Below are 56,764 nucleotides of genomic sequence, written 5' to 3' on the forward strand. Positions count from 1 at the left end.
TCGCCGGCCGAGGAATCGCGGCTAAGCGACGACTACCGTTTTCGATCGAACGAACTCCTGTCAGCGTGCTCGAACCTGCAGATCCGCTGGTACGTCGAATGGCATCTCGACGGCGAACCTCGCGTCGCGCTGCTCGCACAGCGACCGGGCTCGAGCCGACGGTTGGTCGACTTGCAGCGCCTCGACGATGCTAACTGGTAATCGACTCGGAACGAACGGGGATTCGAGGACTCAAGATTAATATGGAGGCGCCGAGACTGAACGCGTAATGAAAGCGATTGTCAAGCAGGGCCACGAGAAGGGTAACGTATCGCTCGCCGATGTCGAGAAACCGAATTGTGCACGCGACGAGATTCGGCTGGAAATCCAGGCCGCCGGCATCTGCGGCAGCGATGTCGGCGCGTACCTCGCGAAGCCGGAGTACGAGTACCTCTCCGTGCCGGGTATTTTGGGCCACGAGTGCGCCGGTGTCGTCGAAACTGTTGGCACGGACGTGGAGACCGTCGAACCGGGCGACCGCGTCGTCCTCCAGCCCGGCAAACCATGTGGGTCGTGTTACCAATGTCGGACCGGCGAGCCGAACAACTGTCCCGACCGCGAGCCCGCCGTCGCCGCGGGCGGCTTTGCGCCGTTGGTCGTCACCAAGCCGAACCAGGTCATTCCCGTTCCGGACGACGTACCGATCGAGCACGCCGCGATCACCGAGCCCCTGGCGGTCACCCATCGGGCCGTCGAGATGAAAGCCAACGTCGGGCCCGGTGACAGTGTCCTCGTCCAGGGGCCCGGCCCGATGGGCGCGTTCAGCGCACTCATCGCCGATGCGGCCGGCGGGGATGTCGTCCTCACTGGCCTCCCCGACGACGAAACGCGTCTCGAGGCCCTCGCAGGGCTCGACATCGAAACGATCACCGTCGATCCCGACACCGGCGCCCCATCACCGGCGACGTTGGCCGAGCGATACACGTCGCGTCGGGGCTTCGACGTGGCGATCGACGCGACCGGCGTGAGCGTCGGCGTCGAGACGGCAATCGACGCCACACGGGATGGTGGCACCGTCGTCGTCGTCGGCATCCCCTCGAGTGCGGTCTCGATCGAGATGGCCGAACTCGTCCGCTCGGAGATCGATCTTCGAACGTCACACGGCAGCGTCGCCGAGAACTTCTATCAGGCCCTGGAACTGCTGCAACCGCCGAACGCGTTGCCCGTCGGATCGATCATCGACGCGGTTGATCCGCGCGAGCCAACCGAGGCGTTCGAGGCGTTCGTCAAGGCCGAAACGATCAAGCCGGTCTTCGAGATCGACCGCCTCGAGTTACTCGCGTAAGCGGACCGGTCACGTCCCAGCAGCTGTTACCGATTCGTCGTGTGAATCGCCCGACCGAGTGCGTGTTCTGCCGCCTCCATACTCGCTTCCGACAGGGTCGGATGGGCGTGGATCGTCTGGGCGACGTCTTCGAGGGAGGCACCCATCTCGATGGCGAGGCCGATCTCAGCGATCAACTCCGAGGCCTCGGGACCGACGGCCTGGCCACCGAGAACGAGCGCCGAGTCCTCGTCGGCGACGATCCTGACGAACCCGTCGGCCGAACCGGCCGTGAGTGCGCGCCCGCTCGCGGCGAACGGAAACCGACCGACGAGGGGGTCGAACCCTGCCTCGCGGGCGTCGGCGTCGCTCATGCCGACCGTCGCGATTTCGGGGTCGGTAAACACCGCGGACGGCATCGCGCGGTGGTCGAGCGCGGCCGGCTCGCCGGCGATCACGTCCGCGGCGACCTGTCCTTCAGCCGTCCCCGCATGGGCGAGCAACGGTTCGCCGGCGACGTCGCCGACGGCGAAGATGTGATCGACGCTCGAGCGCGCCCGGTCGTCGGTCGCGATGAAGCCACCGTCGTCCGGTTCGATCCCCGCGTTCTCGAGTGCGAGTGTGTCCGTCACGGGCTCTCGACCGACGGCGACGAGCACGTTCTCGACGTCGACGGTCGTCCCGTCGGACGGGGCGGCGTCCGCGGGCTCGGTCTCGACACGGATACCGTCCTCGAGGTCGTGCCACGTCGACGCGGTGGTACCGAACTGGAACTCGATACCGAGTTCGTTCGCGCGGTCTCTGACCGGCTGCGTGAGGTCGTCGTCGTAGCGCGGGAGCACTTCGTCTAGCAGTTCGATCACCGTGACGTCGCTGCCGAGCTTGGCGAAGACGCTCGCGAGTTCCATCCCGATGTAACCGGCACCCACGATCGCTAGCGAGTCGGGGATCGACTCGAGGGAAAGTGCCTGTCTCGAGTCGAGTACCGGCGCGTCGGCCGGATCGAAGTTCGGAATGGTCGTCGGCCGCGAGCCGGTTGCGACGATCGCATGGTTGAACGAAAGTGTCTCCGTCGCCTCTCCACCGTCGGAGGAGGTGATTTCGGCCGTGTGCTCGTCGACGAACTGAGCCGCACCCTCACGTATCGACACGCCGTTGGCCTTGCACAGCTGCTCGACACCATCCGTCAGCTGGTCGACAACATCGTCTTTCCACCCGACCAGTTCGTCGAACGCGACGGTCGGGTCGGCGTAGATACCCATCTCCTCGGCGTGGCCGGCCTCGTGTGCGACGTCCGCAGCCGTAATCAGCGCTTTCGATGGAATGCAGCCGTGATTGAGACACGTGCCGCCGTGGGCGTCTTTCTCGACAAGCGTGACGTCCAACCCGTGTTGTCCGGCCCGAATTGCAGCCACGTAGCCGGCGGGTCCGGCACCGATAACCAGTACGTCGACGTCTACAGTAGAGTCTCCTGCTAGCATCTTCACCTGGCTCTCGTTACCGGTCTGCCTTAATTGTTCTTCAGAAACGACGGTTCGATCCGGACGAGACGGTGCGTTCGGGGGACCAAAATCGCCCCTCGACCGTCGTTCTGCCAAGATGTAACGAAGTGTGCGTCTCGAGTGTCTCGGTTTCTAGTCGGGCCCCTCGCGTCTCGGTGAACTCGTCGGTCGGTTACTGCTCGTAGACTTCCCAGTCGTCGTTCCAGACGCCGATCTCCTGGAAGAAGTCGGCGGCAGCCGGGTGGAACGGCATCTCCGGGAACGCGGTATCGACCCAGTAGTCGTCGTCTTCGAACAGTTCCAGCAGGTCGTGGTACTGACCGAGTTCGTCGCGGTGGTCGTACATCGTCCAGAGGAACTCCGAGATCGTATCGTAGTCCATGTCACCTCGGGTGATGTGGATGTACGGTGCGGCGATGCCCAGAACCTCCTCCGGCGTGTTGATGAGGCCGTCCGAGATGTCTTCGTCCCGGTCGAACCAGTCGACCACGATATCGCTCTCCTCGAGCGTTTGGGCCGCATCGTCGGGATAATCGAGCAACTGTGCGTCGACGGTACTGACGATCTCTTGGCCCCACCCGGCCAGGTTCGGTCCGACGAGCTGGAGGATGCCGACGTCCAGTCGACCCTCGTTGAACGCGCTGGCCTGATCGGCCTGGTTGATGTTGTCGAGCGTGTAGTCGTCTTCGCTGATACCGATCTCCTCTAAGGCGAGTTGCAGCGTCGTTCGGTTCGTACTGCCAGCGACGTTCGGCGAGATCGAGGTATCTTCGTCGATGTCCATGACCGACTGATAGGCCTCGTCGGCCGTCACCCAGAAGGTGCTGATGTCGTAGAAGAAAAACACCTGGACCGGATCGTAGTCGAGTTGGTCGAACGGCTCTTCCTCGGCTCGGATCGCGCGCTCGAGAGTGTCGTCGATGTATCCCATCTCGGATTCCTGCGAGCCGAGCAGTCCGACGTTGGCTTCCGATCCCGCGCTCGTTAGTCCTTCGACGTAGACGTCGTCGGAGTGTTCGTTGACCACCGCGGCGATCCCTTGACTCATGGCGTACGCGGAGGTACCCTCCGTCGAGGTGTGCATTCGAATCGTGCCTTCTTCGCCGCCTGCAGCACCATTTCCGCCGCCATTTCCGCCATTTCCGCCATTTCCGCCGCCGTTGCCATTATCTTCGCCGAGACAGCCAGCAATACCTGCGACACCAGTTGCACCAGCCGCTGCGAGGAACGACCGACGATCGGCCGTCCTGCGGTTGTTGTCATCCTTCATGATCCATATGCAGTATCGTACAAGGGGTACTAAACATTAGTGTCTGAGTACAGACAAAATATTGTATTTCTAAAAACATGACGGTCGATAGGGCGTGATTCGGCAAGGTATAAATGGCAGTATCCGAAACTACGCCAGCATGGGTGTGTCAGATAGTTCCACGATATCCTCGCGTAGCGGATACCTCACGCCGTTGAACGCGCTTCGAGCGCTCATCTGGGTTCTGGGTATCTCGCTGACATTGTATACCCTCTACTACGCGTACTCGAGGGCACTGATTCGAGTTCGGTATACGAATATCTTCCTTGGTGCCGGTCTCGCCTTGTTCTACCTCGTTCAACTGGAGAAGCGGTACGAAGCCGGCGAGGAAGACGACGTTATGACCGGCTCCGGGTCGCGATTTGCCGTGGTGACGAACGCGATTCCAGATGCGATCTGGCGACGCCGTCGGGGGATCGACTCCCTGCTGATCGTCGTCGGTGCAGTCCTAGCAGTGGTCGGGACGGTCTACATCGAACTGCACTTTACCCGGCTGTTCGAAGAGGCGCCGGTGATCGGCTACGAGCCCATGGATTACTACATGGGTGCGATACTGATGCTGGTCGTCGTCGACGCGACGCGACGGGCGTTCGGCAACCTGATCGCGGGCGTGATGATCGTCTCCGTGCTGTACGCACACCACTGGATCGCACCACACATGCCCGGTCTCTTGCAACATACCGGATTCACGTGGGAACAGATCATCCGCGAGGGGGCGGTCTCACTATCCGGTATTTACCACGATACCATCGTCGGGATCGGGCTAACCTGGGTCGCGATCTTCATTATGTTCGCCGGCATCGCGAAATCGTACGGATTGATGGACTGGGTCCTCTCGCTGGGGCGTGAACTCGGGACGACGCTTCGAACCGGCGTCGTCCAGATTGCGTTGATCGCGAGCATGATCATGGGCTCGATCACCGGCAGCGCCGCCGCGAACACGGCGACGACCGGCTCGTTCACGATCCCGATGCTCAAAGAACAGGGCGTGCGCAGCGACTACGCGGCGGCGATGGAAAGCGTCGCCTCGAGCGGTGGGCAGATGCTCCCGCCGATCATGGGCGTCGCCGCGTTCCTGATGGCGGACATTCTCGGTGTCCCCTACGTGCAGATCATCCAGGCCGGCACGATACCCGCGCTGCTGTTTTACTTCAGCGTCGGCGTCGCGCTGCACCTCGTCGTGACTAAAAACGGGTGGACGACCACGAACACGACGTCGTTCGACTCCTCGGTCCTCTGGAGCGGGCTCAAGTTCGTCCCACCCCTTGCGGTCCTCATCTATGGACTCGTCGTGATGCGGCTCACGCCGTTGACGGCGGGTCTGTACACGATCATCACGATGTGGGCCGTCGCACTTGTTACGGCGCTGGTCTTCGACCGCAGCATCGAGGGTGCTCGCACTGAACTGTACAACACCGTCGAAGGGCTTCGAGACGGTGCCGTGGACATGGCCCCCCTGATCGGCGTCCTCTCGGCCATGGGGGTCATCGTCGATATGCTGGTGAATACGGGCCTCGCCCAGAAGGTGAGTACGGCCCTCGTCTCGATGGGGGCAGGTGCACTGTTGCTCGTGCTCATCTTCGCGATGATCTCGAGTATCCTGTTTGGCCTCGGGATGCCGACGCCGGCCGCGTACATTCTCGTCGTGATTCTGGTTGCGCCCGGGTTGATCGATCTCGGCGTCCAGGAGATCACGGCACACATGTTCGTCTTCTACTTCGCGATGCTGTCGGCGATCACCCCGCCGGTCGCCATCGCGGTGGCCGTCGGATCGCGCATCGGGAACGCCGATTTCAACAAGGCCTGTCTGCAGGCGCTTCGAATCGGTGCACCAGGCTTCCTGATCCCCTACTCGTTCATCGTCAACGATTCGCTGATCTACTGGTCGATGCCGGAGACGTTGGTCGCATTCCCCCTGGTGCTTGTCGGTACGATCGCGCTCGTGATCACCATCGTCGGCTACGACAACTCCCGTCGGCTCAACTACGTCCACCGGGGGGTGTTCATGGCGCTTGCCTGTGGTGCGCTGTACGGCTCGGTCGTTAGCGTCGCCGTCCAGGCAGTCGCCGCGTTCCTCATCCTGGCGCTCATCGTCGCGGGCAACAAAGAAGTCGATCTGCCGCTCTCCGAGCCCGTCGAGTAACAACTCCGCAGTAATCGCTTTCTTCGGATCACTTTCGTCGGTTCGCCACGCTCGAGCTCAAAACAGCGCCGAGCTCGCTATGCGTTACAACGGTCGTCGATCGTCCGGCAGAGCACCTCGATCGCGTCGACCAGATACGCCGTCTCGGCCCACTCGTCGGCAGTGTGTGCCTGCGTCGGCGTGCCGGGCCCCCAGATGATCGTCGGGATGTCGGCGTCGTTGACCAGATTTCGTTGATCCGTCGCCGCCGATTTGCCCGCCGGATCGGTCGGCGCGTCGGCCACAGTCGAAGCGTGGTCCCGAACCGTTTCGGCGATCGTCGCGTCGATCGGAATCTCGGCGGCCTCGTAGGTCCGGGTGCGTTCGACGGTCACGTCGAAGCCACGTTCCCGAACGATTTCGAAGAGATCGTCCATCTCCGCGTCGATCTCGCTCGGCGACTCGTCGGGCAAGAACCGCCGATCGAACCTGATCTCGACCTCCTCGGCGAGCACGTTCTCCTTGGTTCCGCCCTCGAGCACCGTCGGCGTACACAGCGACTCGCCGACCAGCGGGTGGGTCCGCTCGGCGATCCGCTCCCGGTAGGCGCGCAACGACTCCTCGAGCGCGAACAGGCCGTCGACCGCGTTGGCGCCGGCGTGTGGTTTGCTCGCGTGGCCCGCATCGCCCGAGATCGTTGCGACGTACCAGGCGAGGCCTTTGCCGACGGTCTGGACCTCGAGTTCGGTCGGCTCGAGGACGATGCCGGCGTCGGCCTCGAGATTCTCGACGAGCGTCTTGGTGCCCGGCTCGGCGGTTTCTTCGCCCATGGCGAACGTTAGCGTGAGCCGACCGTCGACGCCGTCGGCCGCGACCTCGCGAGCGGCCAGCATGGCGGCGGCGACGCCGGCTTTCATGTCGCTCGCGCCGCGGCCGTAGACCCGTCCCTCGTCCGCGTCGACCACGCCCTCGAACGGGTCGACCGACCAGCGCTCGAGATTACCCGGTGGCACGACGTCGATGTGGCCGTTCAACACCAGGTGGTCCCGTTCGGTATCACCATCGCCGATCGTTGCCCGAACCTGCGGACGATCCGGGTAGGGGTCGGCCACGAGTTCGGCGTCGATACCCGCGTCGGTGAGCCATCTGTAGATGAATTCCGCGCACGCGGCTTCGTCTCCCGGCGGATTCTGCGAGTCGTACGAAACCAGTTCGCCGAGCAGCGTCGCTGCCTCCTGTTCGGATACCGTCGATCGATCGTCCATAGACAGTAGCTAGCACGAGACAGTATAAACGTACGCCCGCCGGAGCCGTTCGATACTGTCGAATGCCTTCGCGGTCGCCCTGATCGAGTAACGCGGTCGACGCAACCCCCGCCGCTTCGGTCGGGTGGGAAAAATATAGGTAACGTCGCCAACGACGTAGCGTACATGGTCCATGAGACGATAAACCACACGGAGCTACTCGAAGATCTGTTGTTGACCAGACGATTCGAAGAGAAAGTCCTCGAGGTCTACCAGGATCGGGGCATCCGCGAACTGCCACACTCGAGTCTCGGACAGGAGGCGGTCGGCGTCGGCGCCTGCTATCCCCTCGAGGACGACGACCTTCTCGCGCCGTCGTTGCGAACCCGCGCCGCCATGCTGTTGCGGACGCCGGTCGAGGAAATCGTCGCCGGAATGTACGGCACCGAGTCCGGACCCTCGAGCGGGCGAACGACCGAACACCACATGGGATCCTCGGAGTACGGCATCCTCGGCACGACGGGGATGATCGGGTCGCACCTGAATCCCGCCGTCGGCGCGGCGCTTGGCAACCGAACGCTCGACAACGACCGCGTGACGGTCGTCTTCTTCGGTGACGGCGCGTCCCAGCGCGGCGAGTTCCACTCCGCGTTGAACTTCGCGACCGTCCAGGAACTGCCCGTCGTCTTCGTCATCGAGAACAACCAGTGGACGGAGGCGATGTCCATCGACAAGCTTGTCGATGTCGATGATCTGGCCGACCTCGCCGGTCACGGCCTTCCGACGGAAATCGTCGACGGGCAAGATGTCGAGGCGATGGTCGAGGCGACCGCCGAGGCGGCCGACCGAGCGCGATCCGGCGACGGCCCAACGTTGCTCGAGGCCAAGACCTACCGATACCGACCTCACGCAGAGACGATGCCCGAACACCGCGACGAGGCAACCCTCGAGGCCTGGAAGGATCGCGATCCGGTCGAAATGTACATCGACCGGCTGCTCGAGCGCGATCAGATCACCGAAGCCGAGATCGAATCGATCGACGAACAGCTGCAAACGACGATCGACGACGCATTCGACATGGCTGAATCCGACGAACTACCCGACGAAGAGACGCTGTATCACGTCTACAAAGACACCGAGATCGACCACTGGAAGGGGGTGGCAAAATGAGCCAACAACTCGACGCCGAGACCGAGACGACCACCCAGACGATCCGCGAGAGCCTCAATCAGGCCCTCCACGAGGAACTCGAGCGCGACGAGCGCGTGTTGCTCTACGGCGAGGATGTCGCCGAGTACGGCGGCCTCTACAAGATCAGCGAGGGACTCTACGAGGAGTTCGGCGAGGAACGCGTCTTCGATACGCCGCTCGCCGAAACCTCGCTCGGCGGCACGGCCGTTGGAGCTGCACTGGCCGGCGCTCGCCCGGTCGTCGAGATCATGTACGCTGACTTCCTGCCGATCGCGGGGGATCACCTGATCAACTACGCCGCCAAGATGTACTTCAACTACGGCGACGAGACGAGCGTCCCGATGGTCGTCCGCTCGATGTACGGCACCGGCGACGGACACGGCCTTCACCACGGCCAGAGCCCCGAAGCCTGGTTCATGAACGTTCCCGGGCTGAAAGTCGTCATGCCCTCGACGCCGCGGGAGTACAAGGGCCTGCTGAAGGGCGCGATCCGGGACGACGACCCCGTCATCTTCCTCGAGAACAAGATGCGATACGGCGAGAGCGGTCCCGTCCCCGACGAGGAGTACACGATCTCGCTGTGCGAGTCCGACGTCAAGCGAGAGGGCACCGACGCCACCATCGTCGCCATCGGCGGCATGGTCTACGAGGCCCTCGAGGCGGCCGAACGGCTCAGCGAGCAGGGTATCGAGTGCGAAATCGTCGATCCCCGGACCATCTCGCCGCTGGATACCGGCCCCATCCTCGAGTCGGTCGAGAAGACGAACATCCTCGTGACTGCCCAGGAGGCGCCGACCTTCGGCGGCTTCGGCTCGGAGGTCGCCGCACAGGTGATCGACGATGCCTTCTTCTACCTCGACGCGCCGGTCAAACGCGTCGGCGCACCGTTTACGCCGATTCCGTTTGCGGAGAACTTAGAGGAGGCGTACCAGCCGACCGCAGACGACATCGAGAGCGCCGTGATCGACGCGATCGAAACCTAACAGCGATGCAAGAGCTCACACTCCCCAAACTCGGGCAAGCGATGGAGGAAGGACTGGTCCTCGAGTGGCACTGCGATGTCGGCGACGAGCTGACGGCGGGCGACCCCGTTGTCGTCATCGAGAGCGAAAAGACCTCTCACGAGATCGAGGCCGACCAGGACGGCCGCCTGCTGGCAAAGCGCGTCGACGCCGGCGACACCGTACCGATCGGGACGACGCTCGGCTACGTCGGCACGGACGACGAGGCCGACGACCTTCCGGACGATTCGGCCGCCGAGACGGACGCTGGGGCGGCCGAACCGTCGGATGCGGATGCCAGTCCTGCTGACCGACAGACTGCGAGCGACTCGAGTGGCGACGTCGACCGGGAGCAGATCGGCACCGAGACGCGAGACGACGGTCCGGCGCCGGAGACGATTCGGGCATCGCCAAGCGCGCGGAAGGCCGCTCGGGTTCACGACGTGGACGTGACCGCAGTCGGGCAGGCGGTCGGCGTCGCGCAAGTGCGACCCGAACACGTCGATGAGTACGTCGCCGCACAGGAAACCGATTCCGGCGAGGAGATCCGTGGATCGCCTGCGGCGCGACGGATCGCGGACGAACGCGGTGTCGACCTCGAGGCCGTCGGCGAGGACCGGGGAACGACCCGCGTTCGGATGGCCGACGTCGAGCAGTACGCCGACCAGCAGCCGGCGTCGATCCCGGCGACCGACGAACGAATCGACGACGAGGCGACTGCGGCGGCCGACCCGTCGCCGAGCGTCCGGGAGACGGTGTCGATCACCGGCGGGCGCCAGGTGATGTTCGATCGGATGCAGACGGTCTCCTCGGAGTACGGCTCGACGACGACCGTTGCCAAGGTCGACGTCACCGAACTCAGGTCGCTGCTCGACTCGTTGGGATCCTCCTGGGAGGCGTATCACGACGTTTCGCCGTCGCTAACCGCGTTCGTCCTTCGGGCGGTCGCCCAGGAGCTGCCGGCGTACCCGATGCTCAACGCCGAAATCGTCGACGACGACGGGACGGACGCGTTCGTCCGGCAGTTCGAGGACATCAATCTCGGGCTCGCGGTCGATACGGACCACGGACTGCTCGTCCCGACGATCTACGACGCCGACACACAATCCGTAACCGAGCTCGGCGACACCGTCTCCGACCTCGCGAGACAGGCTCGAGAACGTGATCTCGAGATGGAACAACAGCAAAACGGCACCTTCACCGTTTCGAACGCCGGGACGTTCGGCGCCTACATCAACACGCCCCAGATCAATCCGCCTCAGACGGGGATCCTCGGGGTCTGTACGGTAAACGAGGAACCCGGCGTCGTCGACGGCGAGGTCGTTCCGCGGGAGATGATGCACCTCTGTCTCACCTACGACCATCGCGTCGTCGAGGGCGCGACGGCGGTCCAGTTCCTGCAGGCAGTAAAACGCCGCCTCGAGGACCCACAGTCGCTGCTTTCCTAACGACGCGTCGTTTCGCGCCCAGCCGTTCGTTTCCGACGTTCGTTTTCGCGTCTTCTCGATGGTCGTCTCGGGGTATTCCCGGCGAGACCGCACTCGGTCGCTCAGAGCCCGCGGACCTGTCCGCCGTCGATCGGGAGGACGGCACCGGTCACGTAATCGGCCGCGTCGCTCGTGAGAAACTCGACGACATCGGCGCAGTCTTCGGGCGTGCCGATCCGCTCGAGTGCGGTATCGCTCTCGACGTCTTCGATGCCGCGCTTTTCGAAGGCCTCCATCAGCCGTCCCGTCCCGATGTAACCCGGCGCGATGACGTTGGCGGTGATACCGTACTCGCCGACGTCCTGTGCGAGGTACTTCGTGTACATGATGATCCCCGCCTTGGCGGCGCCGTAGTGGGCGTAGGAACCGTCTCGACGCGCCTGTCGTCCCGCGCCCGAGGCGACAGTCACGATCCGGCCGTACTCCTGCTCTTTCATGTACGGCGCGACCGCGAGGCAGGTGTAGATCGTGCCATAGAGGTTGCGCTCGATCGTCGCGTGCAAGTGCTCGAGGTCGAGTTCGCTCGCGAGAGTGTCGTCGTTCGGGCCGACACCGCCACCGGCGTTGGCGACGACGATGTCGATCCGGCCGAACTCGTCGGCGACCGCGTCGGCCATCGCCTGGACCGCGTCCGGATCCGTAACGTCGGCTTCGATACCGATCGCGTCGACGCCGTGGTCGCGCAGTTCCGCGACGACGCCTTCCTCGTCGACCTGGGCCTGCTCTCGTTCGTACTCCTCGTAGGCCTGCAGGTCGATATCGGCCACGGCGACGTTCAACCCTCGTTCGGCCAGTCGCAGTGCGTACTCTCGGCCAAGTCCTCGAGCGCCACCGGTGACGAGTGCGGTTCCCGTAGCATCTGTGTCAGTCATACTCGCCCAGACGCTGCGTTCCGTGTTTATTCTTTTTACACTACGATGACATTTGGTCGGAACGACGGATCGCGGTCGCGCCTGTGACGACGTACAGCAGGAGTCTCTAGGAATAGGTAATGCTCAACTCGAGTTCGTTCGTCATGCTGCGGAGCAACTGTAGGAGATCCTCGTCCGGATCGCCCATGCGGTGAATCGGCCCGGAAACTGCACACGCGCCGATAATCTTGTTTTCAGGCTGGGTAACTGGGACGGCGATCGACTGCACGCCTTCGGTCGTCTCACCAACGGTCATTGCGTATCCCCGCTCGCGAGTGCGCTCGAGTTCGGTCAGGAGTTGGTCTCGGTCGGTGATCGTCTCCGGGGTTGCCGGCGGGAGGCCGTGGCGATCGATGATCTCGTCGATACGGTCGGTCGAGTACTCAGCGAGAATCGCGAGCCCACCTGCCGCCTGATTCATGTAGAACCGCGTACCGACCCGCGACCGCATCGGGACGCCGTTACGGCCCACTTCGCGGTAGAGAACGACTGCACGACCGTTTTCCTCCACAGTGAAAAACGCGTTTTTGTCCGTTCGTTGGGCGAGTTCTTGCATATGGAGTTTTATCTCCCTCGATCCTGGGTATTTGCTTCGTACAAACCCACCGATGTCAAGAAATTGCAACCCTAAGGAGTACGTCTGACCATCCTTCTCGACGAAATCGTATTCCTGGAGCGTTCGAAGGTGCTTGTGAACACTACTCGTCGAAATATCCGTCGCCTGGCTGATCTCCGTTACCCCGCCACTGCCACCGATCTCAACGAGTGCCCCGATGATCGTCAGCGAGTTAGCTGTCGCCTGAATCAACGGAGACGGCTTCGTGTCGTCTGGCGGTGTCATACACCGTCGTATGTGAACTACTCACTTAGACTTTTCCCATAACGAAAACTAAATCGACCGAAAGCTAGTCGTGGCGCGACGTTTTCGCAGACGGAAATCATCTTGTAATCCTTTAACACACGGGTGAGAGGCGCACGGGCCACTCGTCTCGAGCGATTGTGGTGGGCGGATGGCAACTATTACAGCCATACGTCTGTATAATATCATCTGCCTGCTGAGCCGCCATTCGTTCCGCGGTAAGTCGGATCCGCGGCTATTCCAGCATCGAATACAAAAACTCAGATGCTATATATTATCAAATAAAATATTATTTATTTGGGTGTGATCAGTTGTATATCCTGTCCTGGCTTATCCATAATATATATTGCTAAATTAATATATTTAGTCCTTATTATGGTGGGTATGGACATTTTCTGCAGAATAATACACTATCTGAATGTGAGTGTGGTTACCATGGGTACAGAAGATGATATATGGATATTGATCATTCTTTGGAACAATCGTTTTCTAGTATTACTTCGTCCCGGTCGAGTCGAAGATCACCACGTTTTATTTTTCCGTACCGTGTGGGTTCTGGTGACTATGTACGTACCGCATTGGGTGCACAGCAAGCCGACCGTCGCCGGCCCACCGATTGCCCGGCGTCGCCACCGACCGGTGGGATCGAACGATGTCTGATCTCACGCTCCGGCCGTTTTTCTGGCGGCCGACGAACCTCTTTCCGGAGACCCGACTCGTCGCTCGAACTCACGACGGAATACACGAATATACCTACGACGCGTTTGGGAGACGCGTCCGGTCACTCGTCGCTGCGCTCACCGACCGTGGCCTCGGACCCGGCGATCGGATCGCCACGTTCGGCTGGAACCACCACCGACACTTCGAGGCGTACTTCGGCGTACCACTCTCAGGTGCACAACTCCACACGATCAACGTAATGCTCGGCGACGACGACATCGTCCACATCGTCGAGGATGCTGCCGACGACTGCCTCCTCGTCGATCCGGGCGAGCCGTTCCGGACGATCGAGCGCCTCTGGGACGATCTCCCGATAGAGCGCGTCGTCGTCATGGCCGAGTCGGTGCCCGAGACCGATATCGACGCGGTCGCTTACGAGGATCTCCTCGCCGACCACGAGCCGATGCGGGAGTTGCCGCCGCTCGAGGAGGATCTCCCGGCCGGGATGTGCTACACGTCGGGGACGACCGGGCGACCGAAGGGCGTCGAGTACACCCAGAAGATGATCTACGCCCACGCGATGATGGTGATGACGCCCGCTGGGCTCGATCTCAGCGAGCGCGATGTCGTCATGCCCGTCGTGCCGATGTTCCACGTCAACTCCTGGGAGTTCCCCTACGCGGCGACGATGGCCGGCGCGACGCAGGTGTATCCCGGTCCCTCTCCGGACGCGGCCGATCTGCTCGAGCTCATCGAGCGCGAAGGCGTGACGATGACCGCCGGCGTGCCGACCGTCTGGATCAATCTCTTGGAGCACGTCGACGAACACGGCGGCGACCTCTCCTCACTCGAGCGCATCGTCGTCGGCGGGAGTGCGGCGCCGGCCGATATCATGCGTCGGTACGACGAGGAGTTCGACGTCACGATGGAACACGCTTGGGGGATGACCGAGACGATGAGCATCGGCTCGGTTTCCCGTCCGAAAGCACGGATGGACGACTGGGATCGAGAGCGAACCGCCGCCAAACGCAAGAAGCAGGGACTGCTCTCGCCGGGCCTCGAGATGCGCGTCGTCGACGACGACGGCGAGGCGGTCGCCTGGGACGGCCAGTCGGCCGGCGAACTCCTCGTTCGCGGCCCGACGGTCGTCTCGGAGTACTACAATCGGCCCGACGCCACGGCGGCGGATTTCGTCTCGCGGCCCGTCGGCGAGACGGCCGGCTCGTCCGAGGGTTTTTCGCCCTCCGAAAAATGGCTCAAGACGGGCGACATCGTCACCGTCGACGAGGACGGCTACCTCGAGGTCGTCGACCGCGCCAAGGATGTCATCAAAAGCGGCGGTGAGTGGATCTCCTCGATCGCGCTCGAGAACGCGCTGATGGCCCACGAGGCAGTCGTCGAGGCGGCTGTCGTCGGCGTTCCACACGAGAAGTGGCAAGAGCGGCCCCTCGCCTGCGTCGTGACCGCAGGTGGGTCGACCATCGACGAACCCGAACTTCGGGACCACCTGGCGGACGAACTCGACCAGCCCGACTGGTGGTTGCCAGACGAGATTCGGATCGTCGAATCGATTCCGAAAACGGCGACCGGAAAGTTCGATAAGAAAACGTTACGTGGCCGTCTCGACGTGGTAGCAGACGATGAGTGAACTGTTCGACCTCACGGGGAAAACGGCACTGGTAACCGGCGGCGGTCGCGGCATCGGCCGGGCGATCGCCACCGAGCTCGCAGCAGCCGGCGCAGCCGTGGTTCCGTCGGCTCGGTCGACGGACGAGATCGAAGCCGTCGCCGACGAGATCGACGCCGCGGGCGGCGATGCGCTTGCCGTCCCCGCGGACGTAACCGATCCCGACGCCGTCACGAACGCGATCGATCGAACCGAGGACACCTTCGGCAGCGTCGACATCGTAGTCAACAACGCCGGATTCAACCCCGACAGTGCGCTTGGCCAGCCCGAAGATGTCTCGACCGACGACCTCGAGCGGGTGCTCGCAGTCAACCTGAGCGGCGCCTACGAGGTAACCCGCGCGGCTGCGGACGGTCTCGAGGACACTGGTGGCTCGGTGATCAACGTCGCCAGCGTCGGCGGACTGGTCGGCCTCCCGCGACAACACCCCTACGTCGCCTCGAAACACGGGCTCGTCGGGCTGACCAAGAGCCTCTCGCTCGATTGGGCGCCCGAGGTACGGGTCAACGCCGTCGCACCCGGGTACGTCTCGACCGACCTGACCGAAGACCTCGAGGGCAACGAACGCCTTCGCCAGTCGATCCTCGAGCGAACGCCACTCGAGCGCTTCGCCGAGCCCGAGGAGATCGCCGGTCCGGTGGTCTTTCTCGCGAGCGATGCCGCGAGTTACGTGACCGGATCGGTGCTCGCGGCCGACGGCGGGTGGACCGCCCGATAGCGAATTGTCAGAATTCGCGGTCACACCGACCCGTAGCAGAATATTGATAACCCTTGGCACAAACTCTCCGGTATGTCACAGACGAACGGTCGAATCCGAGACGGGGATCCTCGGTCCGTACCGATGGCGCGACACACGGAGACGCATACGAACCGTCGTCTGGACGGCAACAACACTGACACGTACCAATGAATCCGTTCGAAGATGTAGACGTTCTGGACCTGACGCAGTCGATCGCTGGCCCGGTGTCGACGCAGTTCCTGTCGATGCTGGGTGCAAACGTGGTCAAAGTTGAGCCACCGCAGGGAGACGCATTCCGGGGGTTGCTCGACGGCGCGATGTTCGCCTCGGTCAACCTCGCAGGCAAACGAAGCGTCTGTCTCGACATGAAAAGCGAGGAGGGCCAACAGGCCGCCAGAGAACTCGCCGAGGAGGCCGACGTCATCGTCGAGAGCTTCCGACCGGGCGTCGTCGAGAAGTTCGGACTGGACTACGAATCAGTCGCCGAAACGAACGACGATGTCGTCTACCTCTCACTGACCGGCTTCGGACAGGAAGGGCCGTACGAAGAGTGGCCGGCCTACGATCCCGTTCTCCAGGCAATGAGCGGCCTGATGTCGACGATCGGTTACAAGGACCGTCCGCCGGTTCGGATCGGTGCGAGCGTCATCGACTGGGGGACCGGTACGACCGCCGCATTCTTGCTCTCGTCCGCGCTTCATCAGCGCGAACTCACGGGAGAGGGCGAGTACATCGATGTCAATCTCTTCGAGGTCGCGACCGCCTGGATGGGTTACTGGATCGCCCACTACACCGGCACCGGCGAAGTCGCCGAACGCTCCGGACAGGGCTTTGCCGGGCTCGCGCCGAACGAGGTCTTCCACGCCGCGAACGACGAACCGTTCTATATGAGCGTCGTCAACGATCAATTCTTCGATCGCCTCTGCGAGACGATCGACCGACAGGACCTCGCCGAGGACGAGCGCTTCGAGACCAACGACCAGCGTTGGGACAACCGCGAGGAGTTGCGCGAAATCTTGGAGGACGAGTTCAGTCAGTACGAGCGCGAGGATCTCTGTGAACGGCTTGCTGAAGCCGGCGTCCCGACCGGTCCGCTCAAGCACGTCGACGAAGTCGTCGAGGACGAGCACCTCCAGGAACGCAACATGTTCACCGAATCGCACAACCTCTGGACCGATACGCCCGTCAAGACGGCCAACCCGCCGTTTAGCACCACCAGTGGCCGCCCGGATCTCGGCGATCGACCGCCGGAACGCGGCGAGCACACCCGCGACGTCCTCGCGGAACTCGGCTACGACGACGACCAGATCGAACGCATGCTCGAGGCCGGCGCGGCCGGCCCCGAGGAGTAACGGTTAGATAACGCCTTTTTCGCGCAACGACTCGATCTCCTCGTCCGTGTAGTCGAGCGCCTCGAGAATCGCCTCGGAGTGTTCGCCCAGATCGGGCATCGCCTCGCTGGTCGTCTCGAGACCGTCGAAATCGATGGGGTTTCTGACGTAGGGGACCGGTCCATCCTCGGTCTCGAGTTCGTCGATGAGTTCCAGGTGGTCGGTCTGGGGGTGCTCGAGGACGTCCTCGAGGTGGTTGACATCGCCCCACGGGATGCCGGCGTCGGCGAGTCGCTGGGCCCAGTAATCGCGGGACTCCTCGGCGATAATCGATTCCATCGTCGCTTCGAACGTTTCGCGATGCCCGACGCGTTGCTCGTTTGTCGCGAATCGATCGTCCTCGAGGAGGTCGGGACGGTCGATGACATCGGTACAGAGCGCTTCCCAGTGGGCGTCGCTGAGGATAGCGAAGTTGACGTACTGATCGTCGGCCGTCTCGTGGGGGCCGTACGGCGTCAGGAGATGATGGCGCATACCGACGCGGGCGGGGGTTTCGTCGTTGTGCCAGTACTTGTGGGGAAAGTAGCCCAGCCACGAGACCATCCCGCCGAACATGGTGACGTCGATCGCCTCGCCGTCGCCGGTTCGCTCGCGGTGGAACAACGAGAGCAACGTCGCCATCGTCCCGTAAGTCGCGGCGTTGATGTCACAGATCGAGAGCGGAATCTTCGCCGGCGCGTCCGGTGAGCCGTTCATCAGGATCGAGCCGGTTTCGCCCTGCATCACCAGATCGTAGGCCTTTCGGTCGCTGTAGGGGCCGGTGCGGCCGTAACCGGAGATATTCAGGTAGATGACGTCCTCGTTGATCGCCGAGATGGCGTCGTAGCCGACGTCCAGCCGTTCGACGACGCCCGGCGAGTAGTTCTGGACGACGACGTCGGCCTCGGCCGCGAGTTCGTAGAAGATCTCGGTCCCCGCCTCGGCCTTCAGATCGAGTTCGATGCTCGATTTGTTCCGGTCGACCCAGGCGTGGGCCGAGGAGTCGCCGTGGACGACCGAATCCCAATGGCGATTGACGTCGCCGACGCCGGGCCGTTCGACCTTGATAACTTCGGCCCCGAAATCCCCGAGCAGCCGCGTACACAGCGGCGCGCTGACGCCGCTTTCGAGACTCACGACGGTGATATCCTCGAGCGCGAGCATCTCACTCCTCCCCCTCGCTCGAGGGCTGGGTACCGATGCCGGTCGGCCAGCCCGGCGGCTGGGCGGCGCTTGGCTGGGCGTGCGAGCGCTTCTGGACCATCGGCGTCCGCTCGAGGCTGAGGACGAGTTCGTCGTCCTGATTGTACGCGCGAAGTTTCGTCGTCACGATGCCGACGTGGTCGCGGGACTCGAGCTCGCGCTTCGAAACGACTTCGCTCTCGACGAAGAGCGTGTCGCCGTGGAAGACGGGCGCGTGGTGGCGTACGTCGTCGTAGCCGAGGTTGGCCGTGGCGTTCATCGAAATGTCGATGACGCTCATCCCGACCGCCGTGGCGATGACGACGAGGCCGTTGACGAGTCGCTCGCCGAACTCCGTTTCGGCGGCGTAGGCCTCGTTGAAGTGCATCGGGTTGAGGTTCATCGTGATGTTCGTCAGCCAGACGTCGTCGGTCTCGGTGATCGTCCGGCCGAAAGGGTGTTTGTAGACATCGCCGACCGTGAAGTCCTCGTAGTAGCGGCCCTGCCAGCCGGAGACGACGTTCGATTCGTCGGTCGTATTCGGCTTGTCGGTCGTGCTCTCGTCGGTCGTGTCGTCGTCGGTCATGGATATGGATGTGAATCGATCGTGGATTATCGAACGCGTTCGGGATCGTCCGTCGTTCGCCGCATTCCTCGAGCGTGTCTCTCAGTACGAGCGCGGCATCCCGAGGACGTTCTCGCTGATGTAGTTCAACACGAGCTGTTGGGTGATCGGGACGATTCGGGTAAGTCGCGCTTCCCGGAAGTATCGCTCGACGTCGTACTCGCGGGCGACGCCGAACCCGCCGTGGGTCTGGACGGCGGCATCTGCCGCGTCGAAAGCGGCCTCCGCCGCGCGGTACTTCGCAGCGTTTGCCATCGCACCGGTCTCTTTCTGACTCAACTGGTCGATGGTGTCGGCTGCCCCGTACAGCAACTGCTTTGCTGCCAGCACCTCGGTGTAAGCGTCCGCGAGCGGATGTTGGATCGCCTGATTCGAGCCGATTGCGTTGCCGAAGACCTCGCGTTCGTTCGCGTACTCGATGCCACACTCGAGGGCGACCTCGCCGAGGCCGACACACTCGGCGGCGATCGCGAGCCGTTCCTCGTTGAGACCGTCGAGAATCTGGTAGAAGCCGTTTCCCTCCTCGCCGATGAGTCGGTCTGCCGGCACGCGCAGGTCGGTAAACCACATCTCGTAGGAGTGGACGAACCCGCTGACGGTCTTTGGAATCTGTTCGATCTCGAGGGCGTCCTGTGCGTAGGCGTCCTCGATGTCGACCAGGAACATCGAGATGCCCTGCGTTCGCTTCTCGACCTCGTCTCGGGGCGTCGTCCGCGCGAGCAACAGCAGGTAGTCCGTCGCGTCGACCCGGGAAATCCAAATCTTCTGGCCGTTGACGACGTACTCGTCGCCGTCTTTTTCGGCCCGTGTCTCGATCGACGTGGAGTCGGAGCCGGCGTTTGGCTCGGTCAGTCCCATCGACTGAATGGCGACGTCGCCGCGGGCGACCTTCGGCAGGAGTTCCGCCTTGAGGTCCTCGTCGGCGTACTTCACGAGCGGCGTGCTGTTATAGATGCCACCGTGGATCGCCTGGGCGGCGCTGAAGCCGCCGCCGTTGGCCGCGATCTCTTCCATCATCACGGCGACCTCCGGCGTTCCCATCCCGGCACCGCCGTACTCTTCCGGGATGAGAATACCGAGCCAGCCGTGCTCGCCCAGCAGGTCGACGAATTCCTGTGGGTAGGACTCCGCTTCGTCATGTTCACGCCAGTACGCTGCGTCGAACTCCGAACAAATATCGCGTATGCTGTCGCGAACGAGCGCCTGTTCGTCCGATACCGGGATGGTATCCCGCCAGGAGTGAACCATACGTATACGGCGTTCGGACGACTACATAAATCATGTGGAGGCTGACAGGCAGCCACGACTTCGCCCACCACCATGGTAAGAGAGACCAATAGTGGTTCGAACATGCAGAACGTTTTTCCTCACTCGGGCGCTCGTCGTTTCCATCGTACCTAACGGGTGAAACACCAGTATACCTTTTAGGAGGGCGATAACGCCGAGGACAGTGGCGTTCCAGGAGTTCGACGATGCAGAACGCTTAACACCGTTCGAGCGAGACGATTTGGCATGGCATCAGAGCACGAACGGGGACGGGTGAAAACGATGGAAACCGCATTCGACATCATCGAGACCCTGGTGGCACTCGATGGCGGTCGTATCTCCGAGGTCGCATCGGAGCTCGGACTGGCAAAGAGTACGGCCCACCGGCATCTGACGACGCTCGAGGAGCTCGAGTACGTCGTCGTCGACGACGGCGTCTATCGGCCGGGACTTCGATTCCTCCAGATCGGCGAGCAAACGCGAACGAGGCAGGAGGCCTACGAACTCGCAAAGGAGAAAGTCACCGACCTCGCTGCGGAAACCGAAGAACGGTCGCAGTTTATCGTCGAAGAGTACGGTCGCGGTGTCTACGTCTTTAGAGACACCGGCCAACGGGCAGTACACACCGATTCCGAGATCGGCAAGCGGATCCCGATTCACGCGACGGCTGCGGGGAAGGCCCTTCTGGCGACTCTCTCCGACGAACGTATCACCGAAATTATCGACCACCGTGGATTGCCGGCGCTGACCGAACACACGATCACCGACGAGTCGACGCTTCGCTCGGAGCTCGAGGGGATCCGCGACCGCGGCTACAGCATCAATCAGCAGGAAAACACGATCGGTCTTCGTGCCATCGGCGTTCCCGTCGAACACGGGGACGGTACCCCGTTCGGGGCCTTGAGCGTTTCCGGTCCGACACACCGCTTTCAGGGCACCCTGTTCGAGGAGACGCTCCCGAATCTCATGCTCGGGACGGCAAACGAGCTCGAGTTGAACATTCAGTACTCCTGAGACGGATTGCTGTACCGGTCTCCCGGTGCACCTGCGGGACGGTCGTGATTGCACCGACGGTGGCGTCCAATCGCTATTCGCGTCTCCGTCGGCAGGGACATCGGGAGACCGGACCGAGGCAAAACCGGTCGATAGTACAGGAAATTACAATAGTATGGGCGTAATATTCGGCAACAAACACACCGTTCAATCGTTATTACTCCTTTTATCGTTCGACATCGTCGAACTCACTATTGTGGCCACAATCCGACCGAGTCCGGAGGATAAATGGGTAGCGGACGATAGAACCCGGTACGTTTTCGGTTCTTCATATTCGAACGGATCTGATCGCGGCGATGGCGATACCGACGATACGGACTGGCTGTACGCTATCCATCCGATCGGACCGAAACAAAAAATCGCAGTTTCGAGCAGCCCTGCGGTTAGTAGAACGTCTCGTCGTTTTTGGCCTTCTCGACCAGCAGGTCACACGGCAGCGTCTCGGCGAGCTTGTTCGTCTCCTCGTGGCGACTGGCCACCTCGGTCAGTTTCTGGAGGATGACGTCCGCACCGACTTCGTCACACTTTTCGAGGGGGCCCATCGGCCAGTTGCCGCCGAGTTCGGCACCGGTGTCAATGTCCTCGACGCTCGCGACATCGTTTTCGACCATCTTCGCCGCCTCGTTGACGATGGGTGCCCAGATGAGTAGCGGATCGAAGCCCAGTCCGGCGTCGACGGAAATCGACGGCTCGTCCTGGTCGCTGTAATCGTAGTAGCCGGCGTCGGCTTTGCGTCCGTACCGACCTTGCTCGTAGAGTTCGTGCAGGAGCGGACAGACCTCGGTGTCGTAGGACATCGGCCGCGGGTCCGTCAGGTGGTCTTGTTCTCCCTCGACGCGAATCTGGATGCCGCCGGTAAAGTCCGCGAGCTCGAGCGGGCCCATCGGGAATCCTTCCTGGTACTTCATCGCAGAATCGATCTCCTCGAAGGAGTGTTCGCCGCGATAGGCCAGCCACGCTGCACCCTCGCCGTAGGGGCGCATCAAGCGGTTGACGATGAACGACGGAATGTCGATCCGACAGCGAATCGGCGTCTTGTCGAAGGATTCGATGAGTTCCTCGCCGGTCGTCGCGACCTCGTCAGGCGTGTGCTCGGTCATGATGACCTCGACGAGATCCATCAACATCGGCGGGTTGAACCAGTGGGTCCCGATAACCTGGTCGGGTCGGTCCGTGACTTCGGCCAGTTGCGTGATGTTCAGTCCCGAGGTGTTCGTCGCCAGCAGCGCCTCCGCCGGTGCGATCTCGTCTAAGTCCTGGAAGATATCCTCTTTGACCGACTGCTGTTCGACCGCCGCTTCGGTGACGAAGTCGGCGCCCGAGACGGCTTCCTCCTGATCGGTCGTAAACGTCAACCGATCGAGGGCCGCCTCGACCTCGTCCTCGCTCGCAGCGCCGCTATCGGCGGTCTTCTGGTAGGACCACTCGATCTGTTCTTTGGCCTCCTCGAGTTGAGACTCGTCGATGTCGTTGATGTACGTCTCGTAGCCAGCCAGTGCAGCGACTGCGCCGATGCCACGACCCATCTGCCCGGAGCCGATCACCGCGATGGTCTCGATTTCGTCGATGGTTACGACCATGGTTGGCGATTCTCGGCCAGTTATAAAAAATAATGGGATTTGTTGGGACACACCACCCTCGTACTGCCGGTATCGATGTCACGGGGACCGCCCTCGGGAGTGACGTTCGGTTCTCGAAGCCGAACGTTTAACTACACCTGCTCGGTAGACGATCACATGCTCTCCCTCTCTCCGGAGCAAGAGCTCGTCGTATCGTCACTCGAGGAGATCGCCGAACGGGAGTTCGCGGACAACGCCTTTAGCTGGAACGGCGAACTACCGAAAGAGAACATCGAACTGCTCGGCGAACAGGGCTTTCTCGGGCTCAACATCGACGAGGCCTACGGCGGCGGCGGGATGACCGAACTCGAGGCGATGTTGAGCATCGAGATCGTCGGCCGCGTCTGTCCGGATACGGCCGAATATCTCTACACCCAGCAGATGGTCGCGCCGCGTGCGATCGACCTCTTCGGAACCGAAGAAGCCAAAGAACAGTATCTCCCGCCGGTGACCGCCGGCGAGAGCGCGATCGCCGTCGCCATCTCGGAACCCGAGGCCGGCTCCGACGTCGGCTCGATGAAGACGCGCGTCGAGGAGACAGACGATGGCACGCTCGTCTGTAACGGCGAGAAGATCTGGGTCAGCACCATCCGCCACTCGGACGCCGCCGTCGTCTGGGTGAAATTCCCCGAGGGACTCGGTTCGGTTATCGTCGATCTGGACGCCGACGGCGTCGAGATCGATCAACACTACACCAACATGGCCGGCTACACGCAGACGCAGTTTCGACTGAACGATGTCGAGATCCCGCCGGAAAACGTCCTGACCCGCGGCTCCGATGGCTTCAAGAATCAATTAAAGGCGCTCAACTGGGAGCGACTCGGCAGCGCGACGCTTGCGAACGCTCTCGCTCGGTGCGGACTCGAGAAGGCACTCGAGTACTCGAGCCAGCGCGAGCAGTTCGGCCAGCCGATCGGCGAGCTACAGGGTATCGAGTGGAAACTCGCGGACGCGGCGACCGAGCTCGAGGCCTCCCGGACGCTGACCTACCGGGCCGCCATGGAGGCCCACGACGCGGACGGCTTCCCCTCGCGGGTGGGCTCGTCGTTCGCGAAGCTATACTCCTCGCAGATGGTCGAAGAAGTCGTCAGCGAAGCGCTCCAGATTCACGGCGCGAACGGCTACCAGCAGGGCCACCCGCTCGAGTATCTCTATCGACTGGCTCGCGGTCGCCGACTGGCCGCCGGGACGGACGAGATTCAGCGCAACCAGATCGCAAGCGTCCTGAAAGACGATGGGCTGCCCGCGATGTGGTCGACGTAACGTCGGCCCCCTCTACGATCCGTTCTAACGATGCCCCGATGCAACCGCGACTGTACTGCGGTTGCACCGGTAACGACGTCTACGAGTCCGTCTCGACCGGTCGCCGATCGGACGAGCGTCCGTCACTACCGGCAGGTATCGTCGTGGCAGCGGCTGTCGTGGGAGACGACTACAAAGCTTTAAGAAACGCCACGGCTATCTGTGAGCTATATGAATCAGCTCTCGGATGCGGTTCTCTCGGAGGAGCACAAACTGCTGCGCGAGGAGACCCGGAAGTTCGTCACGAACGAGGTACTGCCGGAAGCGAGTGAACGCGATCCCGAGCAACGCGAGATGTCCGCGGACCTGATCGATCAACTCGGAGAGATGGGATTTTTCGGGATTCTCATCGACGAGGAGTACGGCGGTATCGGGCTCGATCTGAAGGCGTACGCGATCATCGCCGAGGAGTTGTCACGAGGATGGCTGAGCGTGGGGAGTATCATCGCCCGCGGCCAGAGTCTCGCCGGGGCGACCGAGGCACAAAAGGCGGAGTACCTCCCGAAGATGGCAAGCGGCGAGATGCTCAAAAGCATCGCGATCAGCGAGCCCGACGCCGGCAGTGATGTCTCGAACATGCGTACTCGAGCCGAGAAAGACGGCGACGAGTACGTCCTCAACGGCCAGAAGATGTGGTGTACGTTCGCAAAGGGATCGGACTTCATCCTCACGTACGCAGTCACCGACCCCGACGCGGAACCCGCCCATCGAGGCATCTCCGGGTTCATCGTCGAGAAGCCGGCCGGGACGTTCGATCGCGAGGGGCTAAGCGGCCAGCCGGTCGATAAAATCGGTTATCACGGCTGGAAAACCTGGGAAGTCAACTTCGACGACGTCCGCATCAGCGAAGACAAACTCGTCGGCGGCGAAGAAGGACAGGGGTTCTACCAGATCATGGAGTTCTTCGAGGAAGGGCGCGTCCACACCGCCGCTCGAGCGGTCGGCCTCGCTCGAGGTGGCCTCGAGGATTCACTCCAGTACGCGACCGAGCGCGCGCAGTTCGACCAACCGATTTCGGAGTTCCAGGCGATCCGGTTCAAACTGGCGGATATGGCGACCCAAGTCGAAGCCGCCAGAGCGCTCACGCTACTGGTCGCCGAGACGGTCGACGAGGGTGAACAGGCCAGTGCCGAAGCCGCCATGGCAAAACTCTTCGCCAGCGAAATCGCCGAGGAAGTCACCAGCGAGGCGATCCAGATCCACGGCGGCTACGGCTACACGACGGAGTTCGACGTCGAACGCTACTGGCGAGACGCACGGTTGACCCAGATATTCGAGGGGACCAGCGAGATACAGAAACGGATCATCGCCGACTCGCTGCTGTCGTGAGGCTCCAACAGTCGCGGGCGGTCGATCGCCTGCGGCGGTCGGTTACGCGTACCTGATTTTGAGTTCGAGTTCGTTCGCCGTCTCGAGCAGCCGGGTAGCGAGGCTGTCGTCCTGGAAGCGACGGATCGGTCCGGAGACACTCAGCGCGCCCAGAACGCGCCCGTCTTCGTAGCGAATGGGAACGCCGAACGCGCGGAGACTGTCGGCGGACTCCTGGTCGTTGCAACTGTATCCGCGTTCGCGAACGGCAGCGAGCTGTTCGACGAGTTCGTCTCGATCCGTAATCGTCGCGTCGGTTAGCTGCGGGAGCCCCCGGTCGTCGATGATCTCCTCGAGTCGATCGTCGTCGCTGAACGCGAGTATCGCTTTGCCGCCGGCACAGGCGTGTATCGGCAGCCGATCGCCGATCTCCGCATCGGTCGCGACGGCGTTGTCGCCGCGGTCTCGAAACACGTAGACGGCCCAACCGTGCTCTTCGACCATGAACTGGACGCACTCGTTCGTCTCGTCGGCAAGCGCGGCGACGTTCCGTTCGACGAGTTCGTACTCGTCGAGGCGCGCTCTGGTCCGTTCGCCGATCTTCAAAAATCGAAAGCCGGTCCGAAAGATGCCGTCGTCGTTGACGACGTACTCGAGCTCCTCGAGGGTCGTCAGGTGCCGGTGGACGGTGCTCTTGGCGAGGTCGTGTTCCTCGGCGAGTTCCGTTATCCGACAGCCGTCGCGACGAACGATCGTTTCGAGCAGTTCGAACGCCGTTTCGACCGTCGTCACCCTGGAGCTATCGTCGGAAACGTCCATGATTATTATTCCTATCGACTGCCGTTAAATGTTCCGTATATGCGAACGCGATCGCCGAGAGATTCGGTGCCAGAGCGTGGCGAGCGTCGGGCCGACCGAAAGCAAAATCGGTCCGGTAACAGGGAAAGCGGCCTCGAGAGGCGACGGCTGTCGCGGGTGCTCGGTCGTCGGTAGTTCGTTTGTCGCAGGGATCGCTGTTCGAATAGCCCGAAAAGTGGACTAGTCCTAATATGCCGATTTTGGACGTTAGAGATACTGTATCTCAATATCTGTCGAAACGTTATTGTGGGTCGGTGGTGAAGGACGCGTATGATCGGCGAACGATCGTTACTCGAGCCCAAGGAAGAATCGTATCTCGACGATGTCAAATCCGCGCTCCGCGAGGAGGTCTTTACGGGCCAACTCGACAGGGACCACATCGAGGCGCTCGACCAAAACGAGGAGAGCGAGGACGATTGGTCGACCTACGCCAAGCGGATGGGCGAACAGGATCTGCTCGGCATCTCCATTCCGACCGAACACAACGGGGGCGGCCAGGGGATCATCGAAACGGTGCTCGCCGAGCAGGCGATCGGGTACGAAGGGAGCATCGTCCACGCGTGTCAGACCTCACTGACCCAACACATCGGTCGGACGATGTACGAACACGGCAGCGACCACATCGTCGAGAACTACCTCGAGCCGATGCTCGCCGGCGAGTTCGTCGTCGCGCAGGCCTTTACCGAACCGGGCAGCGGCACCGACATCGCCCATCTCGGCACCAGCGCCGAACGTGACGGCGACGAGTACGTCGTCAACGGCGAGAAACGATTCATCGATTTCGCACCGTACGCCGACGTGCTGTTCGTCCCGGTCCGGACCGGCGGCTCAGCCGGCGATCAGGACGGGCTCTCGATCCTGGTCGTCGACGGCGACACGGACGGGTTCGAGGTGCTCGAGCCCCACACCGAGTGGCACGGGTTCCGGGGGACCGGCGCGTCCTGGATCGAGTTCGACGACGCGCGAGTCCCCGCCGAGAACGTCATCGGCGAACCCGGCGAGGCCTGGACGTACATCACGAACGAACTCAACCTCGAGCACCTCACGATCTCACGGTACTGTCTCGGGGCGAGCGAGCGAGCCCTCGAGATCGCGATCGATTACACGGCCGAGCGGGAGGTCAACGATCAGTCACTCTCACGATACCAGGGGGTCAACCACAAGATCGCGGATCTCAGTGCTCGTCTCGATGCCGCCTACGCGTTGAACACCCGAGCGGCCCGGATCTTAGACGAGCGAGGGATGGCGGCCGGACGCATGGAGGGTGCGATGGCCAAACAGGTCGGCAACGAACTCGCTCACGAAATCGCCGACACGTCGATGCAGGTGATGGGCGGCGTTTCGACGACGACGAAGTATCCCGTCGAGCGCATTCAGCGCGACGTGCGGGCAGGGCGATACATGGGCGGTGCGACGGAAGTCATGAAGAGCATCGTCCAACACGATGTCTACGCCTCGGTTCGTGACGACGACTTCGACGGCGACCTGGTCGGCAACGAACTCGAGGGCAAACCGTGGCGCAAATCAGAGTAACGGCTTGGACGATCCGGTTGCACAGTACCGTGAGTTATAGTAGCCACTGCAATGCAATGCACACCTGATCGCGCGACAGCTGCGCGATCAGTGTGTAAATCGTTGCCGTTGTTACTATAGGGGACGGCCAGTGTCGACGACCGAAACCGATCGTCGGTAGAATTTTGGCCGACTTAGCGCCGGTTTCAGGCGTCAATGTGGCGAAACTGTTCCTCGAGCATCGCCCGCGCGTACGGAAACGCTCAGGCGGATGAATGAAGAACATGCCGGGACAATGAGAAACATATATCAGTATTGATTTCCATGATTTCGGTATGTCTCGGTATACTAAACACATTTCACGTCGAAGCGCATTGAGATATACGGGGTCAGCAGCGGCAGTGGGGTTGACTGGTCTTGCTGGTTGTATGGGGGACAACGGTGACGGCGAGTTCCCGAGCGACGATATTACGATCGTTATTGGCTATCCCGAGGGATCTTCTACCGACGCGGCGGCTCGCAATCTCGCGCCGATCGTCAGCGACATCACGGGCCAGAACGTCGCCGTTCAAAATCTCGATCCACAGCCGCGAGCCGGCGGTGAGGTCGCCGGGATGGAGCCCGACGGACACACCATCTTCCACTCCTATACGCCGAGTCTCGTGACCGCAAATCTCGTTGAAGAACCGGGCTGGACGGTCCCTGATCTCGAGCCACTCGGCCGGATCGGCATCTACAGTACCGTCCTCGCGGTCAATCCCGATCACGGGATCGAGGATCCCGAGGATCTCTTCGGCCGGTATCAGGACGGGGAGTTCACACAGACTTGTGGTCTCGGTGTCGCCCATCCGTGGCACATTGCGAACGTCTTCCTCCGGGATCAGTACGGAATGGAGTGGGACACGTTCGTCAGCTACGACAGCGGCGCCGAGCAGGGAGCGGGTATCGTCGGCAACGAGGTTCCGGCGGGCGTCGCCGGCGACTTCACGATCATGGATCAGTACGAATCGGGTGACGTCGACATCCTCTGTTCGTTGGCGAGCGAACAAACCCCGATCGTCGAAGAACAGGGAATCGAGACCTGGACGGATCTGGGTTACGACGAGATGGACTTCATCACCAACTTCAACCACGACTACTTCGCGCCGCCAGGGACGCCCGACGATATCGCCGACCAGTGGGAAGAAATCCTCGAAGAGGCGCACGACTCGGACGAGTTCCGCGAGCACGAAGAAGAGACGACGTTCATGCGCGGCTGGGCCGGCCGCGACGAGGTCGGCGACAACGTCGACCTCCTCCACAACGATCTGCCCGACATGATCGACATGGACGGCCTCGAAGACGACGTCTAACCGGAGGCTACTACGTTATTTATGGGCCGATTTGCACGACTCGAGGCGTTTTTCGGTATCGATACTGAAGAGATTGGGCTGCTCTTGTTTTTTATCGTCGTCTCGACGTACCTGTTGGTCGGCTCGTTGGCCTACTCCGGGTTCGTCGGACGGTATCCGCGGGTGTTTTCAGCGGTCGTCCTCGTCTGTGCCGTCCTGTGTCTGTTCCGCCAACGGCTCCCGGAACCGCTGGCGACGATCACGTCCGAGCCGCCGGACCTCGTCGGCTTCGACGAGGACGAAGCGGAGGACGACCCGCTGGAACAGCGTGCACGATCGGCCGAAACACGAACAGTATTTGGCGTCACACTCAGCAAACGTGCGATCGTCACGCTCACCGTAGCCGGATACATGATCGCGTCGGTACTCGTCGGCATCCTCGTCGCGACGCCGCTTTACGTACTCGCGTGGGGGTACTTGGTCAACATCGATCGCAACCGGCTGATCGCGGTTACCGTCGGAACGACCATCGTGCTGTTCGGGTTCATGGAATTTGCCGGTATCAACGTCGACATCGGGGTGTTGTTTTAGATGGTTTCTACAATCGTGGAGAGTCTGGGGATGGTTGCACAGCCCGAAATAATCGCGTTCATCCTCCTGGGGCTCATCGCTGGCATCATCTTCGGTGCGCTCCCGGGCGTTGGCGGCGTCCTCGGAATGGCCATCGTCCTCCCGCTGACGATCCCGCTTGGCGGGCTCGAGGCGAACATCCTACTGGTCGCTATCTACAGCGGGGCCTACTACGGCGCGAGTATCGCAGCGATTCTGATCAACGTTCCAGGGACAGCGGCGGCGGCAGCGACGACGTTCGACGGCTATCCGATGACCCAACAGGGTGACGCACGGCGAGCACTCGGCATTTCGGCCGCCGCATCCGCGATCGGTGGTGGGCTGACGATGCTCGTACTGGTCGCGCTCGTGCCGTACCTCGCGCCAATCGTGCTTGCGTTCGGGGCACCACAGATCTTCCTGTTGGCGCTGTTTGGCATCGTGATGATCGGCGTCATCGCCTCCCGACAGTCGTTGATCAAAGGGGTTCTTTCGGGGATGTTCGGCGTGGTCATCATGACCATCGGAATCTCACCCGTCGGTCCACAGGTCCGCTATCAGTTCCTTCCCGAGAGTGCCGAGGCGATTCAACCGATGATGTTGTTCGACGGCTTCGACTTCATCGCGATTCTCATCGGCATGTTCGCACTCGGCGAGATGCTTCGAATCGCAACCATCCGGGGACAGCTCGTCGAGGAAATCAACGTCCAGGGGAGCATCTTTGCTGGCGTTTACGACGTGTTTCGTCATCCGCTGTTGACGCTGAAGTCGGCCGCGATCGGCATGGGAGTCGGATCGATTCCCGGCGTCGGTGGTTCCGCAGCGAACTTCTTTTCGTACTCGGAGGCTCTCCGTTCGGCGAAGGACGCGATGTCGTTCGGGCAGGGTGATCCTCGAGGGGTCATCTCGGCGGAAGCGTCGAACAACGCGACGATCGCCGGCTCGCTGATCCCGGTGTTGTCGTTTGGCATCCCCGGTAGTGCCGGGACGGCCGTTCTGCTTGGGGGCTTTATTCTACACGGCATTCAGCCGGGGCCCGAACTGTTCGGCGAGGAGATTGCGTTCACGTACGCACTGATCTTCTCGTTGATCCTCGGTAACATCTTCATCATGCTGATCGGACTGTTCGTGATCAGCAAGCACGGACCGCTGCTCGGCCGCGTCGACATCGATTTACTCATACCGATCGTGATGGCGTTTGCCGTGACTGGTGCGTACGCGCTGCGATCGAACTGGCTCGACGTTGCCACCGTCTTCATCTTCGGTATCCTCGCGTTCTACATGGTAAAGTACGGGTATTCGGTAATCGCGCTGGTCATCGGTGCCGTCCTGGCCGAGATCATCGAGACGAACCTCAATCGGTCGATGTCGCTCTCGGAGGGATCACTCCTGATATTCTTCGACGATCCACTCTCGCTGTTTTTGGTCGCGGCGCTGCTCGTGTTTGCGCTCGGACCGTATCTCGGACCAAAGCTCAAACAGCGATTCGACGTCTGATCGTCCACTATTTTTGTCTTCGACGGAATGTATGGTGCTCACCAGCCAGCGAACTTGTCTCGACGGAAGAGATCCAGTTCGGTGACTGCGTTTGGTGGTTCCTGTCGCGCAGCGAAGGCGACCGCCTCACCGACGGCCGTGGGCCCGGTTACCTCCCCCGGCTCGTAGCGTTCCTTCGACGTCCGGTCGCGGTATTGTGTCCCGAATTCGGTCCGGACTTCCGCCGGATTGATGATCGAGACGCCGACGCCATCCTCGCCGACCTGCCCCGCCAGACTCAGGGCGAACCCGCGAACCCACCACTTCGTCGCCGCGTACACCGGCCCCGCCGGTCGCGGGTATTTCCCGGCGAAGCTCGCGACGAAGATCAGCGTTCCGTTCGTCTCGCGGAGGTGTGGGAGCGCTTCCTGTGTAGCAACGAACGTCCCGTCGACGTTGACGTCCATTACCTGTCGATACTGCTCTCTGGGTAGTTCGTCGACGCCCGAGGTGCCGTCGGTTCCGATACCGGCGTTGTTCACGAGCACGTCGAGGCGACCGAACGCGTCGATCGTCGCATCGATCGCGGCTTCGATCTCGGCCGGTCGACTCACGTCGGCGGGGACGACCAGGGTATCGACATCGAACTCGCGTTCGATTTCGGCGGCGATCTCCTCGAGGCGCTGCTCTCGTCGGGCGACCAGTACGACGTTTCTGCCGTCGGCTGCGAGCTGTGCTGCCGATTCGCGACCGATACCGGCGCTTGCTCCCGTTACGAGTGCAACGGAGTCAGCGTCTGCGTCCATGATACGCCGTTCGTCCGGTAACATCAAAACGGTATGGTTCGAGACGGGCTGCTGTGTCGACGATGACTCGCCGTGGGTTCAGTTTGCACGATTCGATGGCCACTCGTCGTCGGCTCGAGGGAGCAACTATTATTGTCGTTTCGTCCGAATCATCTCCATGGTCGTTATTGCAGCGGTCGACCGGTCAGCACGGAGCTCCGGGGTCGTCGAGCGCGGTGCGGAACTCGCCGACGCCTTCGAAGACGAACTGCACGTCGTCCACGTCCTTTCGGTCGCTGAGTTTCGCGATATTCAGCTCTCGACGGTCGAAGACTCGACGACCCAGATCGATGTCGACCGCGTCGAATCGGTCGCCGCCGAGCAGGCAGCCGACGCTGCCGAGGCCGTCGACCGACCGAGCCAGGCGGTTGGACTCGTCGGCGATCCCTCGAACGTGCTCCTCGAGTACGCCGAAGAAGTCGACGCACGGTACGTCGTTCTCGGTCCGCGACGGCGCTCGCCCGCGGGGAAGGCGGTCTTCGGGAGCACGTCCCAATCGGTCATCCTGAACGCACCCTGTCCCGTCGTCACGACGATGCTCGAGGAGTAATGGCAAACCGGTGCCGCTCTGAGCGGTCGAACGCGTCCACGTGAGCGAAATTGCCACGACGCCCACAGAGCGAGCGGTGAGACTGGCCGAACCGACATAACATCGATCGTGCGAGCGGGCCCCACTACCGTTTCGTGGTGACGATCGCGACAGTTACGTCTCCGTCTCCGTCACGACGCTATCGTCTACCAGCGCTTCGATGTCGTCCTCGTCGTAGCCGAGTTCACGGAGCACGTCGCGATTGTGTTGTCCCTGCAACGGCGCCGGCTGTTCGACCCCGATCTCGGCTTTCGAAAGCGAGAGCGGGCTGCTGGTTAGGGTCAACGAATCGTACTGTGGGTGTGTGATCTCTTCGAACACGCCGAGGTGTTCCATCTGGTCCATCTCCGCGGCTTCGTCGATGGTCTGGTACGGTGCAGCCGGGATGCCGTTTTCGTTCAGCACCGATACCGCTTCGTCGACCGGTTGCTCCGCCAGCCAGGACTCGAACCGATCGGTCAGCGCTCCGAGGTCCGCAATGCGACCTTGTGGGGTCTGATACGTTTCGTCCTCGAGGAGGTCCGGCCGGTCGAGAACCTCACAATATCCCGTCCAGATTCGGTCGGAATACAGCAGCAACGCCACGGCGACCCAGCCGTCGTCGGCTTCGGCCGCGCCGTAGAGCATCTCGCGCTGATGACAGAGGTTTCGACCGCCGTGGCTTAGGACTTCGCCGAGGTTGTTGTAGAACTCGTAGGCGCCGTCTAAGTTGTGTGCGATCGACTCGAGCAGCGAGACGTCGATCTTCTGGCCGCCGGCTCGGTCGCGGTGGATGAGCGCGCCGAGTGCGCTTATCGTCGCGTTGTAGGCCGCGAAGTAGTCAGCGAGCGACGACTGGGAGCGAATCGGCGGGTGATCTTCGTAGCCGAGCATGCTCGAGAAGCCGGAGACGTGTTGCATCATCGCGTCCATGCCGGGCAAATCCGTCATCGGGCCGGATTGCCCGTAGCCCGTGATGTGGACGTAGATGATGTCCTCGTTGATCTCCGAGAGCGTCTCGTAGTCGACGCCGAGGCGCTCTGCGACGCCCGGCGGCCAGTTCTGAACGAAAATATCGGCCTTTTCGACGAGGTCGTGAACGATCTCGCGACCCTCGTCGGCTTTGAGATCGAGCGAGACCGCGCGTTTGTTCCGGTTGAACAGCTCGAACCCAGGGTTGAAGGGCTCGCCCTCGAGCTCTCGTCGGTCCGTTCGGAACATTTCGCCATCCGGCGGTTCGATTTTGACGACGTCCGCGCCGAGGTCCGCGAGAAACGTCGCACAAAGCGGTCCTGCAATCACCTGTCCACAGTCAACGACAGATATGTCTGAGAGTGGCACACCCATAGTTACCGCAGCGGTGGCATCAAACTACCGATCCGCGTAACGATAGTTATGTAAAAATACAATATATGACTGGATTAATAAATTACCGCTAATACTCGTGGACCGACTGTGCATTCACAGGGACGGCAGACCGTCTGACGACTCGCGGGAATCCGAATTTGCCACCGCTCCGCTGGCGAGATGGGCCGTACTATCTCCCGTCCTCGTTTCCACGGTAGTATCCTTGATCTTCGGTCCCATGCCAAGGGTCGGTGTTGTACTGTCGGACAGAACGAGTGTGAGAATTCACCTGCGCTGTCGGGGACTGTTGTGCTGATGTCGGGCCAATCGCAAGCAGATCATGGATACACCTGCACTGCGACGGTTTGCTCTACCCTTTCACCGGAGCAACCGCGAGCCGTCCTGCGATCGCTCTCGGAACGATGTTCCGCAGTCCGTACGAGACATCCCGCGCCTGTACTGCACGGTCGAACCCGGCGGTGTCAATCGAGTCCACCCTGCAGTCACGCGTGGGCGTCTATTGTGTCAACGGTCCGTCTGCGTCTCCCGACACGAGATCGACGTTGCAACGAGCGTTATTTCCGCAAATTAGTTATAACAATATTCGAACCTTTGAGTGAGGATATAGTATTAATTATATATCGTGCAGGTCATCACGCGTCGATCCACGGCTGGGTCGTGATCGACGCCCGTCACGGACAGCCCACGACACGATAGCGATCGATATATTTCGCTGGCGGAACGGGCCATAGACGAATGGGAATCGACGACGGTTCGGATCTGTTTACGAGAAAAACGCTGGTGATTTGTGTCGTGGCCTTTCTGTTCGGAAACGCGATCACGATCGCGGCCGGCGGCTGGCAGTGGGAGCTCGTCTTCGTCCTCGGCGCTGCATGTCTGCTTCTCGAGACGATCCGTCGCAGTGCTCTCGGGTAGGTCACCGGATCGAACCGTCGCGCTCACAACCCGGGTAGAGCGAACACGAGCGACCGACCGAATCGGCAACAACGTTCATCTTCTTGGAGTTAGTGCTCGTAGCTGAGACGGATTGCCGTACGTCTGTCCCGACACATCCGGCGAACGGTCGCGATTGCACCGGGGTTATCGTACAGGTGTCCGTCCGGCCCTATCGCGACGACCTCGTCGCAACGTTTGTATGGATAGGCGAGCACGCTATCGCTATATCGTGACCGATCGAGTCCCCATCCGGAGGCCGTCGACGTGACTGACGATTCCGAGGACTGGTTCGAGCAAGCCGTCGGGGACGACGAGAGTGACGACTCGACACCGGCTGACGGTTCGAGTGGCGACGAGACAGTATCGGACGATCGGTCGGCGGCCGACGCGGACAGGTGGCGCACTGACGAATCAGTCGCCGCTGATTCGCCCGCCGATAGTGACGCTGACTGGTCGATGGACGATCACGGGCCGCCGACCGAGGAACCCGAGCGATCGACCGCCTCGCCAGACAGCGACGACAACGATGGATCGCTGTTCGATCAGGACTTCGGGTCGGCGCTTGAAACTGCAGCCGATCCATCCATCGGACCCCAATCCGACGCGCCGACCGGCGGTGGCACCGCCGACTTGGGCTTCGATTCGACCGACGACACCGATTTCGACGCCGACGCCGAGTCCGACCTCTCTCGCCTCGAGCTTGGTATCGAGGGCCTCGACGGGATGATCCAAGGCGGCGTCCCCGAACGGGCGCTGATGGTCGCGATCGGTAGCGCCGGGACCGGCAAGACCACCTTCGGGTTGCAGTTTCTCGCCCACGGCCTCGAGCAGGGCGACGATGCGGTGTTCATTGCACTCGAGGAGAGTCGCAAGCGGGTCGTTACGAGCGCGACCGAGAAGGGGTATCCGTTCGACGAGTATATCGACGACGACAAGCTGGCGATCGTCGATCTCGACCCCGTCGAGATGGCCACCAGTCTGGGCTCGATCCAGACCGAGTTACCGGCGCTGATCGAGGAATTCGGTGCGTCGCGGCTGGTGCTGGATTCGGTCTCGCTTCTCGAGATGATGTACGACGAGCAAGCGACGCGACGAAACGAAGTCTACGACTTCACGAAAAGCGTCAAAGACGCCGGCGTCACGGCGTTGCTCACGAGCGAAGCGTCCCAGGAGACGGCCTACGCGTCTCGACACGGCATTATCGAGTATCTCACCGATGCGGTCTTCGTCTTACAGTACGTTCGGCCCGACGACTTCCGCGAGACGCGACTCGCCGTCGAAATTCAGAAGATACGTGATGCGAACCACTCGCGGGAGAAAAAGCCGTACGAGATTACCGACGAGGGCATTTCCGTCCATCAACAGGCCAACTTGTTCTGATACGGTTTACTGTAAGTCGTTACCGCCGAAACCGCGACCCGTCTGCGGTTTCGCCGGTAAATCGTTACAGCAATCCGTATGAAGGGCCAATTCGCTCCCTAACCACGATAGATGCTGGTCCTCCGTGGGAAGGAGAACCGATTATCAGCTACCAGGAGCCCGTGTGCGGACTGCCGTTTGGCGGCTCCAAACAGTCCGGTATCGGACGCGAAGTCGGCACGAGCACTACCAGCAGACGAAGACGATCACCGTCTCACTTCCGTAATCTGGCGAGATGGGTTCCGGTGTCGCCCGCGTAACCGTCGGACGGGTCGTCGTAATTGTCGATTGGGCACTGTTGGCGGCCCATACTTTTCCGAGCCGCGTCGTCACGTGTGCGTATGGCTGATCGCACGACGGCGGACGAGACGCTTTCACGGGAGGAGCTCGCCGAGTACTTCGATCGGCTGTCGAAGGCCTTCGCCGGCGGCAGCGAGGAAGTTCGGATCGATGTCGGCAACAAGACCGTCACGCTTCGGCCACCCGAGACCGTCGACGTTTCGATCGATGTCATCGAACGCTCGACGCTTCTGCGGGGCAACCGCGAGGAAATCGATATCGAAATCGACTGGAAGCCACCCTGATACGGACCGTTGTAGTTCTTTACCGGTGATCACCGGTAAAACGCTACAACAATCCGTATGAAGCCGTCGGGAGAGACCGACGAGCGATCCTCGGTACTCAGCAGGGCTGTCGGAGACGAGAAGGAAGTTCTTTTTCCCTCCAGACCAGAGGGTCGCCTAGATGTACGAGACGATTCTCTTTCCTACGGATGGAAGCGACCACGCCGAGACGGTCGCAAAACACGCCTTCGAGGCAGCCTCGACCAGATCGGCGACGCTGCACGTCCTCTCGGTCGTCGACGACCGCGCCTTTCTCGTCCTTGACGACGACCGGGTGGACGCGGTCCGGGGCGACTTGGCAGAAACCGCTCGCGAGGCGACCGACGAGGCGGCCACGCGAGCGACCGAAGCCGGACTCGAGGTCGAGACAGCCGTCGAGACCGGCCATCCCGCGGAGTGCATCGTCGACTACGCCGACGACCACGGCGTCGATCTGATCGTCATGGGAACCAGCGGTGACAACTACGAGAACAACGTCGTCGGAAGCGTCTCTCAGCGTGTCGTTCAGACGGCCCCGGTGCCGGTAACGACGGTCGGGCCGGACGTCTAGCGGACCGTATCGGTCGTCACCGACGATAACGTTGGGTACACTTTCATAAGGAACCCATTGTAAGTCACAAGAACATGCGCCGCTCGATCGTGGTTGGGATCGCGTTGCTCGCCGTGGCCGTGCTCTTCATCGGCGGGCCCTCCCTGTTGTTCTCGCCGTCGACCGACGAGATCACACCCGAGGAAACGGACGAACCCGAACCCGAGATCGTCACCCTCGAGGACAGCGAAAGCGGCTTCTGGCCGTATCTTAACGCCCGTGAGCACCACGAGCAACGAAGTCCGTTGAACGTCGTCGTTCGAGGGGATCTCGATCGGATCGTCTCCCTTCTGGCGACCCACGGCGACGGCGACTGGGAAGAGACAGACCACGATCACTTCGAGGCCGACGAACTGCTCGAGCTACCGAACAACGAATCCACGACGGGTATGGACCCCGAGACGGATCCGACGGAAGCCGACAATACGACTGCCGACGCGATCCGTCCCATCGAGCCGACCGCCATCCCCTGGTCGGACGCCGACGGTGCGACGCGGTATGCCTACCTCGAACCCGGTCCCGACGACGACGCGTTCTGGACCACCGAGACGCTGCAACTCGAGGACGGGGAGTACTACGGCTATCGCTACCACATCCGGGCCTACGAGAGTCCGAACCCCGACGATCAGTGGGTCGTCATGCAAACGCACTCCGAACACTTCGACTGGTTCACGCTTCGCCACCGGGTCGACGGCGTCGAACAGGCGCAGGCCAGGCTCGAGGCGGACCTTATGGAGATTCCCGGCGTCGACATCCAGGAGGATGTCCAGCGGATCTACCTCGATAACAGCGGTCCCTCAGACGCCGACGGCTGGGCGACCAAGATCGATTTGACCGCGATGGCGCTCGTCCCGATTGCACTCTCACTCGCCACGAAACGGCGGCGAAAGGCCCACAGCGAGCCAGGAGGGATACTGCAACGAGCCGGCGGCGAGATCGACGCGTATTTGACCGACTCCGATCAGGAACGCCTGCGAGCGGTCGCGGATCGGCTCGAGGCGCGCCACCTGGTGCTTGCGGCGACGATCTTGACGGTGATTCTGGGCGTCCGTATCGTCGGTGTCGCGCTCGACCGAACCGCCGGATTCCTGACCGTCCACATGATCGCGGCACTGCTGTACCCAGTTATCGCCGTCGGGTTGCCCGTCGCGACTTACGCCATCGCGAACGGACTCGAGCGCCGCGTCGACGCCGCAGTCGCCGCCTCGGTTTCGCTCGCCGTGGCGATCTGGCTCGATTATTCGCTGCTCGGCGTCGACGTCATCCCGATCGACGTCATCGTCCAGCGTGCACTCGTCGTCGTCGCGCTGGGGTTCATCGCCGGCGGCGCCGCCAATCGCGCGACACGGGGCTCGAGGCTGAACGACATGTTGCTCGTCGGCGTGAGCCTGTGGGGCCTCGTTCTGGTCGGTACGCTGTTTGGCTATCTGTAAATCGCTCTCTTGCGATCGTGTTGCGTGCCTCCGACTGTGGCGTGCCACCGAGAACGCGTGGCTTTTTGAGGACGGGGCGGGTAGCCGCCGACGATGGACGCAGCCGTCGGTATCGTCGCCCAGCGGGACAACGCCCGCGCCCACGAACTCGCAGCGACGCTCGTCGAAACCGTCGAGCGCGAATACGGCAGCGCCCCGGTCGTCGACGAGGCGACCGGCGACGCCATCGACGCGCGTGCCGTTCCGGTTGCGTCGATGTCAGCCTGCGAGTTGGTCGTCAGTATCGGGGGCGACGGCACCCTTCTGTTCGTCGCTCGAGCGGTCGGCTCGACGCCGATCCTCGGGGTCAACCTCGGCGAAGTCGGCTTTCTCAACGCCGTCGATCCCGCGAACGCCGTCGACGTCGTCACCGATCTCCTCGCCGGGTTACAGGCCGACACGTCGCTCGAGAGTCGGACGCTCGTCCGGCTTCGGGCAACGGGCGCTGACGCCGACTGGACGCTCGAGCCCGCCCTCAACGAGGTGCTCGTCCACGGGCCGCGACGCGGGCACGGTGGCGGTGCGACCGTTGCTATCGATGTCGACGGAAAGCGATACGCCGAGAGCGACGCCGACGGGGTACTCGTCGCGACGCCGACGGGGTCGACCGCCTACAACCTGAGCGAGGGCGGGCCCCTCGTCGACCCGTCGGCCGACGCGCTCGTGGTGACCGGGATGGCTGCTGCCGAACCGATGACGCCGCTGGTCGTCGACCCGTTCGCGGCGATCACGCTCACCGTTTCGGATACCGACACCGCCTACGTGATCAGCGACGGTCGCAACCGACAACGACTCGAGCCGCCCGCGACGATCACGGTGACGCTCGCCGAGAATCCCGTCCACCTCGTCGGCCCACAGACGAACTTCTTCGAAGCCCTCGAGAAACTCGAGTGAGCCGGTCGCACGCCGGTGCTCTCCGTTGCGCTACGGTCGAGCCGAACGCGTATCCTCCTCGAGGAGCTGTGCGAGCCGTTCTGGCGGAACGGCACCGCGAGCAAGTTGTCCGTCGGCGATGAAGGCGGGCACACCCGAAATGCCGCGCTGGCGAGCCTCGTCGAATCGGCTCTCGAGGTCGGCTCGCAGGTCGTCGTCCGCGAGCGCCGTTCGAACCTCCTCGCCCGGAATATCGACGTCCTCGGCTACCTCGACGAGAACGTCGGCGTCGCCGATGTCGCGGTCAGCCTGCCAGAGGGCGGTGTAGATCGCCTCGTCGAACGCGCCCCACCGGTCGGGGTACGCCCGATCGACGTACCAGGCGGCCTGCTGGGCGGGCAACGAGTCGACCTCGATGGCGAGTTCCCGTGCCATCTCGATGTCGTACTCCGCTTGCAGTCGGCGGACGTTCTGTCGTGCCTGCTCGAAGTAGTCCTCGTCCTTGCCGTCGTCGACATCGTGGTCGATCGAGCCGTCCGAATTTCGCTTCCCGCGACGGAGATCGAACGGCCGCCAGTCGACCTCGAGCGGGGCCTCGCGTCGCTCACGATACTGTCTCAGCGACCGCGTCCCGAGGAAGCAAAACGGACAGACGTAGTCGGCGTACACCACGACTCGATCGGTCGAGGCTGTGTCGGTCATGACGGTGGTAGGCACTGCCGACGGAAAAACCGACGGGCGTCGGCAGCCAAGCGTTGCGATCGACTTACGTGTCCTCGAGCGACGGGTTGCCGGAACCGACCGGGTCGTCGTCCCCGTCGGTGTCTGTCATCTCGGGCAGGTTCGGATCGCGGTAGGGGTTTCGCCCGTAGGCCGGGAGCTCGTCCTCGAGCTGGGATTTGAGGACGCGTCGAAGTCGGTTCAGACTCGTCGTATCGAGGCCGTGGCGGGCGGCCAGTCGCTCGAAGCGCTCCTCGTCGGTGATGTCGTGACCGCGATACTGCGTGAATAGTTCCTCCATACGGTCGGCAGAGAGTGACTGCGTATCGATATCGTCGAGTCCGAAGTACTGTCGGCGATCGACGTCGACGACGTGTCGGATGACCACGAGTGCGACTTTCGGAATCGCACGCTGGCTGCCAAACTCCGTGAGATCAATTTCGTCCATCACGCCGAGTGCGAGATCGCGCTGCCACGGCGTCACCTCGAGGGCGTTACACAGCGCCTGGGTCGTCCGCAGACGATCGAGGTGGTGGGCCCGCTCGCTGTAGCCCGGCGTCGCCGCGTGCTGTTCGTCGTGGAGTCGGCGAACGTTTTCGGAGAGGTCTGCCTCGGGCGTCTCCGCGCGACCGATGACCGTCGCACTCGGCGTCACGACGCCCCACTGTCGGACCGTCGAATCCCGCGCCACGGCCGCTCGAGAGAGCGATCCAGCACCGGGGCGCGTCTCGAGCGGTCGGTCGACACCGTCGTGTTGCATCTCGTCTGAGGGTCAGATGGGGAGACAGAAAAAGGCTCGCTCGGCTGGCTCGAGCTATCAATTCGGAAGTACGTCGCGGCGGATCGAAGCGAAAGTTAGATCTCGAGTGCGCCGATCCAGGCATCCTCGCCGTGGACGCTACACCAGGAGGCGTGCGCTTCGAAACAGCGCTCGTCCATCACTTGGCCGCAGGTACACCACTGCTGGTGTCGTCCCGGAACTGGTCGTCGACAGAGCGGACAGTTGGTTTCCATAGGTGGCTCTCCACCGAGGACCTACTTACTATTTTCACGGTTTGTTGATGACTGTCTGGTGATGTATGAAAGTCGACTCGAGCCCGAAAATCCAGCCGCGGGCTACGCTCGCGAGCCGGAATACTCGTGGCCGACGACGAGCGCGAGGACGTTGACCGTCACCAAGCCGAAAAATGCCGCGAGCGTCAGCACCGAATCGATGCCAAGCAGCAAGACCGGGAGGTACGCGACCGGCAACAGCGTGCCGATCCAGAAACCGATAGCCGTAACGGCGTCGTCTGTGCGCATCGTCGACTAGCGCATCGACTCGAGTGCGACGAAGGCGTCGTCGTGTGCGACGATCCAGGCGGTCGACAGTCGCCGGTCGGTTGCGTGGCGCGGGAATATCGCACACTCGTCGGGTGCGTCGTCGTTTTCGATGGTTACGTGATCGAGTTCGGCCGTCGGTTCGTCCGGCTTCGAAGAGTGAGTGTTAGTATCGGGTGTCATGGGCTGGGAGAGCAGTCGCGCTGCCCAACGATACCCGAGACGATCCTATTGTTATACCGTCACTACCGGTCGAGAACGTTCCGTAGCGTCCGAGATGCGCCGGGATCAGGGGATGGTGACGCAGAACGGGCCCGGGAATCGAAATCGGCGCGTACGACCATGCTACTGTATTCTCGCTCGTCGTATGCAGTGCTTACGCCGCTGCAATCGCGAATTTCTACGGTTCGAGAGCGGGAGTTCGACGGAACGGTCGTCGTGTCTCGATCCGACCGTCGGCATCTACGAGGGGGTTAGTTTCCGGGTCGTGTTCCGAGCGTCAACGATTCACGAATCTCCTCCCCGTCACGTCGGATCGCCAATTCGATCGTGTCTCCAGGCATCGTCTCGAGCGCCAGAAACGTCGAGAGAGCGTGACGATCCGGGATCGGTTCGCCGTCCATGGCGACGATGACGTCGCCGCCGACCGGGATCGGTTCGTTGCCCCGGTCGGCCGTCGTCTCCGCACCCTCGAGGATGTCCTCGGCCGGGCCGTCGGGAATGGTGTCGGTGACGATGACGCCGGTCGCTTCCGGGAGGTCGTTTTCTTCGGCGATGAGTCGGTCGACTGAGGCCAGTTGAATGCCCATGAAGGAGTGGCCGAACTCGCCATCCTCGAGCAAGGCGGGGACGACGCGGTCGGTCAGCGCGGCCGAAATCGCAAAGCCGATATTGTTGGCGCCGCCGGCGTGGACGACGCCGATGACGTTGCCCTCGAGATCGACGAGCGGGCCGCCGCTGTTGCCGGGGTTGACCGCCGCGTCGGTCTGGACGACGTTGGGGAACGAAAAGCTGCGTCCCGGTGCCTGAATCGTCCGGTCGACACCGCTGACGATGCCCGACGACATCGATCCCTCGAGGCCGAGTGGGTTCCCGATCGCCAGTACCTGCTGGCCGACGACGGGTCGTTGGTCGGCCAGCGTCAGCGGCGTCGCACCGTCGGGGACGTGTTCGACCTCGAGGACGGCCAGATCGCTCAACCGGTCGGTCCCGACGAGGCGAGTGCTCGTCCAGTCACCGGTGATGTACTGGAGGTCGATTTCCTCGCCGCCGGCGACGACGTGTTCGTTCGTAACGACGTGGTTCTCGTCGTAGAGGAACCCGGAACCCTGGCCCTGCCCCTCTTCTTCAGTCAGCGGATCCTCCACACCGAAGACACGAACCTGCGTGACCGATTCGATGACGCCGTCGTAGATGTCGGTAAAGGCCGATCCCTCCGCGAGATTCTCTCGGTCGATCTCGTAGGATGATCCGCCCTCGACTTGGCCATCACGCCGTGGCTCCGAACAGCCGGCGAGGGCACTCCCGATTCCGGCGGCTGTGATCGCAAGCACCCGACGGCGACCCGGTCGAAAATCGTTCATAGCCGTCGGATAGGACCGCGGCTATTTGAACGTCGGGGACTCCGTCGTTTCAGCACTCGTCTACAGTCTCTCGCTGTCAAACCACCCAGAGGTAAGTGTATCGCCCACCCAGACGCCACCATGATAGTGCGCGACGACCGCACGACACAGCCCCGCCGAACTCGTTTTCACGCCGCACGGTCACCCCCGGCGCGTGATCGTCGATGACCGCCGAGACGACGCTGACTGGCGAGACAGACGCACTGACCGACCAGGGTGCCGGCCTCGAAGTCGCCGTCGTCGGCGCCGGGGCCATCGGCGCGACGGCAGCGTACGATCTGGCCCGCGAGGGAGCCGACGTAACGCTGTACGACCGCGGAACGGTCGCAAGTGGCTCGAGCGGGCGTGCGGCGGGCGTTTGTTACGACGCCTTCGCCACCCAGCCCGACGCCGACATCGCGAGCGATTCGATCGAACGGTTCCGAGCGCTCTCGGGTGACGAGACGTTCCCGTTCGTCGAGTGCCCGTACGTCTGGTTCGCAAGCGAGGGCGACGACGAGCGCGTCGCGGCGATTCGGGACGGTATCGACCGCATGCAATCCCACGGCGTCGTCGCCCTCGAGATGGACGGCGACGAACTCGGCGAGCGGTTCCCGTCGCTTCGCACCGACGACGTGGCCGTCGCGGGCGTCGCTGGCGCAGCGGGCTATACCGACCCGTCGGCGTACACCGCCTGCCTCGCCGGCGCGGCGACTGGTGCGGGTGCGACCCTCGAGACCGAGACCCTCGTCTCGGTTCGAACTGACCCGCCGCGAGTAATCCTCGAGGACGGACCGACGCGCGAGGTCGACGCCGTCCTCGTTGCGGCAGGGGCCCACACCAAACGAGTACTCGCCGACGCCGGCCTCGAAATCGCGATGAAACCCTATCGCGTGCAGGCGCTCGTCGCTTCCCACTCGCTGTCGGAGCCGATGTGGTTCGACGCGAGTGCGACGTACTACGTCCGACCGCATCCAGCGGGTTTGCTCGCGGGCGATGGCACCGAGTTCATCGAGAGCGATCCGGACACGTACGATCGTGAGTCGGATCCGGAATTCGCGGACGACCTCTGTGAACGCGTCGGCCGGCGGCTCCCGGACGCCGACCTCGAGGTCGAGCGGGCCTGGGCCGGGCTCTGTACGGCGACGCCGGACCGAAATCCGCTGGTCGGTCGACTCGAGGATGGCCTCTACGTCGCGACCGGATTCCAAGGACACGGGTTCATGCGTGCGCCGGCGATCGGACAGCGAGTCGCGACCGACGTTCTCGGTGGTGATGGGATCGACGCGTTCGATCCGACGCGATTCGACGGCGACGAGACGTTCTCGATCACGGAGGGAATGGCCATCGAAGAGTAACGGGCTCCGTCCGCAGAAGCGGTGCTATTCTTCGACCGTGACGGTCTCGGAATCGGTCGTACTGGTCGGCTCCCTGGTCGGCGTCTCGTCCGAGTCGTCAGCGTCAGTTGTCTCGACGGATTCGGTCGCCGAGTCAGACCCGGTGTCGGCCCCCTCTTTCGGGATTTCAATCCGTAACGTCCCTGTTTCGGTGAGTTTCGCCGTTCCAGCGTCCGGATCGACGGTCGCGTCGGTGGGAAGGTCGACCTCGCCCTCGAGCGTCATGCCGCGACCGGGAAAACGCAGTTCGAACCGATCGCGGAACTGCCGGAACCGGCGGATCCGGATGCGAACGCTGCCCTCGAGATACCGAACTTGGACGTCGTCGGGTTCCGCGCCGGGAGCGTCAAAGACGACGAGATATGAGGTGTCGTTCTCGAGGACGTCGACCGGCAGCGAGCGATAGGTCTGGAGGTGACCGTTTGCCCGGCCGATCTGTCGATAGAGCGTATCGCCGACCGATCGCTTGAGGTCGTCGAAGTTCACTACTGTTCACCTCCGGCGGCACGCGGCGGGCTCGCCGGGATCGGTTCGGGGACCGAACGGGACGCGTCGGGCATACCTATCGGTAGGTACGAGATCCACGGTTTTAGGGGTTTTGTGGTGGACGCAACAACTGCGAACGCCTACAGTTCGACCGGCTTGAGGCAGTCGGTCCCACCACAGACCGGACACGAGAGATCCGAGACGGTCAGCTCCTCGGGAACGTCGTAGGTGTAATGATTCTCGAACAGGTCGAGAAAACAGTCGTCGTCGGTACAGACCAGTTCCTCAGTCGGTGGCATAGATGGGTCCACGGTCGCATGGACCATCAACCCTCGGAGTCGATCACCCGCTGTAGATCCGTCCCGCTCGAGGGATTGCTACACGGTGGTTCTTGCTACGCGGTCCAACCACGCCAACGATCGCGGGTAGTCACCGTTTTAGGCCTCGAGGGGTTACCTGGCGCTATGACCGACCCCGAAACGCTGTCGGTGACGATCGTCGACGGCTACGTCGACGAGCCAGCCCACTTCGGGGTACCACCGTACGTCTCGACGTACCCCCGCTATACGGCCGGGGCACTCGTCGACGCGGGGGTTCCCCGCGAGCGAATCACGTACCACACGATCGACGGACTGCGCGACGAGCCCGATCGCTGGCGCGACGTCGACGAGGCCGATCTGATGGTCTACATCGGCGGAATGACCGTCCCCGGAAAGTACGTCGGCGGGACGCCGGCCGAACCCGACGAGGTCCGCAAACTGGCCTGGACCGCAAGCGGAACGAGCCTGATGGGCGGCCCCGTCAAGTTCGGCGTCGGCGAGGAAAACGCCGGTGCGACCGAGACCGAACGCCAGGACCTGGACTTCGACTTCGTCGCCAAAGGCGACATCGAGGCCGCCGTCTACGACCTCGTCACAAGCGGCCTCGAGGGCTTCAACAACCGGATGCGAGACATCGACGAGGTGACTCGCTGGGCCCGCGAGGGTGCGTTTATCGTCGAACAGCATCCGAATCATCCCGATCATCTCATCGCCGAACTCGAGACCTCGCGGGGCTGTGCCTATCGGTGTTCGTTCTGTACGGAACCGCTCTATGGCAACCCCGAGTTCCGGCCGCCGCCGTCGGTCGTCGGCGAAGTCGGCACGCTGGCCGACTACGGCGTCTCCCACTTCCGGATCGGCCGCCAGGCCGACATCCTCGCCTACGGCGGTGACGGCGAGGCGCCCAACCCCGACGCCCTCCGCCAACTCTACAGCGGCATCCGCGAGGTCGCACCCGGCCTCGAGACCCTGCATCTGGACAATATGAATCCGATCACCATCGTGGAGTGGCCCGAGGCCAGTCGCGAGGGAATCCGGATCATCGCCGAACACAATACGCCCGGTGATACGGCCGCGTTCGGCCTCGAGTCCGCGGATCCGATCGTTCAGGAAGAGAACAACTTAAACGTCACCGCCGAGGAGTGTTTCGAAGCCGTTCGGATCGTCAACGAGGAAGCGGGCTGGCGGCCGGGCGGGCCGAACGATCCGCGGTCGGACGCACCGGAAAGTGAGGCTGGCGACAGCGCGAGCGAGGACCAGCCGCGCTTGCCGAAACTCCTGCCCGGAATCAACCTGCTCCACGGGCTCAAGGGTGAACGCGAGGAGACGTACGAGCGCAACCTCGAGTTCCTCAAGCGAGTTTACGACGACGGCTACATGCTCCGGCGAGTCAATATCCGGCAGGTGATGGCCTTCGACGGCACCGAGATGGCCGACACCGGCGCCGAAATCGCGAACGAACACAAAAGCCTCTTCAAACGCTACAAACGCCAGGTCCGCGAGGAGATAGACAACCCGATGCTCCAACGGGTGGCCCCGACGGGAACCGTCCTCCCCGACGTTCACCTCGAGTATCACCAGGACGGTCGGACGTTCGGCCGGCAACTCGGAACGTATCCGTTGCTCGTCGGCATCCCCGGCGAGCGCGAACTCGGGCGGACGATCGACGTGGCCGTCGTCGACCACGGCTACCGATCGATCACCGGCGTCCCGTCACCGCTCGATGTCAACGAGGCCTCGATGGACGAACTAACCGCGATCCCCGGCGTCGGCGACCGCACGGCCGGCGACATCGTCGTCAACCGACCCTACGACTCACTCGATCGTCTCGAGGGAACGCTCGAGGACGACCTCGAGGCCGATCTGTCGACGTTCATGCGGGCGCGGTCGCTCGAGCGAGCGGACTGACCGGCCGATCGTCTCTCGAGGCGTGACTCGGTCGCCGACCCGGTTAATTGTGTACGCTCGGTCGGTAGTTCTATTATGCAGGGCCAACGAGAAGGACGCGAGGGTCTACCTGTGGAAATATCTGAAAAACTCCTGTGTCTGTTCAGTACGGAAGTGTCGACAGAGGAGGATCGATACGTCATCGAAGTACCACGACAGGAAGTCGAGACCGGCGACATCGATCCGGAGGAGGTCTATCGCGTCGCGCTCATCTCGCGTGCGGAAGCGACAACAGAGGGCGAGTCAGCAGAACAGCCCCAGAGTGCGCCGTCGGAGCCACAGCCACCGGTCGACGTCGGCGAAACACGCTACGTCGAAATCGAAGATATCGGCAAACAAGGCGATGGAATTGCCCGCGTCGAACGCGGCTACGTCATCATCGTTCCGGGTGCCGACGTCGGCGATCGCGTCAAGATCGAAGTCACCGAAGTCAAATCGAACTTCGCCGTCGGCGAAATCATCGAAGAGACGTTCTAACGAGGAGTCACCACTCCTCGGTTGTGCCCCGACTGTGACGGGACGATCACCGGGGGATCGTCTCTCGAAACCGGTCGGGATCGTCGTGAAAGCAGTCACCGACGACGATCGCGTCAGCGCCGGCCGCGAGAATCTCCGTCGCTTTTGCCTGACTATCGATTCCGCCGCCATAGAATAACGTCGTTTCCTCGAGATACCGAGCGGCGGCTTCGACATCGTCGGGCCCGCCGTAGGTCCCGGAATACTCGATGTAAAAGATCGGAAATCCGTAGAACGTCTCGGTCGCGAGCGCTGCACCAGCGACCTGTTTGGGCGAGTACGCGGTCTCGACGCCGGCGACCGACGCCGCTGTGGCGTCGACGTGTTGGACGACGTAACCCTCGCCGACGAGTTTCGACGTGAGTTGCGTGACGACTTCCTCGCCTTTCGACGCGAGATAGTCGCCGACGACCGGGAGACTCGAGCCCAGCAACGCATCGGGTTGGCGTCCGATTTCGGCGAACAGATCGACCTGTTTACCGACGAAGTGCGTTCGATCGCCGTTGTAGACCGCCGGTACGGCGACCCCATCTACGCGCTCGATAGTCGTCTTCGAGACGTGGGCCGAACTGTAGGGCTCCTGCAGGATTGGCGTCGCCGGACAGGCGTCCTCGAGCGATCGAATCGTCTCCAGCGTGTTCGATTCGGTGACCCCGTCAGAGCCACCGACGACGACCAGATCGGTCGCCTCGAGCATCGAGAGACCCGACGGGAGGGCTTTGACCGGATCGACTTTCGTCACATGTGTCACGCCGTCCCAGTCGATGTCCATACCGATGCTTCGCACAGCGGTCTCAACTTCCTATCGGTATCGTGTTCGCTTCCGAACACGACGCGACCCGTCGCGTCGGTACCGCGTCGGTGGGGGCGAGTCGGCATCGACGAACCCAAACCCTTGAATCCTCGCGGTTACTTGCAGGTGACAATGACCAACCCCGCGGACTCGCCGGCCGTACGCCGACTAGACGACTGGAATCGCGACCGTCTCGAGTCGCTCGCGGCAACACACGAGACGCCCCTGTACGTGATCGACCTCGATCGCGTGACGGCGAACTACACGCGCTTCTCGAGCGCGTTTCCCGACGCCGACGTCATGTACGCCGCGAAAGCCCACACCGGAAAGGCGGTACTCGAGGCCGTCCTCGAGGCGGGCGGAACGATCGAGTGTGCGGCCTGGGGCGAACTCCAGCGGTCGATCGACGCCGGCGCGGACCCCAACGAACTGCAGTATACCGCCGTAAACCCGCCGGACCACGACCTCGACTACGCGGCGGAACTCGGCGCGGAGAACCCTGGCCTGACGATCACCATCGGCGCGACCGATACGCTCGAGCGACTGGCCGAACGCGGCTACAACGGCCGGATCGCTATTCGGATCAATCCCGGTATCGGCACGGGCCACCACGAGAAGGTCGCGACCGGCGCCGACGCGAAGTTCGGTATTCCGTACAAGCGCGTTCCCGCGGTCGCCAACCGTGTACGCGAAGCGTTCGATCTCGTCGGACTCCACGCCCACGCCGGCAGCGGCGTCCTGACCGACGACCTCGAGGACCACTGCCGCGCGATCGAACGCGTCGGCGACATGGCTCGCCGGGTCGGCGACGACGACCTCGAGTTCGTCGATGTCGGCGGCGGCTACGGCGTCCCCTACCGCGAGGACGAACCACCCCTGGATCTCGAGAAAACGTCGGATATGGTTCGCGAGGCCATCGGGGACCTCGACGCACAACTGAAACTCGAGCCCGGCCGCTACGTCGTCGCCGACGCGGGGCTAATCTTGACCGAGGTCAACACCATCAAGAAAGCTCCCGATACGACCGTCGTCGGCGTCGACGCCAGCCTCTCGACGCTGATCCGACCGGCGATGTTCGGCTCCTACCACCCGATGCTGAACGTCACGGCACCCGACCGCGACGCCGAGCCGATGACCGTCGGCGGTCCGGTCTGTACCAGCGCCGACGTCTTCGCCCACGACCGCCCGATAGCCCGCCCGGAGCGCAGCGACATCCTCGCCATCGGCAACGCCGGCTCCTACGGCTACGAACTGGCAAACCAGTTCCACTCCCAGCCCAAACCAGCCGAGGTCGCCCTCGAGGGCGACGATGCCCGCGTCGCGCGACGACGGGAGACGCTCGAGGACGTGACCCGACTGGAACAGTAATGACGTTCGATATCGCACAGTTCCACGCCGACGCCGTTTCGACGCCTTCCCACGAGGACGTGACCGAAATGCGCGAACTGCTGGTCGAAACGCTCGAGGACGCCGGCCTCGAGCCGGAGATCGACGATTTCGGAAACGTGCTGGCGGCCCGCGGCGGGAGCGGTGGGCGAGAGCCCGACGGCCCGCACATCGTCCTGAACACCCACATCGACACCGTCGCACCGCACGTCCCCTACGAGCGCGACGGCGACGCCGTTCGCGGGCGCGGTGCCTGCGACGCGAAAGGGCCACTCGCCGCGCTGCTCGCGGCGTTTCTGCGCGTCGAGCCGACCGAGGGAACGGTGACGCTCGCGATCACGCCCGACGAAGAGACCCTGATGACCGGCGCGGCGGGACTGCAGGAAACGCTGGCGCCAGCAGCCGACGGCTTCATCGTCGGCGAACCGACCGATCGCGACGTCTGTATCGCCGCTCGCGGTCAGTGTGAAGGAACCATCACGATCACCGGCGAGAGCGGTCACGCCGCGAGCGTGCCAGCCGAGCGAAACGCCGTCTTCGGCCTCGAGTCCGTCCTCGAAGCGCTGGGAACGTACGACGGCGAGGCCGGGCCCGGCGTGGACTCCGTTCTGGGCGCACCGAAACTGACGCCGTCGATGCTCGAGGGCGGCGAGGCGCCGAATCGGGTTCCCGAGCAGTGTCGACTCACGTTCGACCGACGAAGCGTCCCGCCGGAGACGAGTGAGTCGTTCCGGGCCGATCTGCAGTCGTATCTCGAGACGCGACTCGACGACGACCTCGAGGTCGCAGTCGATCTTATTCGACCCGATACGCCGTTTCCGAAGCCGTTCGTCACCGACGAGAACGCCCAGCTCGTTCGGACGCTCGCGGCCGAGACGGCCGGCGAAGTCCGTCCGTTCGGCGCGGCGACCGAAGCCGGCTTTTTCGCGACGGATGTGCCGACTGTCGTCTTCGGACCGGGCGTCCTCGCCGACGACGAGGGCGCCGTCGCTCACGCCGAACGCGAGTACGTCCACCTGTCGGCGATCGAGACGGCCGCCGAGTCCGTAACCGCCACGCTCGAGAAACTCGTCGGATAAGTCGATCGCTCGTCGTGTCTCGGCAGGTGCCTCGCCTCGAAACGACGATCACTCCTCGAGCCGTTGTCCACACCGGGTACACTCGAACGTCTTCATGTCGCCGTGGACCTCGCGCCAGAGCAACTCGTAGTCGTGCGAACAGACGCGTTGACGGACGCGGGAAAGAGATTTCATCATTGTGGATCTATATCCAGAATAGGCCCATATATTCCTTTCCTCGAAGTAAATTAGAACTCATTCGACCATATAATGAGTATAAATCGAAAATACAGGACAATTTTCCATGACGGCGGTCGAAGCGCCGGAGGCAAACAGTGCTGACACCCCGCTAGAACTGGACCCAATCCGTCTGGACGTCCTCGCCACGCAGCTCCCAGCGTTGCTCGTAGGTCTCGTCGCGAGTTCGTAGTTCGACGGTCGCATCGAACAGCGGCTCGAGCAACGCGACGGCATCGTGGTCGCGGCTGACGGGTAAGTGATAGTGGCCCATCCCATCGACGTGGTCGATCCGCGAGGTGAGGACGTGTACCAGTCGAAACACGGCTTCGGTGTCGTGGTCTTGCAACAGCGTCGCCAACGAACCAACACACAGCCGGAGCTGCGAGGGCTCGAGTCCGTCCGACGCGGTATCGAAGTCGTCGATCGCTTCGCTGATCTCGAGACCCAACGACTCGAGGGTCGACTGATCGTCGCGTTGAGTCGACGCAGTGTCGGCCGTCGCCGATCCCGGGTATTCGATCGTCCGCGTCGTCTCGAGGGAGCCGTGTCCGGCCGGAATCGCATCCGGATCGTCCGTAACAAAGAGGTGATATCGTGATCCGGACGACTGATCGCCACACAACCGATGACAGGCCATTGTATGGACATTCTGTGTCGGTGGTCCAACGAGAAGGATGTTGCTCCCCGTTCGTTTGAGCGTATCGAGCGTGTGAGCGACACGTTCTGCTCCCCCAGCCCCTAACTCGCGATCCATCTATCCCAAGAAACAAATTCGATTAGAATAAATATTGTGGCTTCAATATGGGGTAAAAACACCGTTGACAACTGCGTTTCGATACTGACCATGGAAAGCCGTATGAGGTCTTCCAGTGGCCGACCGTCAACCGCCCACCTTTTCGTTCCGGACCCCGTAGGACGCGTATGGCCGACCACGACGACGACCTCGTCGAGGCCGTGCGAGAACTCACACGGACGATCGACGACCTCGGCGACCAACTCGAGCCACGCCAGCGACGGCCGCCGATTCGTCCCCCGACGCCCCGGGAGGTCCTCGGATTCGCCGACGAGGTCGCGATCCCCGCGACGATCGCCGTCCTCAACTCGAGCGTGCGCGCTCTCGAGGCGTTTCAGCGCAGTCTCGAACTGATGCGGACCGAACGCGAGGTCAGAGAGCGGACAACCGACACCGTGGCGACGACGAGCGACCGGGCGAACGAACTGCGGCGAACGACGCTCTCACAGCTCGATACCGTACTCGCCGAACTACAGCGCGCCGCCTCGGAGGGATCGTTACCGGCCGACGAACAGGCTCGCGATCTGTTGACCGACGCGCGTGAGCTTCGAGACGAAGTGGACCAACGGCTCCGGTCCGGGACGGCTGACCCGGAAACCGACGAGCCACCAGCGGGAACGACGATCGATATCGACGACGGCACGCCGGACAGCGAGGCAGACCCAGCGGATGACGACGACGAACCGAACTCGGCGGTCGACGTCGACGCCGAACTCGAGACGCTGAAAGATCGCTACGAAACTGGCGAAGACGAGGAGGACCCCTTCGAGGACGAGGGAACGAACGCTGACGATGGCGACACTGCTGAGAACGGCGACGGAACCGACGCCGACGATACGGGGCCGGACGACGATACGAACGACTAGTGTTCTCGAGCGATTCGACGGCTGTGTCGCTTTAGATCGGTTCGAATCGGTAGCCGTCCCAGTCTTGACTGGCGGGCTCGCGGATACCGGCCCCGGGTTCGCGGAGTTCGTCGACGTGGACTGGTTCGATCTCGTCGCCCGTTTCGACATCGTCGGTCGTCATCTGACCGATCGCCCGCACCGACTCTCCGTCGACGGTGAACTCGACGATCGCGAGCGTGTTGGGTTCGCGAACGCCGGGTGGTGTCGCCATCGACGTCGTCCAGGTGACGACCTCAGCGGTGTACTCGCTCAGGTCGATCGTCTCGACGGGCTCAGATCCACCCGGACCGCGGGGATGGCCGGGATAGCTGATCGATCCGTCCGCGTAGCGGGTCGCTTCCATGGTCATCGTGCAGCCTCCATAATCGTGGTAATGACGCAGTTGCCAAAGCCACCGACGTTACAGCACAGTCCCGTCTCGGCCTCGACCTGTCGCGGGCCGGCTTCGCCGACGAGTTGCTCGTAAATCTCGACGCCCTGGGCAACGCCACTCGCGCCGAGTGGATGCCCCTTCGATTTGAGTCCACCGGAGGTGTTGATCGGCAACTCGCCGTCCGTCTCGGTGTATCCCTCCGCGACCAGTTTCCAGGCCTCGCCCTGTTCGGCGAAGCCGAGTCCCTCCATCTGGAGAAACTCGAGGATCGTGAACATATCGTGGAGCTCAGCGACGTCGATATCGTCGGGCCCGAGGCCGCTCATCTCGTAAGCACCCTTACCGCTTTCGACGACACCGCCCATGACGGTCGGGTCCTCCCGCTCGTGGACGACGTGGGTATCGGTTGCCCCATCGATACCCGTGATGAGAGCGTAATCGTCGGTGTACTCCTGGGCGACGGACTCGGGACAGAGCATGAGCGCCGCAGAGCCGTCCGTGATCGGGCAGAAGTCGTACAGTCGCAGCGGATCGGCCACGATCGGCGACTCGAGGGCGGTCTCCTCGTCGATCTCTTTTCGAAACTGGGCGTGGGGGTTGTCGACGCCGTTTTCGTGGTTCTTGACCGCGACTTTCGCCAGACTCTCACGGGGCGCGTCGAATCGCTCGAGGTAGTGACGAGCGGTCAGCCCGGCGAAGGAAGGCAGCGTGACGCCGGTTTTGTACTCGACGGGGTGGGTTAGCGACGCGATGACGTCGGTCGATTCGCCGGTCGTCTTGTGAGTCATCTTCTCGCCGCCGACCAGCAGCGTCATTTCGCTCGCGCCGCTTGCGACCGACTGCCAGGCGGCGTAGATCCCCGCCCCGCCACTGGAACTCGTTTGATCGATTCGCTGCGTGTAGGCCGGCACCGCGTCGATGTCCTGGGCCAGCGCATTCATCACGCCGGTCTGTCCTTCGAACTCGCCACTGGCCATGTTCGAGACGTACAGGTGCTCGACATCTGTCGCGTCGACACCCGCGTCCTCGAGACACTCGAGTCCGGCTTCCGCGAGCAGATCGAGGATCCACTCGTCCTCGCGTTGCCCGAACTGGGTCATCGATGCGCCGATTACTGCGACACGTTCCATAGCTAACCAAACTCGGCTAATCGGTTTATAACGTGGGGATCGAAGCGGCGATTGCCACCCGTCGCGCCACCGGAACCCAGCTCCGACCGCGATCAGTCCGACGGCGACTCGGCTGCCATCGTCGCCAACTCGCTGGCACGTGTGCGTGCCTGCGAGATGACCGCGGGGCGGGCCTCGAAGGAGACGAGTACGTCGTCGTCGCCGTAGGTGACGTCCTCGACGTCCGCGTTGTCGTGGATCCACGAGACCAGACTCATCGTTTCGTCGGTCATCGGGAGCACGAGTCGCTCGTCTTCCCAGTCGGGGAGTTCGGCGTCGATACGCTCGAGCAAGGCGTCGACGTTCGTTCCCTGGCGCGCGCTGACGGTGACCGGATTCGGTGCGAGTGCCGACAGCGCCTCCTGTTTGTCGACGAGTTCGGCGTCGTCGACTTTGTCGACCTTGTTCAACACCGTGACGATCGGCGCCTCGTTGCGCTCGTAGAGTGTGTCGTGACAGGTGACGAGCTTCTCGTGGATCTCGTCGATCTCCTCGCTGACGTCGACGACGAGCAAGACGAGGTCGGCTCGATAGACCGAATCGAGCGTCGACTTGAACGACTCGACCAGCCAGTGGGGCAGGTCGCTGATGAACCCGACGGTGTCGGTCACCAAGACATCGCGTGGCTCGATCGCGGCCCGACGGGTCGTCGTGCCAAGCGTGGTAAAGAGCTTGTCCTGGGATTCGGCCGTCGAATCGAGATCGGGGTGGAGATCCTCGTTCTCGTCGACATCGAGGTCGCTCGAGAGCCGCCGCAGCAGCGTCGACTTGCCGGCGTTCGTATAGCCCGCCAGCGCGACCAGATCGAACCCCGAGTCCCGCCGGCGCTCCCGACGGTGTTGTTCGGTCTGTTCGATCTGGTCGAGTTCGTCGTTGATCCGGCTGATCTGGTCTTTGATGTCCTGCTCGCGGCTCTCGTCGTACTCGCCGAGCCCCATGAACCCGGGATGCTCCTCGCGTTTCGCGAGGCTCGTCTTGGCCTCGGCGCGGGGCAGTTCGTAGCGCAGTTCCGCGAGTTCGACCTGGAGCTGTGCTTTCCGGGTCTGGGCGCGCTGGCCGAAGATCTCGAGGATCAGCGTAAATCGGTCGATCACCTCGACGCCTTCTGGGAGGAGCTGGCCGAGGTTGTACGTCTGGTATGGCCCGAGTCGGTTGTCGAAGATGACCGTCGTCGCCTCCGTCTGGACGGCTCGTTGGGCGAGTTGTTCGGCCTTCCCTTCGCCGAACTGCAGGGCCGGATCGGCGCGTCTAGACTGAGTGATCTCGCCGACGACGGTATACCCCGCTGCTTCGGCCAGCTCCGTGATCTCAGTCGTATCAGGCGTTCCCGAATCGACGCGTTTGGCGATGAGCGCGTTCATAGTGGTAACTGGGCGTGCAGCGTGGGTCGGTCGAACTCGCTCGAGCGCCGCGGTCGGGATAGCGAGGTTCGCGGGGCCCCCACTACACTAAGGATGCCGGTCGAACACCTCCGTTGGGCAGTCGACGGTCATGATCGGTCGTACGCGACCGATCGTC

Annotated in this window: 55 protein-coding genes (1 of these 55 only partly in view); 29 read left to right on the top strand and 26 right to left on the bottom strand. The window is 62.6% G+C overall.

What is annotated here, in order from left to right; all coding sequences use genetic code 11:
- Both D8Y22_RS04125 and D8Y22_RS04130 read left to right on the top strand, forming a co-directional pair.
- On the top strand, positions 1–201 hold the 3' end of the coding sequence (locus D8Y22_RS04125) for a class I SAM-dependent methyltransferase (protein WP_174811748.1). It extends 408 nt beyond the left edge of the window; the window shows 201 of its 609 coding nt (coding positions 409–609); the start codon falls outside the window, past its left edge; it ends in the stop codon at positions 199–201.
- 67 nt (positions 202–268) lie between these two features.
- Complete coding sequence (locus D8Y22_RS04130) at positions 269–1,324, top strand: zinc-dependent alcohol dehydrogenase (protein WP_141463456.1); 1,056 nt, start codon at positions 269–271, stop codon at positions 1,322–1,324.
- A 26-nt stretch (positions 1,325–1,350) separates the two neighbouring features.
- Here the strand turns inward: D8Y22_RS04130 and lpdA are convergent, their stop codons facing one another.
- Positions 1,351–2,784 (bottom strand): dihydrolipoyl dehydrogenase, encoded by a 1,434-nt coding sequence (gene lpdA / locus D8Y22_RS04135; RefSeq protein ID WP_141463457.1) that lies wholly within the window; start codon positions 2,782–2,784, stop codon positions 1,351–1,353.
- Positions 2,785–2,977: 193 nt separating this feature from the next.
- Positions 2,978–4,075, bottom strand: coding sequence for a TAXI family TRAP transporter solute-binding subunit (locus D8Y22_RS04140; protein ID WP_141463458.1), 1,098 nt, complete (start codon positions 4,073–4,075; stop codon positions 2,978–2,980).
- A 139-nt stretch (positions 4,076–4,214) separates the two neighbouring features.
- Between D8Y22_RS04140 and D8Y22_RS04145 the strand changes: the two genes are divergently transcribed.
- Complete coding sequence (locus D8Y22_RS04145; RefSeq protein WP_141463459.1) at positions 4,215–6,257, top strand: TRAP transporter permease; 2,043 nt, start codon at positions 4,215–4,217, stop codon at positions 6,255–6,257.
- Between the two features lie 77 nt (positions 6,258–6,334).
- On the opposite strand, the gene D8Y22_RS04150 is transcribed toward D8Y22_RS04145, so the two are convergent.
- Positions 6,335–7,501 carry a M20 family metallopeptidase gene (locus D8Y22_RS04150; RefSeq protein WP_141463460.1) on the bottom strand — a complete coding sequence of 389 codons (1,167 nt, stop codon included), beginning with the start codon at positions 7,499–7,501 and terminating at the stop codon, positions 6,335–6,337.
- A 165-nt stretch (positions 7,502–7,666) separates the two neighbouring features.
- On the opposite strand from D8Y22_RS04150, the gene D8Y22_RS04155 reads away from it, so the two are divergent.
- The 3 genes from D8Y22_RS04155 to D8Y22_RS04165 are packed head-to-tail and all read left to right on the top strand — an operon-like array spanning position 7,667 to position 11,120.
- Positions 7,667–8,650, top strand: coding sequence for a thiamine pyrophosphate-dependent dehydrogenase E1 component subunit alpha (locus tag D8Y22_RS04155; RefSeq protein ID WP_141463461.1), 984 nt, complete (start codon positions 7,667–7,669; stop codon positions 8,648–8,650).
- The gene (locus D8Y22_RS04160) at positions 8,647–9,654 is read left to right on the top strand and encodes an alpha-ketoacid dehydrogenase subunit beta (protein ID WP_141463462.1); all 1,008 of its coding nucleotides are present in this window, start codon (positions 8,647–8,649) and stop codon (positions 9,652–9,654) included. Before D8Y22_RS04155 ends, D8Y22_RS04160 begins: the two co-directional genes overlap by 4 nt.
- A gap of 5 nt (positions 9,655–9,659) precedes the next feature.
- On the top strand, positions 9,660–11,120 hold the full coding sequence (locus D8Y22_RS04165) for a dihydrolipoamide acetyltransferase family protein (RefSeq protein WP_141463463.1): 1,461 nt from the start codon (positions 9,660–9,662) through the stop codon (positions 11,118–11,120).
- A gap of 101 nt (positions 11,121–11,221) precedes the next feature.
- Here the strand turns inward: D8Y22_RS04165 and D8Y22_RS04170 are convergent, their stop codons facing one another.
- Together D8Y22_RS04170 and D8Y22_RS04175 are read right to left on the bottom strand one after the other, a co-directional pair.
- On the bottom strand, positions 11,222–12,031 hold the full coding sequence (locus tag D8Y22_RS04170) for an SDR family NAD(P)-dependent oxidoreductase (RefSeq protein ID WP_141463464.1): 810 nt from the start codon (positions 12,029–12,031) through the stop codon (positions 11,222–11,224).
- Between the two features lie 106 nt (positions 12,032–12,137).
- Positions 12,138–12,911: an IclR family transcriptional regulator gene (locus D8Y22_RS04175; protein ID WP_141463465.1), complete on the bottom strand. Its 774-nt coding sequence runs from the start codon at positions 12,909–12,911 to the stop codon at positions 12,138–12,140.
- 670 nt (positions 12,912–13,581) lie between these two features.
- Between D8Y22_RS04175 and D8Y22_RS04180 the strand changes: the two genes are divergently transcribed.
- The 3 genes from D8Y22_RS04180 (at position 13,582) to D8Y22_RS04190 (ending at position 17,367) form a co-directional block, all read left to right on the top strand.
- Complete coding sequence (locus D8Y22_RS04180; RefSeq protein WP_141463466.1) at positions 13,582–15,237, top strand: long-chain-fatty-acid--CoA ligase; 1,656 nt, start codon at positions 13,582–13,584, stop codon at positions 15,235–15,237.
- Complete coding sequence (locus tag D8Y22_RS04185; protein WP_141463467.1) at positions 15,230–15,994, top strand: SDR family NAD(P)-dependent oxidoreductase; 765 nt, start codon at positions 15,230–15,232, stop codon at positions 15,992–15,994. The genes D8Y22_RS04180 and D8Y22_RS04185 overlap by 8 nt, the downstream gene beginning before the upstream one ends.
- A 188-nt stretch (positions 15,995–16,182) precedes the next feature.
- A complete protein-coding gene (locus D8Y22_RS04190; RefSeq protein ID WP_141463468.1) occupies positions 16,183–17,367 on the top strand; it encodes a CaiB/BaiF CoA transferase family protein in 1,185 nt (394 codons plus the stop codon).
- 3 nt (positions 17,368–17,370) lie between these two features.
- Here D8Y22_RS04190 and D8Y22_RS04195 read toward each other — a convergent pair whose 3' ends face one another.
- From D8Y22_RS04195 to D8Y22_RS04205, 3 genes are all read right to left on the bottom strand, one after another.
- Positions 17,371–18,549, bottom strand: a complete 1,179-nt coding sequence (locus D8Y22_RS04195) for a CaiB/BaiF CoA transferase family protein (protein ID WP_141463469.1) — start codon at positions 18,547–18,549, stop codon at positions 17,371–17,373.
- Position 18,550: 1 nt separating this feature from the next.
- Positions 18,551–19,153: a MaoC family dehydratase gene (locus D8Y22_RS04200; RefSeq protein ID WP_141463470.1), complete on the bottom strand. Its 603-nt coding sequence runs from the start codon at positions 19,151–19,153 to the stop codon at positions 18,551–18,553.
- Positions 19,154–19,234: 81 nt separating this feature from the next.
- Positions 19,235–20,440 (bottom strand): acyl-CoA dehydrogenase family protein, encoded by a 1,206-nt coding sequence (locus D8Y22_RS04205; RefSeq protein ID WP_141463471.1) that lies wholly within the window; start codon positions 20,438–20,440, stop codon positions 19,235–19,237.
- A 264-nt stretch (positions 20,441–20,704) separates the two neighbouring features.
- Here D8Y22_RS04205 and D8Y22_RS04210 point away from each other — a divergent pair, with 264 nt between their 5' ends.
- Positions 20,705–21,472 (top strand): IclR family transcriptional regulator, encoded by a 768-nt coding sequence (locus tag D8Y22_RS04210; RefSeq protein WP_141463472.1) that lies wholly within the window; start codon positions 20,705–20,707, stop codon positions 21,470–21,472.
- A 422-nt stretch (positions 21,473–21,894) separates the two neighbouring features.
- Here D8Y22_RS04210 and D8Y22_RS04215 read toward each other — a convergent pair whose 3' ends face one another.
- Positions 21,895–23,091, bottom strand: a complete 1,197-nt coding sequence (locus D8Y22_RS04215; protein WP_141463473.1) for a 3-hydroxyacyl-CoA dehydrogenase — start codon at positions 23,089–23,091, stop codon at positions 21,895–21,897.
- 156 nt (positions 23,092–23,247) lie between these two features.
- Here D8Y22_RS04215 and D8Y22_RS04220 point away from each other — a divergent pair, with 156 nt between their 5' ends.
- Together D8Y22_RS04220 and D8Y22_RS04225 are read left to right on the top strand one after the other, a co-directional pair.
- Positions 23,248–24,393: an acyl-CoA dehydrogenase family protein gene (locus tag D8Y22_RS04220; RefSeq protein WP_141463474.1), complete on the top strand. Its 1,146-nt coding sequence runs from the start codon at positions 23,248–23,250 to the stop codon at positions 24,391–24,393.
- Between the two features lie 210 nt (positions 24,394–24,603).
- A complete protein-coding gene (locus tag D8Y22_RS04225) occupies positions 24,604–25,761 on the top strand; it encodes an acyl-CoA dehydrogenase family protein (RefSeq protein ID WP_141463475.1) in 1,158 nt (385 codons plus the stop codon).
- Between the two features lie 42 nt (positions 25,762–25,803).
- Here D8Y22_RS04225 and D8Y22_RS04230 read toward each other — a convergent pair whose 3' ends face one another.
- Positions 25,804–26,559: an IclR family transcriptional regulator gene (locus tag D8Y22_RS04230; RefSeq protein WP_141463476.1), complete on the bottom strand. Its 756-nt coding sequence runs from the start codon at positions 26,557–26,559 to the stop codon at positions 25,804–25,806.
- A 309-nt stretch (positions 26,560–26,868) separates the two neighbouring features.
- Between D8Y22_RS04230 and D8Y22_RS04235 the strand changes: the two genes are divergently transcribed.
- The 4 genes from D8Y22_RS04235 (at position 26,869) to D8Y22_RS04250 (ending at position 31,547) form a co-directional block, all read left to right on the top strand.
- Positions 26,869–28,131, top strand: a complete 1,263-nt coding sequence (locus D8Y22_RS04235) for an acyl-CoA dehydrogenase family protein (protein ID WP_141463477.1) — start codon at positions 26,869–26,871, stop codon at positions 28,129–28,131.
- 407 nt (positions 28,132–28,538) lie between these two features.
- Positions 28,539–29,462, top strand: a complete 924-nt coding sequence (locus D8Y22_RS04240) for a Bug family tripartite tricarboxylate transporter substrate binding protein (protein ID WP_174811749.1) — start codon at positions 28,539–28,541, stop codon at positions 29,460–29,462.
- A gap of 21 nt (positions 29,463–29,483) precedes the next feature.
- The gene (locus D8Y22_RS04245; RefSeq protein WP_141463479.1) at positions 29,484–30,032 is read left to right on the top strand and encodes a hypothetical protein; all 549 of its coding nucleotides are present in this window, start codon (positions 29,484–29,486) and stop codon (positions 30,030–30,032) included.
- Positions 30,033–31,547 (top strand): tripartite tricarboxylate transporter permease, encoded by a 1,515-nt coding sequence (locus D8Y22_RS04250; RefSeq protein WP_141463480.1) that lies wholly within the window; start codon positions 30,033–30,035, stop codon positions 31,545–31,547.
- A gap of 38 nt (positions 31,548–31,585) precedes the next feature.
- On the opposite strand, the gene D8Y22_RS04255 is transcribed toward D8Y22_RS04250, so the two are convergent.
- Entirely contained in the window at positions 31,586–32,332 is a 747-nt protein-coding gene (locus D8Y22_RS04255; RefSeq protein ID WP_141463481.1) for an SDR family oxidoreductase, read from the bottom strand.
- Positions 32,333–32,489: 157 nt separating this feature from the next.
- Between D8Y22_RS04255 and D8Y22_RS04260 the strand changes: the two genes are divergently transcribed.
- On the top strand, positions 32,490–32,921 hold the full coding sequence (locus tag D8Y22_RS04260) for a universal stress protein (RefSeq protein ID WP_141463482.1): 432 nt from the start codon (positions 32,490–32,492) through the stop codon (positions 32,919–32,921).
- 153 nt (positions 32,922–33,074) lie between these two features.
- Here the strand turns inward: D8Y22_RS04260 and D8Y22_RS04265 are convergent, their stop codons facing one another.
- Entirely contained in the window at positions 33,075–34,280 is a 1,206-nt protein-coding gene (locus tag D8Y22_RS04265) for a CaiB/BaiF CoA transferase family protein (protein ID WP_174811750.1), read from the bottom strand.
- 762 nt (positions 34,281–35,042) lie between these two features.
- On the opposite strand from D8Y22_RS04265, the gene D8Y22_RS04270 reads away from it, so the two are divergent.
- The 6 genes from D8Y22_RS04270 to D8Y22_RS04295 all read left to right on the top strand — a co-directional run bounded on the left by D8Y22_RS04270 (position 35,043) and on the right by D8Y22_RS04295 (position 40,240).
- Positions 35,043–35,222: a hypothetical protein gene (locus D8Y22_RS04270; RefSeq protein ID WP_141463484.1), complete on the top strand. Its 180-nt coding sequence runs from the start codon at positions 35,043–35,045 to the stop codon at positions 35,220–35,222.
- Positions 35,223–35,507: 285 nt separating this feature from the next.
- Positions 35,508–36,623 (top strand): KaiC domain-containing protein, encoded by a 1,116-nt coding sequence (locus D8Y22_RS04275; protein ID WP_141463485.1) that lies wholly within the window; start codon positions 35,508–35,510, stop codon positions 36,621–36,623.
- 380 nt (positions 36,624–37,003) lie between these two features.
- Positions 37,004–37,246 carry an amphi-Trp domain-containing protein gene (locus D8Y22_RS04280; protein WP_141463486.1) on the top strand — a complete coding sequence of 81 codons (243 nt, stop codon included), beginning with the start codon at positions 37,004–37,006 and terminating at the stop codon, positions 37,244–37,246.
- A gap of 160 nt (positions 37,247–37,406) precedes the next feature.
- Positions 37,407–37,835, top strand: a complete 429-nt coding sequence (locus D8Y22_RS04285) for a universal stress protein (RefSeq protein WP_141463487.1) — start codon at positions 37,407–37,409, stop codon at positions 37,833–37,835.
- A 74-nt stretch (positions 37,836–37,909) separates the two neighbouring features.
- Positions 37,910–39,307, top strand: coding sequence for a hypothetical protein (locus D8Y22_RS04290; RefSeq protein WP_141463488.1), 1,398 nt, complete (start codon positions 37,910–37,912; stop codon positions 39,305–39,307).
- Between the two features lie 93 nt (positions 39,308–39,400).
- Positions 39,401–40,240, top strand: coding sequence for an NAD(+)/NADH kinase (locus D8Y22_RS04295; protein WP_141463489.1), 840 nt, complete (start codon positions 39,401–39,403; stop codon positions 40,238–40,240).
- A gap of 30 nt (positions 40,241–40,270) precedes the next feature.
- Here the strand turns inward: D8Y22_RS04295 and D8Y22_RS04300 are convergent, their stop codons facing one another.
- The 6 genes from D8Y22_RS04300 to D8Y22_RS04320 form a co-directional block, all read right to left on the bottom strand.
- Positions 40,271–40,921: a DsbA family oxidoreductase gene (locus D8Y22_RS04300; protein ID WP_141463490.1), complete on the bottom strand. Its 651-nt coding sequence runs from the start codon at positions 40,919–40,921 to the stop codon at positions 40,271–40,273.
- 64 nt (positions 40,922–40,985) lie between these two features.
- Positions 40,986–41,699: a DNA-directed RNA polymerase subunit epsilon gene (locus D8Y22_RS04305; RefSeq protein ID WP_246084350.1), complete on the bottom strand. Its 714-nt coding sequence runs from the start codon at positions 41,697–41,699 to the stop codon at positions 40,986–40,988.
- Positions 41,700–41,794: 95 nt separating this feature from the next.
- Positions 41,795–41,953 (bottom strand): hypothetical protein, encoded by a 159-nt coding sequence (locus D8Y22_RS22220; RefSeq protein ID WP_174811751.1) that lies wholly within the window; start codon positions 41,951–41,953, stop codon positions 41,795–41,797.
- A gap of 102 nt (positions 41,954–42,055) precedes the next feature.
- Complete coding sequence (locus D8Y22_RS04310) at positions 42,056–42,241, bottom strand: hypothetical protein (protein ID WP_141463491.1); 186 nt, start codon at positions 42,239–42,241, stop codon at positions 42,056–42,058.
- Positions 42,242–42,247: 6 nt separating this feature from the next.
- On the bottom strand, positions 42,248–42,442 hold the full coding sequence (locus D8Y22_RS04315; protein ID WP_141463492.1) for a DUF7511 domain-containing protein: 195 nt from the start codon (positions 42,440–42,442) through the stop codon (positions 42,248–42,250).
- A 290-nt stretch (positions 42,443–42,732) separates the two neighbouring features.
- Positions 42,733–43,842: a S1C family serine protease gene (locus D8Y22_RS04320; RefSeq protein WP_141463493.1), complete on the bottom strand. Its 1,110-nt coding sequence runs from the start codon at positions 43,840–43,842 to the stop codon at positions 42,733–42,735.
- Between the two features lie 203 nt (positions 43,843–44,045).
- Between D8Y22_RS04320 and D8Y22_RS04325 the strand changes: the two genes are divergently transcribed.
- Positions 44,046–45,218 (top strand): NAD(P)/FAD-dependent oxidoreductase, encoded by a 1,173-nt coding sequence (locus D8Y22_RS04325; RefSeq protein WP_141463494.1) that lies wholly within the window; start codon positions 44,046–44,048, stop codon positions 45,216–45,218.
- A gap of 24 nt (positions 45,219–45,242) precedes the next feature.
- On the opposite strand, the gene D8Y22_RS04330 is transcribed toward D8Y22_RS04325, so the two are convergent.
- Together D8Y22_RS04330 and D8Y22_RS22225 are read right to left on the bottom strand one after the other, a co-directional pair.
- Positions 45,243–45,743 carry an Hsp20/alpha crystallin family protein gene (locus tag D8Y22_RS04330; protein ID WP_141463495.1) on the bottom strand — a complete coding sequence of 167 codons (501 nt, stop codon included), beginning with the start codon at positions 45,741–45,743 and terminating at the stop codon, positions 45,243–45,245.
- 140 nt (positions 45,744–45,883) lie between these two features.
- Positions 45,884–46,042, bottom strand: a complete 159-nt coding sequence (locus tag D8Y22_RS22225; RefSeq protein WP_174811752.1) for a DUF7559 family protein — start codon at positions 46,040–46,042, stop codon at positions 45,884–45,886.
- A 165-nt stretch (positions 46,043–46,207) separates the two neighbouring features.
- On the opposite strand from D8Y22_RS22225, the gene D8Y22_RS04335 reads away from it, so the two are divergent.
- Together D8Y22_RS04335 and D8Y22_RS04340 are read left to right on the top strand one after the other, a co-directional pair.
- Positions 46,208–47,971 (top strand): radical SAM protein, encoded by a 1,764-nt coding sequence (locus D8Y22_RS04335; protein WP_141463496.1) that lies wholly within the window; start codon positions 46,208–46,210, stop codon positions 47,969–47,971.
- Positions 47,972–48,082: 111 nt separating this feature from the next.
- A complete protein-coding gene (locus D8Y22_RS04340) occupies positions 48,083–48,487 on the top strand; it encodes a TRAM domain-containing protein (protein ID WP_141463497.1) in 405 nt (134 codons plus the stop codon).
- 46 nt (positions 48,488–48,533) lie between these two features.
- On the opposite strand, the gene D8Y22_RS04345 is transcribed toward D8Y22_RS04340, so the two are convergent.
- Entirely contained in the window at positions 48,534–49,298 is a 765-nt protein-coding gene (locus tag D8Y22_RS04345) for a heptaprenylglyceryl phosphate synthase (protein ID WP_141463498.1), read from the bottom strand.
- A 153-nt stretch (positions 49,299–49,451) separates the two neighbouring features.
- Between D8Y22_RS04345 and lysA the strand changes: the two genes are divergently transcribed.
- Both lysA and D8Y22_RS04355 read left to right on the top strand, forming a co-directional pair.
- Complete coding sequence (gene lysA / locus D8Y22_RS04350) at positions 49,452–50,687, top strand: diaminopimelate decarboxylase (RefSeq protein ID WP_141463499.1); 1,236 nt, start codon at positions 49,452–49,454, stop codon at positions 50,685–50,687.
- Positions 50,687–51,784 (top strand): M20 family metallopeptidase, encoded by a 1,098-nt coding sequence (locus tag D8Y22_RS04355; RefSeq protein ID WP_141463500.1) that lies wholly within the window; start codon positions 50,687–50,689, stop codon positions 51,782–51,784. Before lysA ends, D8Y22_RS04355 begins: the two co-directional genes overlap by 1 nt.
- Before the next feature lie 48 nt (positions 51,785–51,832).
- Here D8Y22_RS04355 and D8Y22_RS23100 read toward each other — a convergent pair whose 3' ends face one another.
- Positions 51,833–51,961, bottom strand: coding sequence for a hypothetical protein (locus D8Y22_RS23100; protein ID WP_281282372.1), 129 nt, complete (start codon positions 51,959–51,961; stop codon positions 51,833–51,835).
- Between the two features lie 151 nt (positions 51,962–52,112).
- Positions 52,113–52,757, bottom strand: coding sequence for a DUF7504 family protein (locus tag D8Y22_RS04360; protein WP_141463501.1), 645 nt, complete (start codon positions 52,755–52,757; stop codon positions 52,113–52,115).
- Between the two features lie 167 nt (positions 52,758–52,924).
- On the opposite strand from D8Y22_RS04360, the gene D8Y22_RS04365 reads away from it, so the two are divergent.
- Positions 52,925–53,662, top strand: coding sequence for a DUF7547 family protein (locus D8Y22_RS04365; protein ID WP_141463502.1), 738 nt, complete (start codon positions 52,925–52,927; stop codon positions 53,660–53,662).
- Positions 53,663–53,693: 31 nt separating this feature from the next.
- On the opposite strand, the gene D8Y22_RS04370 is transcribed toward D8Y22_RS04365, so the two are convergent.
- From D8Y22_RS04370 to hflX, 3 genes are all read right to left on the bottom strand, one after another.
- A complete protein-coding gene (locus tag D8Y22_RS04370; protein WP_141463503.1) occupies positions 53,694–54,053 on the bottom strand; it encodes a nucleic acid-binding protein in 360 nt (119 codons plus the stop codon).
- Positions 54,050–55,207, bottom strand: coding sequence for a thiolase family protein (locus D8Y22_RS04375; protein WP_141463504.1), 1,158 nt, complete (start codon positions 55,205–55,207; stop codon positions 54,050–54,052). Before D8Y22_RS04375 ends, D8Y22_RS04370 begins: the two co-directional genes overlap by 4 nt.
- A 92-nt stretch (positions 55,208–55,299) precedes the next feature.
- Positions 55,300–56,607, bottom strand: a complete 1,308-nt coding sequence (gene hflX / locus D8Y22_RS04380) for a GTPase HflX (RefSeq protein WP_141463505.1) — start codon at positions 56,605–56,607, stop codon at positions 55,300–55,302.
- Positions 56,608–56,764: the final 157 nt, after the last annotated feature.

It is taken from the genome of Salinadaptatus halalkaliphilus (assembly GCF_006543045.1).
GTDB lineage: Archaea > Halobacteriota > Halobacteria > Halobacteriales > Natrialbaceae > Salinadaptatus > Salinadaptatus halalkaliphilus.

Coding starts and splice junctions, on each gene's coding strand:
- D8Y22_RS04295 (WP_141463489.1), top strand. CDS start 39,401: ATGGACGCAGCCGTCGGTATCGTCGCCCAGCGGGACAACGCCCGCGCC.
- D8Y22_RS04375 (WP_141463504.1), bottom strand. CDS start 55,207: ATGGAACGTGTCGCAGTAATCGGCGCATCGATGACCCAGTTCGGGCAA.
- lpdA (WP_141463457.1), bottom strand. CDS start 2,784: ATGCTAGCAGGAGACTCTACTGTAGACGTCGACGTACTGGTTATCGGT.
- D8Y22_RS04130 (WP_141463456.1), top strand. CDS start 269: ATGAAAGCGATTGTCAAGCAGGGCCACGAGAAGGGTAACGTATCGCTC.
- D8Y22_RS04190 (WP_141463468.1), top strand. CDS start 16,183: ATGAATCCGTTCGAAGATGTAGACGTTCTGGACCTGACGCAGTCGATC.
- D8Y22_RS04250 (WP_141463480.1), top strand. CDS start 30,033: ATGGTTTCTACAATCGTGGAGAGTCTGGGGATGGTTGCACAGCCCGAA.
- D8Y22_RS04255 (WP_141463481.1), bottom strand. CDS start 32,332: ATGGACGCAGACGCTGACTCCGTTGCACTCGTAACGGGAGCAAGCGCC.
- D8Y22_RS04360 (WP_141463501.1), bottom strand. CDS start 52,757: ATGGATCGCGAGTTAGGGGCTGGGGGAGCAGAACGTGTCGCTCACACG.
- D8Y22_RS04180 (WP_141463466.1), top strand. CDS start 13,582: ATGTCTGATCTCACGCTCCGGCCGTTTTTCTGGCGGCCGACGAACCTC.
- D8Y22_RS04325 (WP_141463494.1), top strand. CDS start 44,046: ATGACCGCCGAGACGACGCTGACTGGCGAGACAGACGCACTGACCGAC.
- D8Y22_RS04365 (WP_141463502.1), top strand. CDS start 52,925: ATGGCCGACCACGACGACGACCTCGTCGAGGCCGTGCGAGAACTCACA.
- D8Y22_RS04240 (WP_174811749.1), top strand. CDS start 28,539: ATGGGGGACAACGGTGACGGCGAGTTCCCGAGCGACGATATTACGATC.
- D8Y22_RS04320 (WP_141463493.1), bottom strand. CDS start 43,842: ATGAACGATTTTCGACCGGGTCGCCGTCGGGTGCTTGCGATCACAGCC.
- D8Y22_RS04270 (WP_141463484.1), top strand. CDS start 35,043: ATGGGAATCGACGACGGTTCGGATCTGTTTACGAGAAAAACGCTGGTG.
- D8Y22_RS22225 (WP_174811752.1), bottom strand. CDS start 46,042: ATGCCACCGACTGAGGAACTGGTCTGTACCGACGACGACTGTTTTCTC.
- D8Y22_RS04170 (WP_141463464.1), bottom strand. CDS start 12,031: ATGACTGACACAGATGCTACGGGAACCGCACTCGTCACCGGTGGCGCT.
- lysA (WP_141463499.1), top strand. CDS start 49,452: ATGACCAACCCCGCGGACTCGCCGGCCGTACGCCGACTAGACGACTGG.
- D8Y22_RS04230 (WP_141463476.1), bottom strand. CDS start 26,559: ATGGACGTTTCCGACGATAGCTCCAGGGTGACGACGGTCGAAACGGCG.
- D8Y22_RS04220 (WP_141463474.1), top strand. CDS start 23,248: ATGCTCTCCCTCTCTCCGGAGCAAGAGCTCGTCGTATCGTCACTCGAG.
- D8Y22_RS04290 (WP_141463488.1), top strand. CDS start 37,910: ATGCGCCGCTCGATCGTGGTTGGGATCGCGTTGCTCGCCGTGGCCGTG.
- D8Y22_RS04280 (WP_141463486.1), top strand. CDS start 37,004: ATGGCTGATCGCACGACGGCGGACGAGACGCTTTCACGGGAGGAGCTC.
- D8Y22_RS04145 (WP_141463459.1), top strand. CDS start 4,215: ATGGGTGTGTCAGATAGTTCCACGATATCCTCGCGTAGCGGATACCTC.
- D8Y22_RS04140 (WP_141463458.1), bottom strand. CDS start 4,075: ATGAAGGATGACAACAACCGCAGGACGGCCGATCGTCGGTCGTTCCTC.
- D8Y22_RS04225 (WP_141463475.1), top strand. CDS start 24,604: ATGAATCAGCTCTCGGATGCGGTTCTCTCGGAGGAGCACAAACTGCTG.
- D8Y22_RS04285 (WP_141463487.1), top strand. CDS start 37,407: ATGTACGAGACGATTCTCTTTCCTACGGATGGAAGCGACCACGCCGAG.
- D8Y22_RS04310 (WP_141463491.1), bottom strand. CDS start 42,241: ATGCGCACAGACGACGCCGTTACGGCTATCGGTTTCTGGATCGGCACG.
- D8Y22_RS04260 (WP_141463482.1), top strand. CDS start 32,490: ATGGTCGTTATTGCAGCGGTCGACCGGTCAGCACGGAGCTCCGGGGTC.
- D8Y22_RS04175 (WP_141463465.1), bottom strand. CDS start 12,911: ATGACACCGCCAGACGACACGAAGCCGTCTCCGTTGATTCAGGCGACA.
- D8Y22_RS04235 (WP_141463477.1), top strand. CDS start 26,869: ATGATCGGCGAACGATCGTTACTCGAGCCCAAGGAAGAATCGTATCTC.
- D8Y22_RS04185 (WP_141463467.1), top strand. CDS start 15,230: ATGAGTGAACTGTTCGACCTCACGGGGAAAACGGCACTGGTAACCGGC.
- hflX (WP_141463505.1), bottom strand. CDS start 56,607: ATGAACGCGCTCATCGCCAAACGCGTCGATTCGGGAACGCCTGATACG.
- D8Y22_RS04155 (WP_141463461.1), top strand. CDS start 7,667: ATGGTCCATGAGACGATAAACCACACGGAGCTACTCGAAGATCTGTTG.
- D8Y22_RS04370 (WP_141463503.1), bottom strand. CDS start 54,053: ATGACCATGGAAGCGACCCGCTACGCGGACGGATCGATCAGCTATCCC.
- D8Y22_RS04160 (WP_141463462.1), top strand. CDS start 8,647: ATGAGCCAACAACTCGACGCCGAGACCGAGACGACCACCCAGACGATC.
- D8Y22_RS04345 (WP_141463498.1), bottom strand. CDS start 49,298: ATGGACATCGACTGGGACGGCGTGACACATGTGACGAAAGTCGATCCG.
- D8Y22_RS04195 (WP_141463469.1), bottom strand. CDS start 18,549: ATGCTCGCGCTCGAGGATATCACCGTCGTGAGTCTCGAAAGCGGCGTC.
- D8Y22_RS04300 (WP_141463490.1), bottom strand. CDS start 40,921: ATGACCGACACAGCCTCGACCGATCGAGTCGTGGTGTACGCCGACTAC.
- D8Y22_RS04355 (WP_141463500.1), top strand. CDS start 50,687: ATGACGTTCGATATCGCACAGTTCCACGCCGACGCCGTTTCGACGCCT.
- D8Y22_RS04205 (WP_141463471.1), bottom strand. CDS start 20,440: ATGGTTCACTCCTGGCGGGATACCATCCCGGTATCGGACGAACAGGCG.
- D8Y22_RS04165 (WP_141463463.1), top strand. CDS start 9,660: ATGCAAGAGCTCACACTCCCCAAACTCGGGCAAGCGATGGAGGAAGGA.
- D8Y22_RS04305 (WP_246084350.1), bottom strand. CDS start 41,699: ATGCAACACGACGGTGTCGACCGACCGCTCGAGACGCGCCCCGGTGCT.
- D8Y22_RS04200 (WP_141463470.1), bottom strand. CDS start 19,153: ATGACCGACGACGACACGACCGACGAGAGCACGACCGACAAGCCGAAT.
- D8Y22_RS04335 (WP_141463496.1), top strand. CDS start 46,208: ATGACCGACCCCGAAACGCTGTCGGTGACGATCGTCGACGGCTACGTC.
- D8Y22_RS04215 (WP_141463473.1), bottom strand. CDS start 23,091: ATGGTCGTAACCATCGACGAAATCGAGACCATCGCGGTGATCGGCTCC.
- D8Y22_RS04210 (WP_141463472.1), top strand. CDS start 20,705: ATGGCATCAGAGCACGAACGGGGACGGGTGAAAACGATGGAAACCGCA.
- D8Y22_RS23100 (WP_281282372.1), bottom strand. CDS start 51,961: ATGATGAAATCTCTTTCCCGCGTCCGTCAACGCGTCTGTTCGCACGAC.
- D8Y22_RS22220 (WP_174811751.1), bottom strand. CDS start 41,953: ATGGAAACCAACTGTCCGCTCTGTCGACGACCAGTTCCGGGACGACAC.
- D8Y22_RS04245 (WP_141463479.1), top strand. CDS start 29,484: ATGGGCCGATTTGCACGACTCGAGGCGTTTTTCGGTATCGATACTGAA.
- D8Y22_RS04315 (WP_141463492.1), bottom strand. CDS start 42,442: ATGACACCCGATACTAACACTCACTCTTCGAAGCCGGACGAACCGACG.
- D8Y22_RS04150 (WP_141463460.1), bottom strand. CDS start 7,501: ATGGACGATCGATCGACGGTATCCGAACAGGAGGCAGCGACGCTGCTC.